This window comes from Amycolatopsis sp. NPDC051128, from assembly GCF_040682715.1.
Classification (GTDB): Bacteria; Actinomycetota; Actinomycetes; order Mycobacteriales; family Pseudonocardiaceae; genus Amycolatopsis.
In genome coordinates, this window is record NZ_JBFBBN010000023.1 from 1 (window position 1) to 57291 (window position 57291).

The following is a 57291-nucleotide window of genomic DNA, read 5'->3' on the forward strand; positions in this document are numbered from 1 at the left end:
ACGCTACGTCGCCCGCGAAATCTACCCACACCTCACCGCAGACCTCGCCGCAATCCACCACCTCACCCTTGACAAACCATAGGAGCATCATTGGGTGCGCTCGACGCACCGAACGCCACATTGGGTGCGCTGGACGCACCGAATGCCACATTGGGGCGCTTCGACGCTGGAAAGCGTGTGGCCGCAGCGGATCCCGTGGTACTGCGGGAAGGTCGGCCGGCGCGGGCTCCTAGGAGATCTTCCGGACCGGTTCGCCGCCGAGCAGGTAGTCCAGGTCGATCCGGCCGCCCGCCGCCGCGAGGACCGCGTCCACCGCCAGGTCCACGTCCAGCTTGCGGCCGTGCTGGTCGGCGTAGGCGCGCATCAGGTTCCCGATGTGCCGTTCCGGGTTGCGCCACGTCGGCCACCGCAGCGACGCCTGCTTCGCCAGCTTCGTGAAGTCGGACTGGCGGGCGGTCGCCTCCAGCAGCCACTCCAGGTAGACGCGCATCGCGTGGACGGCGGTGTGGCCCGGGTTCGCCACCGGACCGTGGCCGGGCACGAGCGTCCGCGGCCGGAACGTGTCCTGCAGCCAGTCGAGCGCGTCGAGCCAGCCCGGGATCGAGCCGTGCACCGCCATCGGCGTGCTGCCGATGAACACCAGGTCGCCGGTGAACAGCGTGCCCGAACGCGGCTCGTGCACCACCAGGTCGCCCGCCGTGTGCGCGACGCCGGGCACCGCCACCACGTCGGCGACGGCGCCGCCGAGGTCGAGCCGCTGCCGGCCGGTCACCGCCCGGACCGCGTCGGGCTTCGGCGGCTCGAGCATGCCCCAGTGGGTGTAGCTGAAGACGTTGCCGTAGGTCTGCGGCCCGGCCTTGACCAGTTCGACGCTGCCGGGCGCGGCGAGTGCCGTCCCGCCGTCGCGCAGGGCGACGCCGAGGCCGTTGTGGTGCTCGCCGTGCGCGTGCGTGATGACGACGGTGAGCTCCTGGTCGCCCGCGTACTTGCGGACGTCGCGGAGCAGTTCCAGCGTCGCCTGCTCGGTCCCGCAGGTGTCGATCAGCGCGACGCCCTCGGTGCCCTGGATCCAGCCGCTGTTCGCGACGAACCAGTCCGCCGGGCTTTTCACGTACGCCACCACTCCCGGGCGCGCGTGCCGGAGCGGCACGATGTTCGATCTGACGGCCGGCATGCTTTCCTCCCCTGAACTGACGAAGCGGTTAACGACGGCAACCGGGTCAGGTTGCGCGGTTTCTCCCGGAATGTTCGGGCGGCACCTCGTTCACGCTCGGTGGCCGTCGACGCGCGACGCGGTCTAGACCAATGGGAATGATAGATCCTCGGCGGGCGGCTGTCACTGACAAGAACCGGCCCTTCGAAGTGAACTCCCCACAGCGAATTCCGGTGAATTTCGATCGGTTGCCCGGTCGATCGGCTGTCCGGGCCCGTGAACAGAAAGGGTCTTGACAGTCGATCACGATTGTCCATACTGGTATATACCTTTATGGGAGGGTCCGGGTGAAACGGCGGGGCTTCGCGCACATGGGCTGACGGAAGGTCTGAGGGGTCCTTCCGTCGGCCGCGCGAAGCCGTCGACCGGCTGTCGGTCACGGCATGCGTTGACACGATTACTGGTACGAACCAGTATGTCTCCTGCCGTCCGGGAGGAGAAAGATGGCGGGGGCACATGTCCGGGTCGACAACCGGCTGGTTCACGGGCAGGTCACCGTCGCGTGGACCCGCCACCTCGGCGTTCGCCGGCTGCTCGTCTGCAACGACGACGTCGCCGCCGACGACGTGCAGCGGATGCTGCTCCCGCAGGCCGCGCGCGGCCTGCCCACCGACGTGCTCACCGTCGCCGGGACGCTCGACGCGGCGGCCGGTACCGGCATCATGATCATCGTGAAGCACCCGCAGGACGTCTTCCGCCTCGTCGAGGGCGGGCTGCGGCCGGAGGTCGTCAACGTCGGCAACGTCGCGCCCCGGCCAGGCACGGAGTACACCATGGTCACCCGCTCGGTCGCGGTCACTGCGGACGAGGCGGACGCCTACCGCAAGCTCGCCGCGGCGGGCATCCCGCTGGTCACACAGCTGCTGCCGCGGGACAAGCCCGCCGAATTCGTCCCGCTGCTCGACCGGAAAGGGCTGTAGCCCCGCATGCTCGTCGCGCTGGCCCTGACCATCTGGGCGATCTACTGCACCTATGACGGGCTCGGTCCGTTCCTCATCTACGCCCAGCGCCCGCTCATCGCCGGCTCGGTGGCCGGGCTGATCACCGGGCACCCGTTGCTCGGCCTGCTGATCGGCGCGACGCTGGAACTGGCCGCCCTCGGCGTCTACACCTACGGCGGCGCCACGATCCCGGACTACCAGACCGGCGCGATCGTCGGCACCGCGCTGGCCGCGGGCGCCGCCGGCGACCCGGCCGCGCAGGCCGCGATCGGGATCGGCGTCGGGCTGCCGGCGGCGATCCTGCTGGCCGCGCTGGACCCGGTCGGCAAGATGGTCACCACCGCGCTGGTGCACCGGGCCGACGGCTACGCCGCCGACGGCAACGCGCGCGGCCTGGCCACGATCCACTGGGTCAGCCTGGTGCCGTGGGTCGCGGTCCGGGCGATCCCGACGTTCCTCGCCGCGCTCGCCGCGTCCGGCGGCCTGGTCAAGGACATCACCGCGCGCATCCCGGCCGGGTTCGTGCAGGGCATGACGCTGGCCGGGGCGCTGCTGCCGGCGGTCGGCTTCGCGCTGCTGCTCGGCATGATGGAGCTGCCGCGGTACTGGTACCTGCTGCTGATCGGGTTCGTCGGGTTCGCCTACCTGCACCTGCCGGTGCTGGGGATCGCGCTGGTCGGCATCGCCGTCGCGATGCTGTTCGTGACGTTCAAGCGCGACGAACCCGCGCTCGCGGCGCCCGACGCCGCCGAGGAGCCCGCCGCCGACCCGCGCCTGACGAAGCAGGACCTGCGCCGTGCGTTCCGCCGGTACTTCTGGTCGAGCCAGATCTCCTGGAACTACGAACGGATGCAGGCGCTGGGGTTCGCGTACTCGATGGAACCGGTGCTGCGCCGCCTCTACCCGGAGAAGGCCGACTACGTCGCCGGCCTGCAGCGGCACCTGCAGTTCTTCAACACCTCGGTGCTCATCGGCGGCCCGCTGATCCTCGGCTCGAGCATCGCGCTGGAGGAGGCGGGCACGCCGAAGTCGGCCGCGAGCACGAAGGTCGCGCTGATGGGGCCGCTGGCCGGCATCGGCGACACCGTCGTCTTCGCGCTGTACAACAGCATCGTCTTCACGATGGGCGCGTCGTGGGCGCTGCAGGGCAACTGGCTCGGCCCCGCCTTCGCCGCCGTCATGGTGCTGGTGCCGTACGCGCTGGTGCGGCGCTGGCAGTTCGGGTTCGCCTACCGTGAGGGGAAACGGCTGGCCGGGCACCTCGCCGCCGGCGCGCTCGCGCGCGTCGCGCAGGGGGCGACCGTGCTCGGGTTCGTCGTGCTCGGCGGGTTCATCCCGTCCATCGTCAAGGTCGTCACCACGCTGACCTACCGGCAGACCACCACGGTCCAGGGGCAGCCGGTGACACAGGCCGTGGCGATCCAGGACCGGCTCGACGAGCTGGTCCCGTTCCTGCTGCCCGTGCTGGTCACCGCCGGGGTATACCTGCTGACGGCCAAGACCCGGCTGCGTCCGGTCTGGATCATCGCCGCCGTCGCCGTCACCGGGGTCGTCCTGGGGTGGCTCGGCTGGTTCGCGCCGTCAGCCCCGGCGAAGAGTTAGGGAGTCCGCCATGACCGTCCCGATCATCCTCGCCGGGCACGGCCGCCTGCCGTCCGGCGTCGGGGAAGCCGCCGAGATGATCCTCGGCTCCCAGCCGCGGCTGAAGGTCTGCGAGCTGAGCCCGCGCGACAGCCAGGAGGAGTTCGGCGCCCGGCTGCTCGAGCTGGCCGGCGACGCCCCCGAGGTGCTCGTGCTCGCCGACCTCCACGGCGGCTCGCCGTTCAACGCCGTCCGCGCGCTCGCCACCACGCCGGGCGCTCGGATCCGCATCGAGCTGGTCGCCGGGCTCAACCTGCCGATGCTGCTCGAGGTCCTGCTGCACCCGACCGACGACGTCGCCGGGCTCGCCGGGGTGGCTCGCGCCGCCGGCCGCGACGGCGTCGTCGACGTCCTGGAATCCACCTGGTGACCGCCGTGCTGCTGCTCGCCGCGCAGGACGTCCGGATCACCCCGGGGCCGGGGCACCCGCTCGGCGGCTACCTCGCCCGGCACGGCGTCGCGACCGGCACGCACGACGACCTCGAGGCGTCGCTGATCTGGCTGTCCACCGAGGACGACCCCGGGGTGCTGTGGGTGGCGCTGGACGCGCTGGCGGTCGACGCCGGGCTCACCCGCACCCTGGCCGACGCCGTCGCCGCGGCGGTGGGCATCGACCCGGACCGGGTGCTCGTCTGCGCGTCGCACACGCATTCCGGGCCCGAGGGCTGGACCGGCCCGCTGCACCCCGGGCTGCCGGGGCAGCGCGACGCCGGGCTGGTCGGCGGGATGGCGGAGAAGGTCACCGGCGCCGCCCTGCGGCTGCGGGCCTGCCGCGGCCGGGTGCGGGCCCGCTGGCACGCGGGCGAGACGGAGGCCGTCGGCGGCAACCGCTACCGGCGGGACGGGCCGCACGACACGTCGTTCGGCGTCCTCGAACTGCGCCGGGACGACGGCACCCCGGCCGCGCTGCTGTTCGACTACGCCAGCCACCCGACCGTGCTCGGCCCGGACAACCTCACCTGGTCGGCGGACTGGCCGGGCGCGACCCGCCGCGAGCTGGCCGCGCTGATCGGGCAGCCGGTCGCGGCCTTCCTGCAGGGCGCGGCGGGCGACGCGAGCTCGCGGTTCATCCGGCGCGGCCGCGACCACGCCGAAGTCCGCGCGCTCGGCGGCCACCTGGCGACGTCGATCGCGCGCACGCTCGCGGCGGCGTCTCCGCTGTCGGCCGTCGGCCCGGTCCGGCTGTCGCGGTCCGTGCTGCAGCTGCCCTACCGCGACGTACCGTCCATTGAGGACAGTCTGGAGCTGCGCCGGCTGGCCGAGGAGGAGTGGCGGCGCGAGCTGGCCCGCAGCGGTGAGGACCACCCGGACGTCCGGATCGCGCGGACCCGGTACGAGGGCTGCGCGATGCTCGCGGCGATGGCCGCCAGCGACCGGCCCACCGGCTGCGCCGAGGTCCCGGTCAGCGTGGTGTCGCTCGGGGAGATCGCCTGGCTGCACACGCCGTTCGAGCTGTTCGCCTCGCTCGGCCTGCGCATCCGCCGCGGCAGCCCGTTCCGGCACACGCGGGTGATCGGGTACACGGACGGCTACCTCGGCTACCTGCCCGACGCCGACGGTCACCGCGACGGGATCTACGAGTCGTACGTGACACTGTTCGGCCCGGACGCCGCCGAGGCGCTGGTGGAGCACTGCCTGAAGCTGCTGCACGGGCACCAGGTCAGCCGGGTGGCCGAGCCGGGCGCCGGAGGTTGCCCAGGTCAGGACGCGTGACTGCGCCGGGCCTGGGTGAAGACCGTGTAGCGGTCGCCGCGGTAGAGCGACCGGCCGGCTTCGATGACGCCGCCGCTCTGGTCGTGCAGGGTGCCTTCGATGATCAGGCACGGCTGGGTGGTTTCGATGCCGAGCAGCGCGGCGTCGTGACCGTTCGGCAGCACCGCCGAGATCGCCGTGTCGTTCCATTCGGGGCGCACGCCCCAGCGTTCCTCGATCGTGCGGTGCAGGGACTGGGTTTCCCAGTCGAACAGTTCGATGTCCGGGAACCGGTCGACGGACAGGTTGGTGCGCTCGACCGCGAAGGGCTCGTCCTCGACGTAGCGGAGCCGCTCCAGCCGGAACACCCGCGCGCCCGGTGGCACGTTCAGCCGGCCGGCGATGCGCGGGCCCGCGGACTCCACCTCGGCGTGCAGCACCTTCGTCTTCGGCACCACACCTCTGGCCTGCATGTCCTCGGTGAACGAGGTCAGCATGTCGATGTGCGCCGCCTGCCGCTCCGCGGTGAAGGTCGCGGTGCCGTGCTGGCGGTACAGGACGCCGTCGGCGACGAGCCGGTTGATCTCCTGGCGGACGGTGCCGCGGGCGACCTGGAAGTGCTCGGCGAGGAACCGCTCCGACGGCATCAGCCTGCCGGGCCCCGCCTCCGTCGCGACGCTTTCCAGGATTTCGCGGAGCTGATCGCCCTTCGGCCGCCCCGGCTGCAGCGCGTCCGGGAGCCGGAGATCGCTCGCGGCGACGTGTTTCGGACGGGGCATGCCTTCAGTATGTCTCGCCGCACGGGCGGAGGTAACACCCGGCACTCGGCCGGCGGTGGGCGCGGCGCGGGTCAGCCCGCGGCGAGGCCGGTGAGTCCGGCCAGGAAATCCCTGGCGAGGGCTTCCCCGGTGACGTGCCCCACGGCGCGGTAGAGGGCGAGAGACTCCTGGGCCGTGCCGTCCGCGAGCGTCGACCGGCCCGCCGCGGCTTCGACGGCGGCCAGCCCCAGCAGGGCCTCCGCTTCCACCACGCGGAACCCGCCCGCCCGCGCCGCGTCGAGCGCCGTCCTGGCGTGTTCGCCGGCCTCGCCCGCGCGGCCGGCGGCGGCGAGGACCCGCGCCAGCGTCGCGGCCGCCTCGGCGAGCTGACCCCGCAGCCCCGACTCGGCGGTCAGCTCCCGGGCCTCACGCAGGACGCGTTCCGCGGCGACCAGGTCACCCCGGCCCTCTTCCGCCCGGCCGAGCGCGATCAGCGCGGCGGCCTCCACCTGCCGGTCGCCGTCGCGGCGGACGCACTCGAGCGCCGCTTCCGCGGTCCGCGCGGCTTCGTCGTGGTCTCCGCGGGCGACCTGCACGGCGCTCATCGCGTTGAGCGCGGTGGCCTCGCCGAAGCTGGACCCGAGCTCGCGGAAGGCCCGCAGCGCCTGTTCGAGGACGTCCCCGGCCTCCGCCAGCCGCCCGATCGCCAGGAGCACCCAGCCGAGGTCGGCGAGGTTCGCCGCCTCCCAGAACGCGAGGTCCTCCTTGCGGGCCAGCGCGATCGCCTCGACCAGGCAGTCCTCGGCCTGCTCCAGCCGGCCCAGCTGCCGGTAGTGGCAGCTCAGCGAGTTCAGCGCGAGCGCTTCGCCCGACCGGTTGGCCAGCTCGCGGAACAGCTGGATCGCGCGCCGGCTGTGTTCGACCGCCTCCGACAGCCTGCCGGTCCACTCCAGCATCGCCCCGAGGTTCGCGACCGCCGTCGCCTCGCACTCCCGCCAGCCGCACGCCCGGCTGGCCAGCACCGCTTTTTCCGAGTGCCGGATGCCCGCCTCGTGCTGGCCCTCCCGGAAGTAGGCGCCGCCGATGGACAGGTGCACCAGCGCCTCGGCCGGCTGGGCGCCGTGGTCCTGCGCCGCGCGCAGCACGATCGGGGCGAGCTCCAGCCATTCGGCGCGGCGGCCGTGGTCGTGGAAGAACCGCCGCAACGCGTCGGCGAGGTACCAGGCGCCGGGGTACGGCCCGCGCGTCGCGGCCTGCCGCAGCGCGGCCGACAGGTTCGGCACCTCGACGTCCAGCCAGGCCACGGCTTCGGCCGCGCCGGCGAAGGCGACCGGGCTCGGCGCCGCCGGCGCGTCTTCGCGGGGGAGCGTCACGATGCGCGCGCCGAGCAGCGCGACCGCGGCGTCCGCGGCCGCGCAGTAGCCGGTGAACAGCCGTGCCCAGGCCTGGTCGCGCGCGGCTTCGTCTTCGTCGGCGCGGACGCACTGCTCGGCGTAGCGCCGGGCGAGGTCGTGGAACCGGTAGCGGCGGGGCGCGTGCGCTTCGAGGAGGTTGGCCGCGGACAGCCCGCGCAGCCGCCGGGTCGCGTCGTCCACGGAGACGTCGAGAAGGGCCGCCGCGGCGACCGCCGTGATGTCGGCCCCGGGCACCAGCGCGAGCAGCCGGAACGCCTGCCGCAGGCCGGACGGCAGCGCCTGGTAGGACACCGAGAACGCCTTCGCGACGGCGCTCTCCTCCGCGCCGTCGAAGCCGAGCTGGGCCAGCGGGTCGCCGCGCAGCTCGTCGACCAGTTCGCCGATGCTCGCGACGCCGGTGTTCGCCGCGGCGATCCGCAGGGCCAGCGGGTGGTGGCCGCAGAGCCGCGCCAGCTCCGCGGCCGCCTCCGGTTCGGCGGCGGTCCGGTCGCCGAGCAGCGCGGTCAGCAGCGCCCGCGAGTCGTCCTCCCGCAGCTGCGCCAGGCCCAGCGACCGCGCGCCGGTGCGGGCGACCAGCTCGTCGAGCCGGTGGCGGCTGGTCACCAGCACCCGGCCCGACGACGGCAGCAGCGGCAGCACCTGGGTGGCGTCGCGGGCGTTGTCCAGCACCACCAGGGCCTGCCGGTCGGCCAGCAGCGACCGGTAGAGCTTGGTCTGGTCGTCGACGCCCGGCGGCACGTCCCGCAGGTCCACCCCGAGCGTCCGCAGCAGCTGGGCGAGCGCGGCGGCGGGCGTGAGCGGCTCGTCGTCGGCGTCGAAACCCCGCAGGTTCACGTACAGCTGGCCGTCGGGGAAGCGCGCCCGCGCGGTGTGGGCCCAGTGCACGGCCAGCGCGGTCTTGCCGACGCCGGCGGTCCCGGTGATCACCCAGACGTCGCCGGGTTCGTCCAGCGTGGCCAGCTCGGGCGCCCGGCCGGCGAACCCGCGGACGTCCAGCGGCAGCTCGGCGGGCCGCAGCACGACCGGGGCCGTGGCCGGCGCCGGTTCGCCCTCGTTGCGCAGGATCCGCGTCCGCAGGTCCTGCAGCGCCTGGCCGGGTTCGATGCCCAGTTCGTCCACCAGCAGGTCGTGCGCCCGCGTGTACGTCTCGAGGGCCTCCGGGGTGCGGCCGCAGCGGTGCAGCGAGAGCATCAGCGCGGCCCGCAGCCGTTCGCGGAACGGGTGTTCGTCGACGAGCTGCCGCAGCTCCCCGACCACCTCGCCGTGCCGTCCCGAGGCCAGCTCCTGCTCGTACAGCTCCTCCAGCACGACGAGCCGGCGTTCGGCCAGCGCCGGGCCTTCGCGCTCGGCCAGTGCCTCGCTCACCCCGCCGAGCGGGGTGCCGTCCCACAGCGCCAGCGCGGCACGCAGGTGCGCGACGGCGTCCGGCCCGGAGGTGGCCCTGGCCTTGGCGACCTCGTCGTCGAACACGTCGAGGTCCCGTTCGCCGGGAGCGACCTCGATCACGTAGCCGGGCGCGCGCCGCACGATGACGTCGCGGCCGAGGAGCTTCCGCAGCTCCGAGATGTGCACCTGGAGCCGGCCGCGGACGCTCGGCGGCGCGTTTTCGCCCCAGGTCAGATCGATGAGGCGGTCTTCGGTGACCACGCGGTTCGGGTTCAGCAGGAGCGCGGCCAGCACGGACGTCTGTTTCTGGCCACCGGGCCGGAACGCCCCCGTGTCGCCGAGGACCGTGACCGGCCCGAGCAGGCGGTAGCGCACGTGTTGCCCCCCAGAAGGCGGACCGAAGCGGAACGGAAGTGCTGTGGTCGACCCTAACCCCGGTCGAGAAGGAAGGGGGGCCACGGGTGGACAGGGAAGATCCGGAGCGCCTGTTGTTCGTCTGTTTCCCGGACGTCGGCGACGTCGCCGGCCGCTACCGGGCCTGGCGCGATCCGCGGATCGCCGTCCACGTCGTGGAGCTGCCCGGCCGGGGCGAGCGCCGGGACGAACACCCGTACCGGGACATGTGGCTGCTCGTCGAGTCCCTGTGCGCGGAACTGGCGGGCGTGCTCGCCCGCCCGCACGTCCTGTTCGGGGCGGGACTCGGCGCGCTGGTCGCCTACCGGCTGGCGCAGCGCCGGGTGGCGGGGGACCTGCCGGGGCCGCGGGCGCTGGTCGTCGCGCACCAGCCGCCGCCGGACCGGGCCCCGCGGGCCATCCCGGAGCAGGCGGCGCCCGCCGACGTGAGCCTGCTGGTCAGCGACACGCACGTGCCCGTGGCGCCGCCGTTGCCGTGCCCGATCCGCGGGTTCGGCGAACCGCACGTGATGGCGGGCTGGGGCGAGCACACGAGCGCGGGGTTCGTGCTCGCCCCGGCGCGGGCGCAGGACAGCGCCGCCCTGCTGCGCGACGCGGTCCTGCGCGCGGGCTACCTGATCTCCGCCCTGGCCGTGCAGGGGCCCGCGCCGCCGTCGAAGCTGACCGAGACGTAGCTCGGGCGGTCCTGCGGGACCTTGACGTCCTCGGGGAGGTGGACGCTGACCTTCGTGCCCGCCGTGCCGGTGAACTTCCCGGTGTAGACGGAGTTCGCCGCGCCGTCCGCGTCGACGTAGAAGACGTCCATCGCGAACGTCCCCGAGTCGCCGATGTAGGGGCCACCGCCGATCGTCGCGATGGTCGGGTGGTACTCGGCCGGGCCCGCCGGCTGGTAGGTGATCGAGAAGGTGCCGCGGAACGTGCCCGCGGCGCAGCTCGAGGACACGGTCTGCGCCCCCGTCTCGGATGCCTCCGCGGCGGGCGCGAGGACGACGGCCCCCAGGAAGGCCGTGCCGATGACGGCCTTGAATGCACCGGCTCTCATGTTTCGACTCCTCGTGCTCGTGGGTGTGGCCGATGGTGCCCGGCGCGACTTCCAAATTGCTTCCGTCCTGGGGTTTTGGGTGCTCCTGGTGATCGATTGGTCACGCACCGCCGAAAGTCCCTTGTGGAATCGTGAGCTGCCGCGGGGTTACCCGAGGCGGGTCGCCAGGCCGTCCAGTACCCGTTCGAGCCCGTACCGGAATCCGTCGGCGCGAGCCCCTTCGACGTCCTCGTTGCTCGCCGTGGTGAGGGCGTGCAGGCGGGGGTACGGCTTGCTCGCTTCGGCTGCCGCCGGACGGAGGCTGTCCATCCACTCCTGCTCGCTTCGGCCGCTTCGCGCCAATGTCGTGAGCCACGCCGCCTCGGTCGTGCCCATGCCGATCACGTACGCCATCACCGTGCTGAGCGCGAGGTCCGCCTCGGGCAGGGAAAACCCCGCCGCCTCGAACAGGGCCAGCATGCGCTCGTTCAGCCGCATCACGTTCGGGCCCAGGTACGCCAGCCCGACCTGGCCGAGCACCGACGCCATCCACGCGTGCTTCACCAGCACCGCCCGCGCGCTCGTGGCGCAGACCGTGACCGCCGACCGCCAGTCCTCGCCCTGGATGTCCGGCACCTCGACCTGGCCGTAGACCTCGTCGACGACGAGCTCGATCAGCTCGTCCTTGGTGGCGACGTGCCGGTACAGCGACGTTGCGCCGGCGTCCAGGCGGGCGCCGAGCTTGCGCATGCTCAGTGCTTCCAGACCTTCGGTGTCCAGCAGATCAAGCGCCTCCGCCACGATCTGCGCGCGGCTCAGCGCGGGTTGCTCCCGCCGGCGCCGCGGGCGCGTCCACACCGAGGCCACGGGCTGCTCATCGGCCGGCATCCGGCCTCCTTTCGTCCCGCTCACCTTAGCGCACGACGTGCGCCGCTTGCGTACGTCGTTCGGCTCTGCGTACAGTGTGCGCAACGAGAGAACACCGTACGCAGGAGGCGAACACATCATGACTTTCGACCGCACCCGCTGGCAGCGCCGGTTCGACGAACTGCGCGCCGCGCACCACGTGCCGGGCGCGGCCCTCGCCGTGCTCGTCGACGGTGAGATCCACGAACTGGCCACCGGGGTGCTGCACCGTGGCACCGGCGTGACCGTGACGACCGACTCGGTGTTCCAGGTCGGCTCGATCACCAAGATCCACACCGCGACCCTCGTCATGCAGCTCGCCGAGCAGGGCAAGCTCGACCTCGACGCCCCGGTCCAGGAGATCCTGCCGGGCTTCACGGTCGCCGACCCCGCGGCGTCGAAGACGATCACCGTCCGGCAGCTGCTGTCCCACACCAGTGGGCTCACCTGCGACTTCACCCACGACACCGGACGCGGCGACGACTGCCTCGCCGCCTACGTCGAAGCCGCCCGCGACGTCGCGCTCGACTGTCCCCCCGGGACGGCCATCTCCTACAGCAGCGTCGGCTACAACGTGCTCGGCCGGATCGTCGAAGTGCTCACCGGGCAGACCTGGGACGCCGCGCTCCAGGACCGGCTCTGCGCGCCGCTCGGGTTGACGCACACCGTGACGCTGCCCGAGGACGTCCTGCGGTTCCGCGCCGCGATGGGACACCTCGGGGAAGCGGGCGCCGACCCCGATCCGGCGCCGGTCTGGAACCCGCTGCCGCGTTCGGCCGGGCCGTACGGCGGTGTCCTGTGCGCCACCGCGGCCGACGTCCTGCGGCTCGCCCGGATGCACCTCGACGGCGGGACCGCACCGGACGGAACCCGGGTGCTGCGGGCCGAAACCGTCGCCGCGATGCAGCGGCGCGAGACCGACTGCCCCGACAAGTGGACGGTCGACTCCGATGGCTGGGGACTCGGCTGGACGCTCTACGACTGGGACGGCGCCGCCGGCTTCGGTCACGACGGCGCGACGATCGGCCAGTACGGCTTCCTTCGCGTGGCGCCGGAAGCCGGGGTGGCCGCCGTGCTGCTGACCAACGGCGGCGGTGCCCGCCGGCTCTACTCGGACCTCTTCCGGGAACTGCTCGGCGAACTGGCCGGCATCCGCGTGCCGGCGCCGTTCGGGCCGCCCTCGGCGCCGCTGCCGGTCGTGCTCGGGGAGCGAGCCGGCACCTACCGCCGGGAGGGTGTCGAGATCACGATCTCGGAGCGCGACGGCGTGCCGCACCTGCGGTACGCGTTCGTCGACGGCATGGCCGGTCTGGCGCCGCCGATCGAGTCGGACCTCGTCGCCGTGTCGGATGATGTCTTCGCCGGGCGGGCCGACGGCGCCTTCAGCGATGACTGGATGCCGGTCGTGTTCTCGGCGCTCAAGGACGGCACCGGGTGCGTCTATGTCGGCATGCGCGCGACGCCGAAGGCCGCCTGAGCCGGGTGCCCAGGGTCAGCCGGGTTCGGACGGCGCGAGCTCGAGGGCCTTCTCGGCGCCCTGGATGAGGTCGGCGTAGGTGATCACCTCGACGCGCGAGAGGTGCGCGTTGTAGGTCCGGAGCGTCTCCGCGACCTGGTCGCGCGCCGCGGCGTCCGGCACGTGGGCGGGGTGGCCGATGACGACGGTGGCGAACGCGCGGCGGCATTCGATGCCCAGCCGGTTCTTGATGACGTCGCGCTGCTCGTCGAATTCGCGCAGGTAGTTGAGGGTCTGGCCGACCGCTTTGTTCACTTCGGGACCGACGACGAAGAACTCGCGGTGCTTCACGACGAGATCCGGGACGCAGGCCCGTTTCAGCTCGACCACGTGCAGGGCGCCGTCGGCCCGGATGAGCGGGACGGCCACCTGGGTCAGGGCGGTCAGTGACCGTCGTTTCGCCTTCTCGATGTACTTTCCGCCGAACATCCACCAGCTTTCGCCGAGAATCCGCTGGAATTCGTTCTCCGTGGCGGCCGGATTCCGAACGGCCTCGGACAGTGCGGCGATGACGTCCCGCTGTTTCGCGGTCTGGATGCCGTCGAGCAGCACCTGGAGCGCCCCGTGCGCGGCCGGCGCCTCGGCCGCGTTCGGGGCCTCCGCCAAGGCTTCCGCCAGCTGGGCCAGTTGGCCCGCATCGGCTTCGCCCGATCGGACCTTCCGGATGACCTCCGTCAGCGGGGCGTCGTGCCCGGCTCGCGGCTCGGGCGGCCCGAACCGCGCCGAAAGGAACCGGTGCAGTTCGCCGATGGCGGCGTTCTCGCACGCCCATTGGCTCGCCCCGGGACGCAGGTCGAAACCGGAACCGTCCGGTCGCGGTGTCCAGGAATTGACCATCAGAATCAGTTTTTCGCCGCCGTCCGGTTCGAGGGCCAACCAGATCGTCGCGGTTTTGTGAATCTCCGGGCTTCGGTGAATTACGGCCGTTTCGACGTGCCGGTATCCATTCGGCGCGGAACGTTCGATCCGGTTCCTCAGTTCGGCCGCGGAATCCGGTTCACTGGCGGAGGAGGTCACGCGGGGCGAGTCGCGCCGGGAATCGGCGGCGTTACGGCGCCTTGGTGCGAACGGGCGAATCGCCGGCGGACGGACCCCGGCGACCTGCGGTGGCATGATCACGGTGCGGGCGGCTTCTTGGTGGGTTTGTTTCCTTCGAGTGGTGTGGCCCTGTGGGTGGATTACCCGTCCGCCCGGTGCCGCGTATTTGTCGGCACCGCGTTTGCGGACGCGGAAATCGTCATCTACAGTCCGGCGAATCACGGCTCGACAAGCCGGATTCCGTGATCGAAGGATTCTTTTCCGAGGAGTGGCATGTTCCAACGCGCCTCGACACGCCGGCTCGCGCTGCTTGTCCTGGTCGTCACCCTGCTGAGCGGGTGCAGCCCGTTGGGCGGTTCGCCGACCGCCGGTGACGTCGAAAAGCCGTCGATCCGGGTCGCGATCCTCACCACGGTCGACCTGGCCCCCCTGTGGCTGGCCCAGGAAGGCGGGTACTTCGCCGCCGAGGGCCTCGACGTGCAGACCGACGTCGGCGCCAGCGGGCAGGAGACGCTGACCCGGATGGCGGGCGGGCAGGACGATCTCGCGTTGTCCACCTACACCCTGTTCTTCCTGGCCAAGAGCAGCGGTTCGGCGGACGTGAAGCTGGTCGCCGACGCCACTTCGGCGAGCCCGCGCAGCAACGAGGTCGTCACCGTGCCGAACTCGCCGGTGAAGACCGTGGAAGACCTGAACGGCAAGCGGATCGCGATCAGCTCCAAGAACGCGGCTTCGGACGTGCTGACCCAGTCGGTGATGCGCGACCACGGCGTCGGCACCGACAAGGTGCAGTGGGTCCCGATGCCGCTGCCGGAGATGGGGACCGCGCTGGCCCAGGGCCGGGTCGACGCGGCCTACCAGCCGGAACCGTTCCTCACCCAGTCCGCCAAGACCGCCGGCGCGTACCCGGTGATCGACGCGGCCAGTGGCAGCACCCAGGCCTTCCCCCTCACCGGCTACGGCGCCACGGCCAAGTGGGTCAAGGAGCATCCGAAGACCCTGCGGGCGTTCCAGCGCGCGATGCTCAACGCCACGCGGGCCGCGGTGGACCGCGCCCGCGTCGAGCCGCTCGTCGTCCGCAACGCCCGCGTGGACCAGGACATCGCGAGCCTGATGGTGATGCCCACGTTCGGATCGACCCTGGATGCCCGCCGCATCCAGCGGGTGCCGGACCTGCTGCAGCAGCTGGGGGTCATCCAGGCGAAGCTCGACGCCTCCTCGATGATCGCCCCGCAGGCCAGCACACGCTGAGACCGGGACAGGCCGCCAAGGGCGGGTGCGCGAACCGCGCACCCGCCCTTCTCGTGTCGTAAGGACTTCCCCTGGTGGGCGGCCTTCCCGAAATTTTCGGACCGGTCGTCAAGATCCCGGTCTCGGCGGTGCACCTTGACACGACCGGCGCCGCACCTCACCCTCTTCATACCGACCGCGCGGTACGGCCTGGTCCACATGGTGAGACAGGAGTCAATGATGACCCCTCTTGGTGAGGCACTGCCCGGCGAAGGCCTGCTCGTGGTCGACGGCCTCACCGTGCGCTTCGGCGGCCTCACCGCGCTGCACGACGTTCACCTGAGCGTCGACGCCGGCACCGTCGTCGGGGTCATCGGGCCCAACGGCGCCGGCAAGACGACGCTGTTCAACGTCGTGTGCGGGTTCGTCCGGCCCCAGGCGGGCCGGGTGCTGTGGCGAGGGCGGCCGCTGGTCCGGCACCGCCCCGACCAGCTCGCCGGGCTGGGGATCGTCCGGACGCTGCAGGGGCTCGGCCTGTTCGCCGGGCTGACCGTGCTCGAGAACGTGATGGCCGGGGCGGGCCGCCACGCCCGGACCGGCGTCCTCCCGGCCCTCGTCGGCGCCGGCCGATCGGCGCGCGACGAAGCCGACCTCGCGGGGCGCGCCCGCGAAACCCTCGGCGAGCTCGGGATCGCCGACCTCGCCGACCGGCTGCCCGGCGTGCTGCCCTACGGCGTGCGCAAGCGCGTCGCGCTGGCGCGGGCGCTGGTGGCGGATCCGGACCTGCTGCTGCTCGACGAACCCGCGAGCGGGCTCTCGGCCGCCGAACTCGCCGAGCTCTCGACGTTGATCGTGTCGCTGCGGCGGCGCATGGCGGTCGTGCTCGTCGAACACCACATGGACCTCGTCATGGAGGTCTGCGACCGCGTCGTGGTGCTGAACTTCGGCGAGGTGATCGCGGCGGGCACCCCGGCCGAGATCCAGGCCGACCCCCGCGTGGCCGAGGCCTACCTCGGCGACCCCGCCGAGGAGGCGCCCGGTGCTTGAGGTCGAAGAGCTGTCCGTGGCCTACGGCGCCGTCCGCGCGCTCGACGGCGTCGGCCTGACGGTCGAGCCCGGCGGGATCACCGCCGTGCTCGGCGCGAACGGGGCGGGCAAGACGACGCTGCTGCGCACGATCAGCGGCCTGCAACCGGCCCGCGGCGGGCGGATCGCCTGGGAGGGCCGGGAACTGACCGGGCTGGCGCCGGACCGCATCGCGCGCGGCGGGGTGGCGCACGTGCCCGAGGGCGGCGGCGTGATCACCGAGCTGACCGTCGACGAAAACCTCCGGCTGGGCGCGCTGTGGCGACGCGACCGCGCCGACCGCGCGGCGGCGCGCCGGGAGATGTACGAGCTTTTCCCGGCGCTGGAAGAACGTTCGGCGAAACCCGCCTCGACGCTCTCCGGTGGCGAGCGGCAGATGCTGGCCATCGGCCGCGCCCTGATGAGCCGGCCGCGGCTGCTGCTGCTGGACGAACCGTCGCTGGGCCTCGCGCCGCTGATCACCGCCCGGATCATGGGCATCCTGCGGGACCTGCGGTCCTCGACCGGGCTCACCGTGGTGCTGGTCGAGCAGAACGCGCACAGCGCGCTGTCCATCGCCGACCGCGGCCACGTCCTCGCGCTCGGCCGGGTGGTGGCGGTCGACACCGCGGCGGCACTCCTGGCCGACGACGGCCTCCGCCACGCCTACCTCGGGTTCTGACGCGTCTACTTGGAGGTGCCGGTCCGGTATGCAGGACTTCTTCGACCTGACCCTCGGCGGGATCTCGGCGGGCGCGGTGTACGCGGCGCTCGGGCTCGCCCTGGTGATCATCTACCGGGCCACCCGGGTGGTGAACTTCGCGCAGCCCGCCCTCGCCCTGATCTCGACGTACCTCGCGTACTCGGTGACGAAGGCCACGGGCAGCTACTGGCTCGGCTTCGCCGTCGCGATCGCCGCCGGGACCGTGCTGGGCGTCGCCACCGAACGGCTGCTGGTCCGGCCGTTGCGCCACCGCTCCGAACTGAGCTCGATCATCGTCACCCTCGGCCTGCTCCTGGTGCTGCAGGCGGTCGCGGGCATGATCTGGTCCAACGAGCCGCTGGCGTTCCCGTACGCCTTCGACTTCCGCGGCCGGTTCTCCGCCAACGACCTGTTCGTGGTGCTGGTGGTGCTCGCCATCGCCGCGCTCGTGCTGGTGGTGTTCAAGTACACGCCACTCGGCCTGCGGATGCGCGCGGCCGCGTTCGCCCCGGAGGTGGCGCGCACGCTCGGCGTGCGGGTCGGGCTGATGCTCACCGTCGGCTGGGGACTGGCCGCGGCCGTCGGCTCGCTGGCCGGGCTGCTCGCCACGCCGCCGTTCCTCTTCCCGAACGTGCTCGACGGCGTCTTCGTCTACGCCCTCACCGCGGCGGTGGTCGGCGGCCTGGACAACCCGCTGGGCACCATCGCGGGCGGGTTCGTCCTCGGGCTCGGACTGTCCTATGTGTCCGGCTACCTGGGACCGGAGCTGGTGACGATCGCCGCGCTGGCGATCCTGGTGGTCGTGCTGACGGTGCGGCCCAGCGGGTTGTTCGGCCGGGCCAAGGTGAGGCGGGTATGACGTTGCGCACGAGTCTTCCGGAAACTCCCGTGAAGACACCGGAGAAGCGCCGCACGCCACCGCCGCTGCTCGTCCACGCGCTCGCCGCGCTGGGCGCGTTCGCCGTCGTCGTCGCGCTGACCCTGGTCACCGACGAGTTCACCAACCTGCGGATCGCGACGGTCGGCTACTACCTGATCGCGGTGGCCGGGCTGACCCTGCTGACCGGTCTCACCGGCCAGGTTTCCCTGGGCCACGGCGCGTTCATGTTCATCGGCGCCTACACCGTCGCCCTGCTGGTGCGGCGGGTCCCGTCGTTCCCGCTGTGGGCCGACCTGCTGCTCGCCTCGGCCGCCGGCGGGCTCGCCGGGCTGCTGGCCGGGGCCGCCGCGGCCCGGCTGCGCGGCCCGTACCTCGCCGGGGCGACGCTCGCGCTCGCCGTCGGCCTGCCGGCGCTCACCCGCCGGTTCCCGGATTTCCTGGGCGGCAGCAACGGGTTGAACTTCACCGTCCACAGCAGACCGTCCGGCGTGGCCGGGGTGATCCCGGAGCTGCGCTGGCAGACCTGGATCGTCTGGCTCAGCGTGCTCATCGCGCTGGTGCTGGTGGTGAACCTCGTCCGCGGCCGGCTCGGCCGCGACTTCCGCGCGGTCCGCGACGACGAGGTCGCCGCGTCGCTGAGCGGGATCGCCGTCGGCCGCACGAAGATCCTCGCGTTCCTGGTCAGCGCGGTGTGCGGTGGCCTGGCCGGTGGCCTGCAGGCGTTCCTGCTCGGCACGGCCGCGCCGGGCTCGTTCACCCCCGCGCTGTCGCTGAGCCTGCTGGCGGCCGTGGTGCTGGGCGGGCTCGGCTCCCTGTGGGGCGCGCTGTGGGGCGCGGTCGCGCTCGTGTACTTCCAGGCCTGGTCCGAGGACCTCGCCGACGTCCTGCACCTGAACACCGACGTGGCCAACAACCTCCCGCTCGCGGTGTACGGCGTGATCCTCATCGTCGTCGTGCTCGCCTTCCCGCGCGGCATCCAGGGCGGCGTCCAACGGCTGCGCGGCCTCCTCCGTCGATCCGCCGAGTGAGAAGGAGAACGATGAGAAGCACCAGAATCGGCGCGGGATTCCTCGCCGCGGCCCTCGCGCTGACCGCGTGCGGCGGCGCGGGGGAGAGTGACGGCAGCGGCGCGCAGGCCGCCGACTCGGCCGTCGGCGTCACCAAGGACACCGTCGTCATCGGCACCCACCAGCCGCTCACCGGCCCGGCCGCGCCCGGGTACAGCAAGATCTCCGTCGGCGCCCGCGCGGTGTACCAGGCGATCAACGACGGCGGTGGCGTCAACGGCCGCAAGATCGACTACCGCGTGGAGGACGACGGCTACAACCCGACGAAGACGGTCGAGGTGGTGAAGAAGCTCGTCCTGCAGGACAAGGTGTTCGCGATCGTCGGCGGGCTGGGCACGCCGACGCACTCGAAGGTGGTCGACTACCTGAACACCGAAGGCGTGCCGGACCTGCTGGTGTCGTCGGGCGCGCTCGCCTGGGACAATCCGCGGAAGGCTCCGATGACCTTCGGGTACCAGGTGGACTACACCCGCGAGGGCAAGATCCAGGGCAAGTACATCAAGGACACCTTCGCCGGCAAGAAGATCGGCTACTTCACGCAGAACGACGACATCGGCCGTGACACCCAGGCCGGGCTCGACCAGTTCGTCAAGGACCAGGCCGTCGTCCGGCAGGGCTACGACAGCGCCAACACCGACGTCACGCCGCAGCTGTCCGCGCTCAAGGGCGCGGGCGCCGAGGTCGTCGTCTGCGCGTGCATCCCGGCGTTCACCGCGCTCGCCATCCTGGCCGCGGCGAAGATCGGCTACCACCCGCAGTTCGTGGTGAGCAGCATCGGCGCGGATCCCGCGACGCTTTCCGGGCTGCTGCAGGACTTCGCCAAGCGCGGCGGCGCCAGCGTCTCCAGCGGGCAGCTGCTGGCCGGGCTGATCGGCACCGGCTACCTGCCCGACGTCGGCCTGACGTCGGACCCGTGGGTCGCCTACTTCAAGGGCATCCACGACAAGTACATCCCGAAGGAGCCGTTGACCAACACGGTGATGTTCGGGATGGTGCAGGCCTTCACGTTCGCGCAGGCGCTGAAGGCCGCCGGGCCGGACCCGACGCGGCAGAAGCTCGTCGACGCGATGAGCTCCGGCGACCTCAAGGGCCCCGGGCTGACGCCGTTCGGGTTCTCGAAGGACTCGCACTCGGGCTACACCGGCGCGTTCGTGTTCAAGATCAACCCGGACGTCACGACGACGGTGATCCAGCCACCGGCCGTCACCGACCGGGGCACCGGCGCGATCACGCCGTACACCGGGGAGCGCGCCACCCCGGACCAGGTCAACCTGCTGGGCAAGTGAGGCGGGGCCGGTCCGCGGTACCGCGCGGACCGGCCTCCCCGCTCACATAGGGTGGCGACATGACGGTCAGGGAGAAGGTCGTGCGGGCCGCGATCCGGCTGTTCGCCGAGAAGGGTTTCGAGGCGACCACGGTCCGGGAGATCGTCGAGGCGGCCGGCGTCACCAAAGGCGGCCTCTACCACTACTTCGAGTCCAAGGACGACCTGCTCTTCGAGATCTACGTGGGCATGCTGCGGATGCAGACCCGGCGGATGCGGACGATCGCCGAGTCGGACCTGCCGCTGCCGGAGCGGCTGCACGCGATCATCGCCGACGTCGTCGTCACCAGCATCGCCGACCTCGACGCGGCGACCGTGTTCTTCCAGTCGTTCCCGCTGCTGGAGAAGTCCAAGCAGGTCCAGGTGCGGGCCGAGCGGCGCACCTACCACGAGCGGGTGCGGGACCTGGTCGCCGAAGGGCAGCGAACGGGGGTGTTCCGCGCCGACGTCCCCGCCGACCTGGTGATCAACTACCACTTCGGCGCGATCCACCGGCTCGGCATGTGGTACCACGCCGACGGCGAGCTGTCGGGGGAGCAGGTGGGCGAGCACTTCGCCGACCTCATGCTGCGCAGCCTTCGTCCTTAGTGGACGATCTATCGTGGTGCCATGCACATCGTGGCGGTCCTCGCGCTGGACAAGGTCGTCCCGTTCGACCTGGCGACCCCCATCGAGACGTTCGCGCGGACCCGGCTCGGGAGCGGCGAACCCGCCTACGAGGTCCGGATCTGCGGCACCGGCGGCGAACTCGACGCCGGGACGTTCCGGCTGTGCCCGCCGTGGGGGCTCGAGGGGCTGGCCGGAGCGGGCACGATCATCCTGCCGGGCCGCGCGGAGAACCCGCCGCCGGTGCCCCGGGACGTCCTCGCCGCCGTGCGGGCGGCGGCGGCGCGGGGCGCGCGGATCGCGTCGATCTGCTCGGGCGCGTTCGTCCTCGCCGAGACCGGGCTCCTCGACGGCCTCCGCGCGACGACCCACTGGGCGGCCGCGGCGGAACTGGCCCGGCGGCACCCGTCGATCGTGGTCGACCCGGACGTGCTCTACGTCGACAACGGCCAGTTCCTCACCTCCGCCGGCGCCGCGGCCGGCCTGGACCTGTGCCTCCACCTGATCCGCCGCGACCACGGCTCCGCGGTGGCCGCCGACGCGGCCCGGCTGTCGGTGATGCCGCTGGAACGCGAGGGCGGCCAGGCGCAGTTCATCGTCCACGACCCGCCGCCGACGCCGCGCGGGTCCGAACTGGAGCCGGTGCTGGCGTGGCTGGAGGAGAACTGTGCTCTTGAGCTGACGCTGGCCGGCATCGCGGCGCGGGTGGGGATGAGCACCCGCACGCTCAACCGGCGGTTCCGCGAGCAGACGGGGACGACGCCGCTGCAGTGGCTGCTGCGCGCGCGGGTGCGGCGGGCACAGCACCTGCTCGAGGCGACCGGCGACCCGGTGGACCGCATCGCGGCGGACGTCGGGTTCGGGTCGCCGACGGCGTTCCGGGAGCGGTTCAAGCGGGGGGTCGGGACGAGCCCGCAGGCTTATCGCGCGAGCTTCCGGGCCGCGGCGGGTTGAGGGTCTCGGGTGGTGGAGGCGATCGGGATGCGGGAGTGCGGGTGGTCCGGGCGCCGTCCCCCTCGGCCGGCGCCCGGACGCGCTCAGGCCACCTTCGTCACCAGCACGACGAGGGCGAGCAGGAGCGGCAGCACCGCCAGCACCGCGCAGCCGCCGTTCGACGCTCGGTGCCGGAGGGAACCGCCGGGTCGTGCCCGGGAGGTCGCGCCCAGCCGGTCTTCGGCCAGCCGCTTCCGGGCGTCGCCGCTGCCGCCGCGGGCGGCTTGGCGGTACCAGGGCTCGGCGGCCGTCCGGTCGCCGAGTTTCTCCTCGTACAGGCGGCCCAGGAAGAACGCCGCGTTCGCGTCCCCGTAGTGGGCGCCCCGGCGGTACCACTCCCCGGCCTCGGCGAGGTCGACGGAGCTGCCGCGGGACGACCGGAACTTGGCGTGCGTCCGCCCCTCGACCAGCAGCCCGACCCGGGCCATCGCCTCGACCGACCCGGCCGCGGCGGCGCGCCGGTAGAGCCGTTCGATCTCCGGCAGGTCCCCGGCGGAACCGGAGAACTCCAGCCGGTACCCCGCCAGGTACAACTCGTCCGGACTCATGGCGCGGACGTTAACCGGGCCCGATGAAATTCCGCTGAAACGGGCCAGGCGCCCGTTTCCGGCGGGATCACCGCACCCGCCGGTGGGCCACGCCGAGCCGCTGCCGCGGGCCCGGTGGCGGAGAATCTGTTCCGTACTCCCGAAACTTTCCGAAAGTTATTGCCTCACCGGCGGCGTCGAACGCATGCTTTCGCCATCCTGGCTCGCCTGCCAGCCTCGACGAGGAGGAAGCATGCTCACCAAGAATCGCTTCAGGGTGTTCGCCGGTGGGGCGGCCCTCGCGCTGATCGCCACCTTCCTGCCTGGTGTCGCCAGGGCCGACACTGTCATCACGACCAACCAGACCGGGAACAACAACGGGTACTACTACTCGTTCTGGAGCGCCGGTGGCGGCTCGGTCTCCATGACGCTCGGTTCCGGCGGGAACTACCGGACGAACTGGAGCAACGTCAACAACTTCGTCGCCGGCAAGGGCTGGAGCAACGGCAGCCGGCGGACCGTGAACTACTCCGGCAGCTTCAACCCCTCCGGCAACAGCTACCTGGCGCTCTACGGCTGGACGTCCAACCCGCTCGTCGAGTACTACATCGTCGACAACTGGGGCAGCTGGCGGCCGACCGGGACGTACAAGGGCACGGTGAACAGCGACGGCGGCACCTACGACATCTACCAGACGACGCGCTACAACGCGCCTTCGGTCGAGGGGACCAAGACCTTCAACCAGTACTGGAGCGTCCGGCAGCAGCGGAAGACCGGCGGCACCATCACCACCGGCAACCACTTCGACGCGTGGGCGCGGTCCAACATGCGGCTCGGCAGCTTCAACTACTACATGATCCTCGCGACCGAGGGGTACCAGAGCAGCGGGAACTCCAACCTGACGGTGGGCTGACCATGCGACGGTGGAGCACCGCGGTGGCCGCGGCCGCGATGGCCGTCGCGAGCACCGTCGCCGTCACTCCGGCGCACGCCGCCGCCTGTGGCGGGTACGTCGGTCTCACCTTCGACGACGGGCCGTCCTCGGGGAACACCCCCGCGTTGCTGGCCGCGCTGCGCCAGAACGGGTTGCGGGCCACGATGTTCAACGAGGGCCAGTACGCCGCGGCGTACCCGGCCCAGGTCCGCGCTCAGGTGAGCGCGGGCATGTGGGTCGGCAACCACAGCTACACCCACCCGCACCTGACGCAGCTGAGCCAGTCCCAAGCCGACTCGGAAATCTCCCGCACCCAGCAGGCCATCGCGGCGGCGGGCGGCGGAACGCCCCGGCTCTTCCGGCCGCCGTACGGGGAAACGAACGCGACGGTGCAGGCGATCGCGTCGAAGTACGGTCTCCGCCAGATCATCTGGGACGTCGACTCCCAGGACTGGAACGGCGCGAGCGTGGACGCGATCGTCCAGGCCAACGCCCGGCTCACGAACGGCCAGGTCATCCTGATGCACGAATGGCCGGCCAACACGCGGGCGGCGATCCCGCGGATCGCGCAGACCCTGGCCGCCCGCGGGTTGTGCGCGGGCATGATTTCGCCGCAGACCGGGCGGGCGGTCGCCCCGGGCTGAGGCGTGGGGTGGCGCGGCGGTGCCCTCCGCCGCGCCACCCGTCTCAGACGACGATCACCATCACGCGCACCGAGTTCGCGGTGAGCGGCACGATTCCCGCGCAGAGCCGGTGGGTCACCACGAGCCCCGTGGTTCGGCAGAACTGGGGATCCCCGATGGTCGGGTGCGAGGTCACCGGCGTGAAGTTCCGGGCCAAGAGGTATTCGGCCATCACCTCGGGAGCCCGGTCGCCGGTGGCCTCCAGTTCCCGCCAGCAGCCGCCGGAACCGCACGCCGTGGACTCGGTGACCCGCAGCTGCGCGGGGCCGGGCGAAACGCCTTCGTCCCCGGGCGGGGTTTCCCATTCGGAGAACAGGACGCCGCCGGTGACGACGAACCCGGCGACCACCAGCGCCACGTGACGGCCGGACGGCCGGCGTCCGCCGATCGCGCACACCGCCACCGCCAGCGTGGTGTGGAGCCAGTAGACCTCGATCGCCGCCGGCACCCACGGCCCGGCCAGGCCCAGTTCACGCGGCACCACGAACCACGCCAGCAGCACGAGCAGCACGACCCCGACGACGATCCCGGTCCTGCGCGACCGCACCGGCCCGCCGCACCAGACCAGGATCGGGACCAGGCCGGACAGCCCCGCGAACGGGTCGTGCCGCGCGAACGCGGCCACGCCCACCGCCGCCACCACCAGGGCCACGCGCCACCAGTGGGTCTTCACTTGTTCATGGGTCAGCACCGGGCCATTGTGCGCACGCCGCCACGGGCCGGGGAAAGCCGGACACGGGTTCACCACGGGTTCACCCCCGGATCTCCACGATCGCTCGCCGGCCATTCGGCAGCGAGCTGTCAAGCTGCCCGATTGGCCCGATTTCACGTGCTCGCCCACGGCCGTGAATGGCTCATTGAGGGACATAGAGTCCCTCGATGTGCCATTCACGGCCTTCCGTTGACCGCTTGCGCGGCAGAGGAATCCTTAACTACCGCCGGCGACGGCTCAGGTCAGGCCGAACCGCTCGGCGAACGCCGCCATTTCGTCGTGCTGCCGCGCGGGGTCGGCGGTGGTGGGACTCACGACGATGCGGCTGACGCCCTGCTCCGCGAGCGCCTCGACGTCCTCTTCGGACAGATCGAGGGAACCCCACCTGGTGTACTGCAGCGCGTCCGGGTCCCGGCCCGCCTCGGCCGCCGTGGTCCGGGCGAGCTCGAACTGGCGACGGCGTTCTTCCGGCGTCAGCAGGCCGCCGGGGAAGTAGCCGTCCCCGCGTCGGCCGGCCCGCCGCGCCGCCGCGTCGCTGGAACCACCGACGTGAATCGGCAGGGCGCCGAGCCCGACCGGCTTCGGGAAGCTGCACACGCCCTCGAAGGCGAAGAACTCCCCGGCGAAATCGACACCGTCCTCGCCGCCGGCCCACAGCAGCCGCAGCACGTCGATCGCCTCGTTCGCCCGGCGGCCACGGGTGGCGAAGCCGACCCCCGCCGCCCGCGCCTCGCCGGGCAGCGCGCCGACCCCGACGGTGAGCAACCGCATGCGGCCGCCGGACAGCACGTCGATCGTCGCCAGCCGTTTCGCGAGCAGGACCGGCTGGTGGTAGGGCAGCAGCAGGACACCGGTGCCGAGCAGGATGCGCCGCGTACCGGCGGCGACGAAGCTCAGGCACTCGAGCGGATCGGCGTAGGGCAGCGACGAAGGCAGCTCCATCGGCCCGATCTTCGCGCCGGGATACAGCGCGACGTGCTCCGGCAGGTACAACGACTCGAAGCCGCAGTCCTCCGCGTCCCGCGCGAACCGCATGATCCGATCGGGGTCGACGCCGAAGTGGGGCGTGCTGTAACTGATCCCGAAATCCACTGGGCGGGACTTCACTGGGCGGGACTTCACTGTGCAGGTCCTCTCGTCGGCCACCGTCGCCGGCGAAGGTAGGCCTTGACGTCTACGTCAAGGCAACCGTGCCACGGACCGGCGTTCATCCGTGGCAAGATCGGCCGGGTGCTGATCGGGATACTGGGGCCATTCGAAGTGCGCACGGACGACGGCGGCCACGCCGACGTGCCGGGCGCCCGGTTGCGCGCGCTGCTGGCCGCCCTCGCGCTCGATCCCGGCCGCGTGGTCCCGAAGGCGGCGCTGGTCGACTGGATCTGGGGTGAGCACCCGCCCGCCGACGCGTCGAACGCGTTGCAGCGCTTGGTTTCCCGGCTGCGGAAAGCGTTGCCGGCCGGGGCGGTCGACGGCCGTCCGGACGGCTACCTGCTGAGGGTGGAGCCCGACGCCGTCGACGCCGTCCGGTTCGAACTCCTCCTCGGCCAGGCGCGAGGTGGGGAGGACTCGCAGCGGGTGAAGCTGCTGCGTGAGGCACTGGGGCTGTGGCGTGGCGCGGCCATGCAGGACGTCGGCCTGCCGGACAGCGAGGCGTTCGACGCGGCGGTCACCCGGCTCGAAGGGCTGCGCCTGGCCGCGCTGGAGGATCGGTTCGAGGCGGAGACCGCCCTCGGCCACGGTGCGGAGCTGGTCACGGAGCTGACCGACCTGGTGGCCGCGCACCCGCTGCGGGAACGGCTCGTCGCCCCGCTGATGCGCGCCCTGGCCGCGGCCGGTCGCGACACCGAGGCGCTGCAGGTCTACCAGCGCACGAGGGAAGCGCTGGCCGACGCGCTGGGCGTCGATCCCTCGCCGGAGCTGTCCGCGGTGCACGTCGCGCTGCTGCGGGGCGAGCTGGGACGGCGGGTGGAGAACCGCACGACGAACCTGCGGGCCGAGCTGACCAGCTTCGTCGGCAAGGACGCCGACGTCGCCGCGGTCCGCGAACTCGTCGCCGGGCACCGGCTCACCACCCTGATCGGGCCGGGCGGGTCGGGGAAGACCCGGCTCGCCACCGAAGCCGCGCGCACGCTGCTCGGCGACCTGCCGGACGGGGCCTGGCTGGTGGAGCTCGCCGCCATCGGCGCCGGCGGAGACGTGGCTCAGGCGACGCTCGCCGCGCTCGACCTGCGGGACGCGTTGCTCGGCGAGAACCCGGACGCGGAGCCGGTGGACCGGGTCGTCGCCGCGATCCGCGAGCGGGAGGTGCTGCTCGTCCTGGACAACTGCGAGCACGTGATCGAGCCGGCGGCGGCGTTCGCCCACCGCGTGCTCGGGGAGTGCCGACGGCTGCGGATCCTGGCGACCAGCAGGGAACCGCTCGGCATCACGGGGGAGAGGCTGTGGCCGGTCGTGCCGCTGGCCGTGCCGGACGAGGACGCCGGGCCCGCCGAGATCGAGTCCTCTCCCGCGGTCCGGTTGCTGCGGGACCGGGCGGGCGCGGTGCGCCAGGATCTCGCGGCCGACGCCGCCACGCTGACGACGATGGCGCGCGTCTGCCGGGCGCTGGACGGGATGCCGCTGGCCATCGAGCTGGCCGCGGCCCGGTTGCGCACGATGTCCCTGGACCAGCTCGCCACCCGGCTCGACGACCGGTTCCGCCTGCTGACCGGCGGCAGCCGGACCGCCCTGCCGCGGCACAAGACGCTGCGCGCCGTGGTCGACTGGAGCTGGGAGCTGCTCACCGACGCCGAACGGACGGTCCTGCGCCGGCTTTCGGTGTTCACGGGCGGGGCGAGCCTGGAAGCGGCCGAGCGGGTCTGCGCGGGGGACGACGTGGCGGCGTGGGAAGTGCTCGAGCTGCTGACCGCGCTGACCGAAAAGTCGCTGGTGGTCGCGACGGGCGACGGCACGCCGCGCTACCGGATGCTCGGCACGATCAAGGAGTACGCCGAGCAGCGTCTCGAGGAGGCGGGGGAGACGGATCCGGTGCGCCACGCGCATCTCGGGTACTTCACCGAATTCGCCGAAACCGCGGACCCGCACCTGCGCCGCGCCGAGCAGCTGGCCTGGCTCGCCGCCCTCGAGACCGAGCATGACAACATCGCGGCCGCGATGCGCGGAGCGCTGGCCGCGGGTGATGCGGCCGGCGCGATGCGGCTCGCGGCGGCCGCCGGCTGGTACTGGTGGCTCGGCGGGCACAAGACCGAGGGCAGCGAGCTGATCATGGCGGCCACCGCCGTGCCCGGCGAGGTGCCCGACGAGATCCGGGCCACGGTGTACGCGTTCGTCACGGGATTCCTGACCTCCGGCCGGCAAAGCGACCAGCGCCAGGCGGCGGAGTGGATCCACCAGGTGGCCGAGATCAGCCGGCGGATCCGGTGCCGCCACCCGGCCGTGGGGCTCGTCGCCGCGCTGGAACGCATGCTGCGGGCGCCGGACGCGGTCCTGTCCGCGTGGGAACCGCTGGTCACCGACGAGGACCCGTGGGTACGCGCCCTTGCCCGGCTGCAGCTCGGCAAGATGCGGGTCCAGACCGGCTCGGAAGGGCGGGAAGCGGACTCGCACCTCGAGACCGCACTCGCCGAATTCGGCGCGCTCGGTGAACGGTGGGGGATTTCGTTCGCCCGGTCCGAGCTGGCGGATCTTATCGCCGTGCGAGGCGAGTTCGCCGGTGCGTGCGAACACTACGAACACGCGATCGCGGTCGTCACGGAGGTCGGCGCCATCGAAGATGTCGTGCGGATGCGCTCGCGGCAGGCACAGTTGCACTGGCTCGCGGGGGACCAGGAGTCGAGCGCTTCCGCCATGGCGGAAGCGCAGCGGTGCGCGGAACGAGTCGCCTGGCCGGAGGCGTTGACCGAGCTGGCACTGGCGAAGGCGGAACTCGCCCGGTGGAGCGGCGACGCCGAGCAGGCGCACCGGCAACTCGACATCGCGAAAGCCATGCTGGGTACCGCCGCCGAGCGGGCGGGCATGCGGGCGACGGCACAAGACCTGCTCGGCTACCTCGCCGAGGATCTCGACGAAGCCCGGGAACACCGCGTCGCGGCCTTCCAGGCGGCGTCCGAGGTCGGCAGCGCCCCCATGATCGCGACGGCGCTCGTCGGGATCGCGGACCTGGCCCTGCGCCGCGACCAGGACGAGCAGGCCGTGCGGCTGCTCGCGGCGAGCACCGGCGTGCGCGGGCTGCCGGATCGCTCCCACCCGGACGTGGCCCGGATCGAGCAGGCCGCGCGGAGCCGCCTCGGTGACGAGAGGTTCGCCGAGGCGGCTCAGGAGGGGGCGCGGGCGGACTGGCGCGAGCTGGCCGAGGTCACGCTCGCTTCTTGAACGTGGACCGCGCCCAGACGTACCCGACGACCGCGATCCCGGTGCACCAGGCGAGGGCGGCGATCACGTCGCCCGCGGCCGGCGAGCCGGCGAGCAACCCGCGCAGGGTTTCGATGATCGGCGTGAAGGGCTGGTACTCCGCGAACTGCCGGAGCCCCGGCCCCATCTTCTCCGCCGGGACGATCGCGCTGCTGAAGAACGGCAGCATGACCAGCGGCACGGAAGCCAGGCCCGCCGTCTCCGGGGACTTCGCCGCCAGTCCCAGCGCGACCGTGAGCCAGCCGGTCGCGACCCCGAGCAGCACGACCACACCGGCCACGCCGAGCCAGCCGAGGAAACCCGCCGCCGGGCTGAAGCCCAGCAGGAACGCCACCCCGACGATCGCGCCGATGGCGACCAGGTTGGTCAGCACGCTGGCGATGACGTGGCCGGTCAGCACCGCGCCGCGCGGCACGTCCATGACCTTGAACCGGTTGATGACGCCCTTGGTCATGTCGGAGTTCACCGACGTCGCCACGGACCCCAGCCCGTAGCAGACGGCCAGCAGCATCAGGCCCGGCGTCGCGTAGTCGACGTAGTTCTGGCCGACGGCGAACGCGTCTCCGAGCATGTACACGAACATCAGCATGACCACGACCGGCATCAGGACCGCGTTGAACACCGAGGTCGGGTTCCGGGCGATGTGCTTGAAGTTGCGCCGCAGCATGACCAGCGAGGGGGACTTGGCGCTCATTTCGCGGCCACCTCCGTGCCGTGGCCCGTCAGGGCGAGGAAGACGTCGTCGAGGTCGGGGGTGTGCACGGAGAACCCTTCGGCGCTGATCGCGTACTCGTCGAGCCGGTCCAGCAGGGCCCGCAGTGATTTCGTCCCGCCGTCGCCGGGGACCCGCAGGGCCAGCGCTTCGTCGTCCCGCGTCGATCCGGTGAGGACCCGCGCGGCCGCGTCGAGTTCGGCGGCGGTGGTGAACCGGAGCCGGACGTGCGTGCCGGGGAGCCGGCGCTTGAGCTCGTCCGGGGTGCCCTCGGCGACCAGGCGGCCCTGGTCGAGCACCGCGATCCGGTCGGCGAGCTGGTCGGCTTCCTCGAGGTACTGGGTGGTGAGGAAGATGGTCACGCCGTCAGCCACCAGCCCGCGGATGATCGACCACATCGTGCGGCGGCTGCGCGGGTCCAGGCCCGTCGTCGGCTCGTCCAGGAAGATGATCCGCGGGTTGCCGACGAGCGTCATCGCCAGGTCCAGCTTCCGGCGCATGCCGCCGGAGTAGGTCGACGCGGCCTTGTGCGCCGAGCCGGCCAGATCGAACCGCTCCAGCAGGTCCGTGACGACCCGGCGGCCGTCCTTGGCGGGCACCCGGCCCAGGTCCACCATCAGCTGCAGGTTCTCCTGGCCCGTCAGCAGTTCGTCCACCGCCGCGAACTGACCGGTGACGCCGATCGCGGCGCGCACCGCCTTGGCGTCGGTCGCGAGGTCGTGCCCGGCCACGCGGACCGTCCCGCCGTCGGCCCGCGCCAACGTGGTGAGCACGTTCACCGTCGTCGTCTTGCCCGCCCCGTTCGGGCCGAGCAGGGAGAAGACCGTACCCGCGCGGACGTCCAGGTCGATGCCGTCCAGCACGACCTTGTCCCCGAACGCCTTCCGCAGTCCCGAAACCTCGATCGCCGGGGTACTCATTCGACCGGCTCCGTCCAGGTGACCGGCAGTGCGTGGACGCCGTAGATGTTCATGTCCGTCCTGAGCTTGACGTCGCCGGCGGGGACGGCGAGCGCGAGATCCGGGAAGCGCCGCAGCAGTCCCTCGAACCCGGCGCGCATCTCGATGCGGGCCAGCTGCTGGCCGAGGCACTGGTGGATGCCGTGGCCGAAGGACAGGAGGCCGCGGGCCTTGCGGTGGATGTCCAGGGTGCCGGCGTTCTCGAAGCGCCGGGGGTCGTGGTTGGCGGCCAGCAGCGAGACGACGACGGTCGATCCCTTGGCGATCGTTTCCCCGCCGAGTTCGAGGTCTTCCGTGGCGTAGCGGTAGAAGATGTCGGCGACGGACAGGTAGCGCAGGAGCTCCTCGACCGCGTTGGGCATCAGGTCCGGGTCGTCGCGCAGCTGGGCCAGCTGCCCGGGGTGCTCCAGGAGCGCGAAGGTGCCCAGCGCCAGCATGTTGGCGGTGGTCTCGTGCCCGGCGAGCAGCAGCAGGAACGCGACGCCGGTCAGCTCTTCGATGGTGAGGTCGTCCTGGCGGGCCAGGTCGGAGAGGATGTCGTCGCCGGGTTCGGCGCGTTTGCGCGTGACCAGTTCGGCGAGGTAGGTGTTCAGGGCCAGATACGCGCCCATCTTCGTCTCGAGCGGCTGGTCCTTGACCATGAACTGGGCCGAGTTGGCCTGGAAGTCCGCCCGGTCCGCGTAGGGGACGCCGAGCAGTTCGCAGATCACCAGCGAGGGCACCGGCAGCGCGAACTCCTCGACCAGGTCGATCGGCGGGGTCAGGCGCGCCACCTCGTCGAGCTGCCGTTCGGTGATTTCGACGATGCGCTCTTCGAGCATCTTCATGCGCTTGACGGTGAAGGCGCCGGTGAGCCGGCGCCGCAGCCGGGTGTGGTCCGGCGGGTCCATGGCGACGAACACGCCCGGCAGCTGCGGGGACGGCTCGGTGGCGGCGGGCATGCCGGGGGTCTCGTAGGGCGTGTGGAGGACGTCGAGGTCCAGGCGGGAGCTGAACCGGGTGTCGGCCATGAGCTGCCGGACGGCGTCGTAGCCGGTGACGAGCCAGCCCTCGTGACCGTCGGGGAAGACCAGCGGGCTGACCGGGCGGGCCTCGCGCAGCCGGGTGATTTCGCGGGGCGGCTCGAAGGGGCCCGCATCGCGTTCCATGGGCAGGCCGTGCGGGACGGGGTGACTCATCGGGTTTCCTCTCGTGGCGGTGGTGCTGTCGCCACGATCGCCGCCGGACCTGACACCCACCTGACACGGCCCTGACACCGGTCCTCGGCCCGAGTCCGAAGCGCTATGCCACTGGGACCGCCTGCTCGCCCTCCTCGGCCGCAGCCTCCCCGGCGCCTGAGTCTCCGGCGCCAGTGTCGCGCGTCCGAGGCTCGTTGACAGGGGCCCGGGGTTGCGCCCCAATGTGGCGTTGGGTGCGTTGGACGCACCGAATGCCACATTGGGTGCGTTGGACGCACCGAATGCCACATTGGGTGCGTTGGATGCACCGAATGCCACATTGGGTGCGTTGGATGCACCGAACGCCACATTGGGTGCGTTGGACGCAACCAATGCCACATTGGGGCGCTTGGCCCCGGCCCCGGCGCATCGGCAAGTCGGTCCAGTGTGGACGGACCAGCTTAGGGGGCGCTAGGGGTCGTTGGCCCGATCTCCGGCTGGCTACCTTGGCCGGTGGAGGCCCCGAGAGACACGGAAAGGCGGTGGACGACATGGTCGCCCACGTGGACAACGCCGAGGAGAACTGGTTCCGCCGGTTCGCCGCGTCGCCCGAGGCGAAGGCGCGGCTGGTCTGCCTGCCGCACGCCGGCGGCTCGGCCACCTTCTACTTCCCGGTGGCGAAGGCACTGGCACCGGACATCGAGGTCTCGGCCGTCCAGTACCCGGGTCGCCAGGACCGGCGGCACGAGCCGTTCCTGACGTCCATCGGCGCCATCGCCGACCGGGTCGCCGAGCTGTTGCGGGACAAGACCGACCGGCCGCTCGCGCTGTTCGGGCACAGCATGGGCGCGATGGTCGCCTACGAGACGGCCCGACGGCTCGAGCAGGCCGGGACGCCGGTCGCGGCGCTGTTCGTCTCCGGGCGGCGCGCGCCTTCGCGGGTGCGGGACGAGAGCGTGCACACCCGGACCGACGACGGTGTGCTCGCCGAGCTGCGGCGGTTGAGTGGCACCGAGATGGACCTGCTCGGGGACGAGGACGTCGTCCGGATGATCCTGCCGGTGGTGCGCAACGACTACCGGGCCGTCGAGACCTACCGGCACACCCCGGGCAAGCCCTTGGACGCGCCGATCGTGGCCTTCACCGGCACCGACGACCCGGTGGCCTCGGTGGACGAGGTCGCTTCGTGGGAGGACCACACCAACGGCGGCTTCGAGCTGGTGACGCTGGCGGGTGGCCACTTCTTCCTGACCCGCCACCAGGACGTGATCCTGCGGCGGCTGGCGGACGGCCTCCTCGACCGGGGAGCCGCTCATGTCTGAGGCACCGGCCGCGTTCGGCAACCGGCTCGGCGAACTGCGGGAGATCAAGGACGCCGCCCGCCGCGGGCCCGATGACGCGGCGACGCGGCGGCAGCATGAGCGCGGCAAGCTGACCGCGCACGAGCGGATCGAACTGCTCCTCGACCCGGGCTCGTTCACCGAGCTCGAGGCGCTGCGCCGGCACCGGGCCACCGGGTTCGGCCTCGAGCAGCGCCGCCCGTACTCCGACGGCGTCGTCTGCGGCTGGGGCACCGTGCACGGCCGGACGGTCTTCGTCTACGCCCACGACTTCCGGATCTTCGGCGGTGCGCTCGGCGAGGCGCACGCGCAGAAGATCCACAAGGTGATGGACCTCGCCGAAGCCGCGGGCGCGCCGCTGGTTTCGCTCAACGACGGCGCCGGGGCGCGGATCCAGGAGGGCGTCACGGCGCTCGCCGGGTACGGCGGCATCTTCCGGCGCAACACCCGCTGTTCCGGGGTCATCCCGCAGATCTCCGTGATGCTCGGCCCGTGCGCGGGCGGCGCGGCGTACTCGCCGGCGTTGACCGACTTCGTGTTCATGGTCCGCGAGACGTCGCAGATGTTCATCACCGGACCCGACGTCGTGCAGGCGGTGACGGGCGAGGAGATCACGCAGAACGGCCTCGGCGGCGCCGACGTGCACGCGGCGACCTCCGGCGTCGCGGCGTTCGTCTACGACGACGAAGCGACCTGCCTGGAAGACGTCCGGTACCTGCTTTCCCTGCTGCCGGCCAACAACAACGAGGCCCCGCCGCACGTGCCCGCCGACGACCCGGCCGACCGCCGCACCGACCGGCTGCTCGACCTCGTGCCCACCGACTCCGCCCGCGCCTACGACATGTGCGGCGTGCTCGCGGAAATCGTGGACGACGGCGAGTTCCTCCAGGTGCACGCCGGCTGGGCGGCCAACGTCGTGTGCGCGCTCGCCCGCCTCGACGGCCACGTCGTGGGCATCGTCGCGAACCAGCCCGCCGTCCTCGCCGGGGTGCTCGACATCGAAGCGAGCGAGAAGGCCGCCCGGTTCGTGCAGACCTGCGACGCGTTCAACATCCCGCTCGTGACGCTGGTGGACGTCCCCGGCTTCCTGCCCGGCGTCGACCAGGAGCACGGCGGCATCATCCGGCACGGCGCGAAACTGCTCTACGCCTACTGCAACGCCACGGTGCCGCGGGTGCAGGTGATCCTGCGCAAGGCGTACGGCGGCGCGTACATCGTGATGGACTCGCGGTCGATCGGCACCGACGTCTCCCTGGCGTGGCCCACCAACGAGATCGCCGTGATGGGCGCCGAGGGCGCGGCGAACGTGATCTTCCGCCGCGAGATCAACGCGGCCGACGATCCGGAAGCCCTGCGCGCACTGAAGATCAAGGAGTACCGGACCGAGCTGATGCACCCGTACTACGCGGCCGAGCGCGGCCTCGTGGACGACGTGATCGAGCCGGGCGAGACACGCCGGCTGCTGATCCGCTCGCTCGCGATGCTCCGCACCAAGCACGCCGACATCCCGGCGCGCAAGCACGGGAACCCGCCGGTCTGATGGGCGACCCGGTGGTGCGCGTCCTGAGCGGCGCGCCGGACGAGACCGAGCTGGCGGCGCTGATCGCGGTCCTGTCCGCGATCGGCGCGGCGGCGAAGCCGCCCGAACCCGCGCCGGCGGTGGCCCCGCGCCGCCCGCCCCGGTTCCAGCCGGCGACGAGCTGGCGCACCCTCCGCTGAGCCAACGCGTTCAGGCGCGCACGGCGGTGCTGTCCAAATAGGTCAGTACCGCGCGGATGCGGCGGTTCTCGTCCCGGCTGGCCTCCAGGCCGAGCTTCGCGAAGATGTTGCTGATGTGGTTCTCCACCGCGCCCTGGGTCACCACCAGGTTCTTCGCGATGGCCGCGTTCGACAGTCCTTGCGCCATCAGGCCCAGCACCTCCGTTTCGCGGGCAGTGAGGGCGGCGAGCGGGTCGCGGCGGCTGCGGGCGAGCATCTGGGCGACGACGTCGGGGTCGATCGCGGAGCCACCGCCGGCCACGCGCCGGACGGCCTCGAGGAAGTCGGCGACGTCGGCGACGCGTTCCTTCAGCAGGTAGCCGACCCCGGACGTGCCCTCCGCGATCAGGTCCACGGCGTAGCTGCCCTCCACGTACTGCGACACCACCAGCACCGGCAGGCCCGGGATCTCCTTGCGTGCGGCCAGTGCCGCGCGCAGGCCCTCGTCCGTGAACGTCGGGGGCATCCGGACGTCCGCGATGACCAGGTCCGGCCGGTGCTCGCGGATGGCGACGAGCAGGTCGTCGCCGTTGGCGACGGCGGCCGCGGTCTCGATGCCGACGTCGGCGAGCAGGCTCTGCACACCGGCGCGCAGCAGCACGGAGTCTTCGGCGATCACCACACGCATTTCGCAGCTCCTGAGTATTCGGCGAGCTCACCAGCGGACGGGAAGGTCGGCGCGCACCACCGTGGGGCCGCCCACCGGGCTGACCACGGTGAGCACACCGTCGATGGTGGCGGCCCGGTCGGCGAGGCCGGCCAGTCCGCCACCGGGACGCACGGACGCGCCGCCGTGACCGTTGTCGATGATCTCCACGACCACGGTGTCGTCATCGCGGGTCACGCGCACCGACGCGCGGTCCGCGCCCGCGTGCTTGGCGATGTTGGTGAGGGTTTCGCTGACGATGAAGTACGTCGTGGTCTCCACGGGCGCGGGTGGGCGGGGCTCCACCGTCACCTCGACGTCCACGTGGATCGGCATGCGCGCGGTCAGCGCGGACAGCGCGGCGTCCAGGCCACGGTCCTGCAGCACCGGCGAGTAGATCCCGCGGGCGAGGTCGCGCAGCTCGGACACGGCGATCTTCGCGTCGGCGTGGGCCGCGCCGATCAGGTCGCGTGCGGCCGCGGCGTCGGCGGGATTGTTCATGTCGAGCTTCAGCTGCGCCCGGCCCAGGCTCATCGCGACGGCCACCAGCCGCTGCTGCGCCCCGTCGTGCAGGTCGCGCTCGATGCGCTTGCGCTCGGCCTCCACGGCGTCGACGCCGCGGGCCCGCGAGTCCTTCAGCTGCCGGGTGCGGGCCTCCAGCTGCGCCGTCCGGCCCGGCCCGAGCATCGACAGCGTCAACGCGCCGTGCAACGCCCCGATCCGCGGCGCCACGAAGATGCCGAACGGCGGCACGGCCACGGACACGATCCCGGCTACGAATTCGACGATCCCCAGCGGGAGCGCGAGCAGCGCGTAGTTCAGCTCGCGCCACGTGATCGGGTCCACGAGCCGGATCTGCCAGGTCTGCAGCAGCCCGGCGCCGTGCGGCAGCCGGCGGGGCGCCGGGATGTCGACGTCGAGCATGGTGCGCACCCAGCCGCGCTCCAGGTCGGCCAGGCCGCGGGTCAGCGAGGTCGCGCAGATCAGGATCGGGATGCCGATCCACAGCATGGTGGTGGCGATGCCGAGCACGGTCGTGGAGAGCACGAGCACGAACGTGACGAGCCGGAGCGGGAAGCTCGAGACGAGGAAGCCGATCGTGCGGACGACGCGCGGTCGCCGCGTCACCGGCGTCGCGCGATCCGCTCGAGCTCCGGCACGAGGTCGTCCAGCGTCGGAGTGGCCAGCATCTCGTCCCGGACCTCGAGCGCGCAGTCGCGGAAGGACGGTTCGTCCAGCAGCCGCTCCAGTCCGCTTCGGACGGTCTCGGGGGTGACGTCCTCGAGGTCCACCATCAGGCCGTTGCCGCGCTTCACCTGGGCGATCGCGGACACCCGCTCGCTCCACGTGGTGCCCGGGATCACGAGCTGGGGGACGCCGTTGACCACCGCGTTGCCGATCGTCGCGCCGCCGCCCTGGTGCACGATGGCCGAACAGCTCGCGAGCAGCTCGTTCATCGGCACGAAGTCCACCGCGCGCACGTTGTCCGGGACCTTGTCCACCGACGCGAGCTGCTCCGCGTTGAGCGTCGCGATCACTTCGACGTCGAGGTCGGAAAGCCCGTCGAGCAGCGCGGAGACCGAGGTCTCCTCTTCGCCGAGCGTCTGCCGGTTGGAGATGCCCAGTGTCAGCAGCACGCGCGGGCGCGACGGGGTTTCGACCACCCAGCGCGGGAGCGCCATCGGCTTGTTCAACGGCACGAACCGCGCCGGCAGGTAGTCGACGTCGACGCCGTCGTAACGCAGGTAGGACGGGTGGCAGTCGATGGTCTTGACGCCGTAGCGCAAGGTCTCGTCGTAGTCCGCGCCGAAGCGGCCCACCTCGGCCGTCATCCACTCCACGAACGGGTCCGGGCTGGTGTCCTCGGGCAGGCTCGCGCGGAGGTCCCGGTACTGCGCGCCGATGCGCGCCGTCTGGTCCGCCGCGTACATCATCCGCAGGTGCGGGACGCCGACCGCCTGCGCGACGATCGGCGCGGCGTAGACCATCGGGTCCCACACGACGAGGTCCGGCTGCCACTGCCGGGCGAACCGGACGAGCTCGGTGAGCAGCGCTTCCGGCGTGTTCCACCGAAAGACGTCGACCCAGCCGTCGTAGACGGTGCGCACGTACTCCTCGGTGTAGCGTTCCGGACGGGTTTCGGAGAGCTGGTGCTCGCCGTGCATGGAGTCGTCGTTGTCGAGGCTGACCCGCCGGTGGTTGGCGATGTCGAAGTCGTCGCCGAGCCACATCGCGTCGAGGCCGGTCTCGGCGAACGGCAGGACCTCACGGGGATTGCGCCGGCCGACGAACCGCACCTCGTGCCCGGCGGCGGCCAGCGCCCAGCCGACCGGGGCCATGCTGTAGACGTGCGTCCTCGTCGGGAAGACCATCAACATGACGCGCACAACGCACTCTCCGATGCCGGGGGCGGAAAACCTGCTGCTAGGGAAAAGGTAGTGGCGGCGCGCCGTCCGGCCGACCCGGCAATGCGGCGGTAGGGGTCCGGAACCCCTGTTCCGGCCGCGAACCTTCCCCGTGGGCACGTCGGTGCGTTACTGATCCGGCCAAAAGTAGGCCGACCCCGACGCGGCACGTAACCGTTGCTACGAAGTCATTCGGCCGTGACTGTGGTCGGATTAGTAACGGTCGGCACAGTAGGGAGGTCAGTGGCATTTGGATCCGCTTTAGACGCCCCTTAGGGGCTGGTGACAGCGCTCCCGCAACGGCTAGACATGAAGGTGGTTCCGGCCGCGCAGAAGCCGGACGCGAGGGGAACGAGGTGATGAGCATGGCCGTGACACCCACCAGGAAAGGCTGGGTCTCCTTCGGCGGATACCGCACCTGGTACCGGGTCACCGGCGACGCCGGCGGAGAACTGCCCGCCGTCGTCGTGGTGCACGGCGGGCCGGGAAGCACGCACGACTACCTGCTGAGCCTCTGCTCGCTCGCCGAGCACGGGTGGCCGGTGGTGCACTACGACCAGCTCGGCAGCGGTGGTTCGACGCGCCTGTCCGGCAAGGGCGCGGACTTCTGGACGCCGGAGCTGTTCGGCGACGAGCTGGACAACCTGGTGCACCGGCTGGGCGTCGAAGACAACTACGTCCTGTTCGGACAGTCATGGGGCGGTCTGGTCGTCGCGCGGCACGCCGCGCAGCGTCCCGACGGCCTGCGCGGTCTGGTGATCGCGAACTCGCCGGCGTCCTACCCGCTGTGGCGGCAGGAGATGGACGTGCTGCGTGCCCAGCTGCCACCCGGCGTCGACGACCAGCTGAGAGCGCACGAAGCCGCCGCCACCACCGATTCGCCGGAGTACTTCGATCTCATGCGCGTGTTCTACGACCGGCACGTCTGCCGCGTGCTGCCATGGCCGGCCGACTACCTGGCCTCGTTCATGGAGATGGCCGACGACAACACCGTCTACACGACGATGAACGGCCCGAGCGAGTTCACCGTCTCCGGCACGCTCAAGGACTACTCGGTGATCGACGTCCTCGACGACATCGAAGTGCCCACCCTGCTCATTTCGGGCCGGCACGACGAGGCCACCCCGGCGACCGTCCAGCCGTACTTCGACCGGATCCACGACGTGCGCTGGGAGATTCTCGAGAACTCCAGCCATGTCCCGCACCTCGAGGAGCCCGAACGGTTCCGCGAGATCCTGCTCGGTTTCCTGCAGGACATCCACCCCACCGCGCCCGCGAGCCGGGTCGCCGAGAGAAGGGTCGCCAGCCATGGATGAAGCCATCCGGCCGGGATCGGCGGTCGTCTTCCCCGGAATGAGCCCCTGTCGCTTCGCCGACTTCGGCAAGTTCCTCCTTGTCAACCCGTTCGCCCGCCCGCTCATCGCGGCGGCCAAGGAGCGGCTCGGCTACTCGCTGATCGACCGCTTCCGCGAGACCGAGGGCGACTACTCCGAGTACGCCCAGGTCGGGTTCATGCTCACCTGCGTCGCGCTCGCCGAATGGGCCGAGCAGGAGTACGGCATGAGCCCCGACTACTGCACCGGGCCGAGCTTCGGCGAGAAACCGGCCAGCGTGTACGCCGGTTCCCTGACCTTCCCCGACGCCGTGTGGATGACCGCGGAGCTCGCTCGCTGCCTGACCGAGTTCTTCGCCACCGAATACACGGACGTGGTGACCCACTCGTTCGTCCGCACCCCGGAGGAAAAGCTCACCGACGCCCTCACCGACCTGGAGGGGCGCGGCGAATGGTTCGACATCTCGTGCTACATCGACCACGACTTCTTCATGGTCTCCCTGCGCGAGCGGAACCTCGACTGGCTCAAGAAGACGGTGCGCGGCATCGGCGGGCTCTCCCTCTACACCATGCGGCCGCCGCTGCATTCGCGCGCGTTCGGTGCGCTGCGCCGCAAGGCGGAGGACGAGGTGATCGGCGACCTGACCTTCCACGACCCGCTCCTGCCCATCGTCGCCGACCAGGACGGCTCGGTCCTGCGCACCGGTGAACAGGTGCGCACGATGTTGCTCGACAGCATCGTCAAGCCGCTGCGGTGGCCGCATGTCGTGTCGTCGCTGGAACAGCTCGGGGTCCGCAAGCTCTGGGTGGCCGGGCCGGACACGCTGTTCGGGCGCGTCCGGGCCACCACGAGCCGCTTCGAGGTGGTCACGGTGAACCCGCGCATGGCCCTGCAGCCCCGCCGTCGTGGCGCAGGACCGTCGCGCGTCAGCTAGCCGGCTGCAGCGCGGCCAGCGTGTTCCACAGCCGGCCGGGGTTCTCGAACGTCTCCAGGTTCAGGGCGTCGTCCTCGAACCGGACGTTGTAGTTCTGCTCCAGCACGGAGAGCAGTTCCACGGTCGCGAGCGAGTCGAGCCCGTAGTCCCGGAGCGGGGTCTCGGCGGTCAGCGCCTCCTCGGCGGGCAGGAAAGGAAGGTACGAGCGAAGCGTCTCGTCGAAAGTGCTGTCCCACATGGCTACTCCGGATCGCTAGGTTGGGATCTACCGAGAGGAAACCGACCGCCCGGTTCGGTTTCGGACTCTACCGCGCGTCGCCCTCCCGGATCGACGTATCGGCACCCCTATTTGTCAATCCGGCCCAAGCGGGCCGACCATGGAGGACGACGATGGACACGGGTCTCACCGGCGGGCCGCACACGCGGTTCCTGCGCGGCCTCGAACTTTCCGGCGGCGGGGTGGCCGTCCACGTGGGCGACCAAGCGCTGAGCTACCCCCGGCTGCACGAGCTGGCCCTGCTGTGGGGTGGCGCGCTCGCCGAGGCCGGCGCCCGCACCGTAGGGGTGCTGGCGGGTAAGGGTGTCACCGCCTACGCGGGGATATTGGCCGGTCTGTACGCGGGCGCCACGATCGTGCCGCTGCGCCCGGACTTCCCGGCGGCGCGGACCGGCCAGATGGTCGAGGCCGCGGGCGTCGACGCGATCGTCGCCGACGCGCGCGGCCTCGCCCTGCTGCCGGAGGTGCTCGGCGGGCGGCAGGTCACCGTGCTCGCGCCGGACTGCGGCGACCAGCCGTCGGTGGTGCGGCCGCGGGCCTCGCAGGCGCTGGCCGCGCCGGTGTCCACACCCGCGTCGGACACCGCGTACGTGCTGTTCACGTCGGGCTCGACCGGGCGACCCAAGGGCGTGCGGATCGGGCACGCCGCCGTCGACCACTACTTCGGCCTGCTCGACGCGCGGTACGACTTCACGCCGGACGACGTGTTCTCGCAGACGTTCGACCTGAACTTCGACTGCGCGATGTTCGACCTGTTCTGCGCGTGGGGCGCCGGGGCGCCGGCGGTCGTGCTGCCGGGCGGGGCGTACCGGAACCTGCCGCGGTTCGCGGCCGAGCGCGGGCTCACCGTGTGGTTCTCCACGCCGAGCGCCATCGACCTCGTCCGGCGCACCGGAGGCCTGACCCCGGGCGCGCTGCCGGGGCTGCGGTGGAGCTTCTTCGCGGGAGAGGCGCTGACCGTCCGCGACACGGCCGACTGGCGGGCCGCGGCCGGTTCGTCGATCGTGGAGAACCTCTACGGCCCGACCGAACTGACGGTGACGGTGTCGGGGTACCGCTGGGACGACGTCGAAACTCCCCGCGTCGCGGTGAACGGCGTGGTGCCGATCGGCGCGGTGCACGCGGGCCACGACCACGTCCTGCTGGGCGCCGGCGACGTTCCGGACCCCGACGAGGGTGAGCTCTGCATCGCGGGGCCGCAGATGACCCCGGGCTACCTCGACCCGGCCGACGAGCAGGGGCGGTTCCTGGACCGCGACGGCAAGCGCTTCTACCGCACGGGCGACCGCTGCCGCCGCCTCGGTGACGCCGGCCTCGCCTACCTCGGGCGGCTGGACTCCCAGGTGCAGGTGCTGGGCTGGCGCATCGAGCTGACGGAGGTCGAGCACGCGCTGCGCGACTGCGGCGTCCAGGACGCGGTGGCGCTGGGCGTGGCGGGGGAGGCGGGGACCGAGCTGTTCGTCTTCTACACGGGAGGGGAACGGCCGGTGCTGGAGATGGTGCGCGCGCTGCGGGCGGTGTTGCCGGAAGGCGTGATCCCACGGCACTACCGGCACGTCGACGAGTTCCCGCTCAACTCCAACCGCAAGATCGACCGCAAGACCCTGGCTGCCCGCGCGGCCGAGCTACTGGCCCCGGCCCCGGTCGGCTGAGAAACCTGCTCGCCCACGGCCGTGAATGGCTCATTGAGGGACATAGAGTCCCTCAATGTGCCATTCACGGCCGTTCCGTTGCCCGGAGCCGGCCGGGCGGCGGGGGTTAGGGGCCGTTAGGGGTGTGGATCCGCAGGTCGGCGCGGCTAGCTTTCGAAACGTCTCCAGGTGTGTCTTCCACGCCGGCCCGTGATCCTTCGAGTCCCTACGGAGTGGCAGTCGTGAACGATTCTCTGGTCCATTCTCTGCTCGACGCGGCGGCGGCCGACGCGCCAGGGGCGTCGGCGGTCCGCGACCGCTCCGGTGTCTGGACCTACGCCGAGCTCGACGCGTGGAGCCATGCCGTGGCCGTGGTGCTCGCGCGGCGCGGCGTGGGGCACGCGGACCGGGTGGTCGTGCAGCTGCCCACCGATCGTGCGCTGGTCGCGCTGTTCTACGGCACTTCGCGCCGCGGGGCGGTGTTCGTGCCGATCAACCCGGCCATGAAGCGGTTCCACTTCGACTCCGTGGTGGCCAACGCCGAGCCGGTGCTGGTGCTCACGGCCGGGGAGTTCGGTCCTTTTTGGAGCGAGGTCACCGACGCCGTCGGAGAACGGGCGGAAGTGGCCGACGTCGGCGAAGACGACATCGCCGTCCTCGTCTACACCTCCGGCAGCACCGCCGCGCCGAAGGGCGTGATCGGCCCGCACCGCCAGGTCACCTTCGCCACCGGCGCGATCCAGGCCGTCCTCGGCTACCGCCGCGACGACGTCGTGTTCTGCCGGTTCCCGATGTCCTGGGACTACGGCCTCTACAAGGTGCTGATGGCCACGCTCGGCCGCAGCGAGATCGTGCTCGCCGACGCCGAGTCGGACCTGCGGCTGCTGGGGCGGATGCGCGAGGTCGGCGCCACCGTCGTGCCGATCGTCCCGTCGCTCGCCACCATGATCGCCACCCTCGCCGGGCGCGACGCCGAGCCGCCCGCGCCGGTGCGCCTGTTCACCAACACCGGCGCCGCCCTGCCCGACGCCACGATCGCCAAGCTGCGCGCCGCCTTCCCCGGCGCCAAGGTCGTCCGCCAGTTCGGCCAGACCGAGTGCAAGCGGATCACGATCATGCCGCCGGACGAGGACACCGAGCGCCCCGGTTCGTCCGGGCTGCCGCTGCCGGGCACGTCCGTGCTGATCCTCGCCGCGGACGGGACCGAGCTGCCGGCCGGGGACATCGGCGAGATCGTCGCCGCCGGGCCGCACGTCATGCCCGGCTACTGGCGGGCGCCCGAGATCTCCGCCCGCGCCTTCCGCCGCGACGAGGCGACCGGCGAGCTGCGTCTGCACACCGGCGACTACGGCCGGCTCGACGCCGACGGCTACCTCTACTTCGAGGGCCGCCGCGACGACATGTTCAAGCGCAAGGGCATCCGGATGTCCACTTTGGAGATCGAGGCCGCCGCGATGGACATCCCCGGCGTCCGCGCGGCGGGCGCGATCCCGCCGAGCGAGGTGCGGGACCTCGCCATCTGCGTCGAGACCGACCTGGCGCCCACGACGGTGCTGCGGGAGCTCGCCAAACGGCTGGAGCCGCAGAAGGTCCCGTCCCTGTGCCACGTCGTCGCCGAGTTCCCGCTCACGGCGCACGGCAAGAACGCCACGAAGGAACTCGCACTGCTGGTGGAGGGGGCTCGCAAATGAGCAGGTACACCGATCTCGCCGAGAAGTTCGGCACGCCCGCCTACGTCTACGACCTCGACGTGGTCGCCGAGTCATGCGACCAGCTGTTCGGCATGCTGCCCGAAGGCTTCCAGCTGTTCTACGCGCTGAAGTCCAACCCCCACCCCGAGATCGGCCGCGAGCTGCGCGGCCGTGGGTGCCGCGCGGAGATCAGCTCCACCGGCGAGCTGGTCAACGCGCTGACCGCCGGGTTCGACCCGGCCGGGATCCTCTACACCGGTCCCGGCAAGACCGACGAGGAGCTGGAGCACGCGATCGCCGCCGGGGTCCGGCTGTTCTCCGTCGAGTCGCTGACCGACCTCCAGCACGTCGGCGCCGCCGCGGAGAAGAACGACGCCACCGTGTCCGTGCTGCTGCGCGTGAACACCACCGCGAGCAGCGGGGGCACCGGCATCCGGATGATGGGCCGCCCGTCGCAGTTCGGCATCGACGCCGAGACGCTGCCCGAAATCATGCCCGCGCTGAAGGCGGTGCCCGGCGCCCGTGTCGTCGGCGCGCACTTCTTCACCATGAGCAACGCCCAGGACGAGGCCAGCCTCCTCGGCGAGTACGAGTTCGTCCTCCGGTCGGCCGCGCAGCTGCGCCGGGAAGTCGGGCTGCCGCTGGAGATCCTGGACATCGGTGGCGGTTTCTCCTCGCCGTACGCGGTGCCGGGCCCGCGCACCGCTTACCCGAAGCTCCGGGCGGGGCTCGAGGCCCTGCTCGACCTGCACCTGCCCGAGTGGCGGTCCGGCGAGATCGAGCTGGCCTGCGAGTCGGGCCGCTACCTGTCCGGCAGCTGCGGTTCGCTGCTGGCGGGCGTGGTGAACGTCAAGGAAAGCCGCGGCAGCCGGTTCGTCATCCTCGACGCCGGGATCAACGTCGTCGGCGGGCTGTCCGGGATCGGCCGGCTGCTCCCCGCGGCGGTCGGCATCGAGGAGGCCGGCACCGAGAAGGGCAGCCTGGTCGGTCCACTGTGTACTCCCGGTGACTCGCTCGCCAAGGTGGCCGAGCTGCCCGCACTGGCTCCCGGCGACGTCGTCACGGTGCCGAACGTCGGCGCCTACGGCGTCACCGCCAGCCTGATCAGCTTCCTCGGCCGTCCCGCGCCGACGGAGGTCGTGGTGCGCGGCGACGAGATCATCTCCGTGTCCCGGTTGGACTACCAGCGCGCTTACGAGGTCTCGCCATGACCGAGGAACTGCACGCCTACGCCGGGGGAGTCGTCACCGAGCCGCACCGGCGGCCGGTGATCGTCAGCAGCATGGCCTCGGACTCGCACACCTGGAACCTGGTCTTCCTCGAGCTCCTCGTCGGCGAGCTCGGCTTCGACGTGGTGAACCTCGGGGCGTGCGTGCCGGACGAGCTGCTGGAGTCGGAGTGCCTGAGCCGCCGCCCGGCGATGCTCGTGCTGAGCAGCGTCAACGGCCACGGCTACCAGGACGGCCTGCGCGTGATCCAGCGGCTGCGCGCCATCCCCGAACTGCGCGCGCTCACGGTGGTGATCGGCGGCAAGCTCGGCGTCGGCGGGGCACTGACCGAGGACGAAACCGCGGAACTGCTGCTCGCCGGGTTCGACGCGGTGTTCGACGACCAGCAGGGCGCGGCGTCGTTCCGCCGGTTCGCCGCGACGCTGTCCGCCGGTGTGACTCAGGTGGAGGCGTGAGTACCGCCGACGTACGTCTTCCCGCGGAGGCGGCATGAGCTTCGAGGAGTTCGTCGCGCGACGGCACGCCGCCGGCGAGCTCGTCGTGCAGCCACGGATGGGCTTCGCCGACCCCGTCGCCATGCGCGCCGGGCTGGCCGCGACGAAGGGCGCGGACGCCGCCACCGTCGGCACCGTCACGCTCGACAGCTACACCCGCGTCTGTGACACCGAGTCCGTGGCGCACGCGCTGCGCAACGGGATCGGTCTCAACGGCTACCCGATCGTCAACCATCCGCCCGAGGTCACGCGCGAGATGCTCGACGGGCTCGAAGGCCCGGACTTCCCGGTGCAGGTGCGGCACGGCTCGGCCCGGCCCGCGGACATCTTCCGCGCGATGATCGCGGCCGGCCTGCACGCCACCGAGGGCGGTCCGGTGTCCTACTGCCTGCCCTACAGCCGCACGCCGCTCGACGAGTCCGTGCGCAACTGGGCGCACTGCTGCGACCTGCTGCTGGACGCCGAGCACCCGGGCGGGCGGCCGCACCTGGAGACGTTCGGCGGCTGCATGATGGGCCAGCTCTGCCCGCCGGGCGAGCTGGTGGCGCTGTCGGTGCTGGAGGCGCTGTTCTTCTACCGCAAGGGCGTGCGCAGCATTTCGGTGAGCTACGCGCAGCAGACGAACATGGCGCAGGACCAGGAGGCGGTCTCCGCGCTGCGGCGGCTGTGCGCCGAGCTGCTGCCCGACGCCACCTGGCACGTCGTGATCTACGCCTACATGGGACTGTTCCCACGGACCCCGGGTGGCGCGCGCGGCCTGCTCGGGAAGGCCGCCGAGCTGGCGGTGACCACCGGTTCGGAACGGCTGATCGTCAAGACCACCGCCGAGGCGCACCGGATCCCGACCGTCGCGGAGAACATCGCGGCGCTGGAACACGCCGCCGCGACGGCGAAGGCGGTCACCGGCAAGGTCACCGTGGACGGTGACAACCAGGTCTACCGCGAGGCGTACGCCCTCGTCGACGCCGTGCTGAACAGCCACGCCGACCTGGGCCGCGCGATCGTGGTCGCGTTCAAGCGCGGCCTGCTCGACGTCCCGTACTGCCTGCACCCGGACAACGCCGGGCAGGCGCGCAGCTACCTCGACCCGGCGGGCCGGCTCGGCTGGTCGGAGCTCGGGTCGCTGCCGCTGCGCCGCGTGGTGGAGCACCACCACGCGGCCCGGATCACCTCGTCGACGTTGATGTCGGCGCTTTCCCACGTCCAGCACACCTACGACACCGAGGCACTGGAGCAACCGATGACCGCGATTGGGGGCGAGTCGTGATGAGTACACGCCGGACAGTCCGCGCGTACCCGTTCGACATGCACGAGATCTCCGTTTCCGAGCAGTACCACGTTCTGCAGCGGGAAGAGCCGATGAGCCGGGTGCAGATGCCCTTCGGCGAACCGGCTTGGCTGGCCACGAAGTACGCCGACGTCAAGCTCGTGGTGACCGACCAGCGGTTCAGCCGGGAGCTCGCGCAGGGCCTCGACCAGCCGCGGATGCGCCGCCAGCAGATGGGCGACGGCATCATGGGCATGGACCCGCCGGACCACTCCCGGCTGCGCCGCCTGGTGGCGAAGGCGTTCACGGCCCGCCGGCTGGAGCAGATGCGCGACGGCGTGCGGGACCTGGTGAACCGGCTGCTCGACGACATGCAGGCGCACGGGGACAGCGCCGATCTCGTCGGGGAACTCGCGCGGCCGCTGCCGGTCACGGTGATCTGCGACCTGCTCGGGGTGCCGAAGGAGGACCACTCGATCTTCAGCGAGTGGACCCAGGCCCTGGTCGGCGACGCGACCGCGAAGAGCGATGTGCTCGACGTCTACGGCGACAAGCTGGACGACTACGTGGCCGGGCTGGTGGCCCAGCGGCGTGAGGAGCCGACCGACGACCTGCTCGGCGCGCTCGTCTACGCCCGCGACGCCGGCGACAAGCTGACCGAGCAGGAGCTGATCGCGATCGCCGGCGCCGGCCTGCTGACCGGCGGGGTGGAGACGGTTTCCACGGCGCTGCCCAGCTTCGTCTTCACGCTCCTGACGAATCCCGAGCTGCTGGCGCAGCTGCGAGCCGACCCGAACCTCATGCCGACGGCGATCGAGGAGCTGCTGCGGTACGTGCCGATCAACACCGCCGCGATGTTCGCGCGCTACGCCACCGAGGACATTCGCTTCGGCGACGTCGTGGTGCGCGCGGGCGACCCGGTGCTGCCGGCGCTGCACGCGGCCAACCGCGACCCGGAGGTGTTCGCCGACCCGGACCGCATCGACCTGACGCGCAGCCCCAACCCGCACATGGCGTTCGGGCACGGCCCGCACCACTGCATCGGTGCGCAGCTGGCCAGGCTGGAACTGCAGGAAGCGTTGAAGGCGATCCTCGAGCGGTTCCCGGAAATGCGGTTCGCGGACGGGCGTGAGGGCGTCAAATGGGAATACGGCGTGATCGTGCGCGGGCCTTCGCAGCTGCGCATCGCCTGGTGACCACGGGAACGCGGCGGGACGCGGGTGCGTAACGCCCCAATGTGGCGTTCGGTGCGTCGAGCGCACCCAATGTGGCGTTGGGTGCGTCCAGTGCACCCAATGTGGCGTTCGGTGCGTCCAGTGCACCCAATGTGGCGTTCGGTGCGTCGAGCGCACCCAATGTGGCGTTCGGTGCGTCAGACGCACCCAACGCCACATTGGGGCGCTGGCGGGTTGCCGACAGCGGCGGCGGGTGTTCGGTGCGGCGATGCGCGTCCGATCCGGACCGACCGTCGATTTCCCCGCCCCTAGAACGCTTTTCAGGGGATCCGGCCGCGACGCGCGCCGACCTACGATCGATCAAGACGACCATGAATGCTGGCTTGCTACAGCGGTGGAGTGCGGAATGCGTGAGTTTGAGACCGAATCGAAGCGGGAGCCCGGGTTCGCGGAGCGGCTGACCGAACTGCCCTCCGGTGACCGCGCGGCATTCCTGGCGGACGTCGTCCACGACGCCACGCGAGCCGCGCTGCTGGCGGCCCGGCCGGATGTGCCCGCGGTGCTCGACCCGGAAAAGGCGTTCTCCGACCACGGGTTCGACTCCCTGGCGGCGGTGGAGCTGCACGCGCGGCTCACCGACGCCACCGGGCTCGACCTGCCGGTCACCCTGGTGTTCGACCACCCGACCCCGGTCGCCGTCGCGCGCTTCCTGCACGCGCTGGTGTTCGGCGCCGAGGTCGTCGACAGTGGACCGGTGGTGGCGGGGTCGGCGGACGAGCCGGTCGTCATCGTCGGCATCGGCTGCCGCTACCCGGGCGGGGCCGCCTCGCCCGAGGAGCTGTGGCGGCTCGTGGCCGAAGAGGTCCACACCATCAGCGGGTTCCCGGACAACCGTGGCTGGGACCTCGACGGCCTGTACGACCCCGACCCCGACCGTCCGGGCAGCAGCTACGTCACCTCCGGCGGCTTCCTGCCCGACGCGGGGGAGTTCGACGCCGGCTTCTTCGGCATCTCCCCGCGTGAGGCGTCCGCGATGGACCCGCAGCAGCGGCTGGTGCTCGAGACGGCGTGGGAAGCCCTGGAGCGCGCCAAGATCGACCCGACGACCCTGCGCGGCACGCCCGCGGGCGTCTTCATCGGCGCCGAGGCCCAGGAGTACGGCCCGCGCCTGCACGAGGCCCCGGACGGCCTCGACGGATACCTGCTCACCGGCAACGCGCCCAGCGTCGTCTCCGGCCGCGTCGCCTACGCGCTCGGCCTCGAAGGCCCGACCCTGACCGTCGACACCGCGTGCTCCGGTTCGCTCGTCGCGCTGCACCTCGCCGTGCAGGCCCTGCGCCGCGGGGAAACCCAGCTCGCCCTCGCCGGCGGGGTCGCCGTCATGGGCGGCCCGGGGACCTTCACCGCGTTCAGCCGCCAGCGCGGCCTCGCCGAGGACGGCCGCTGCAAGGCCTTCGCCGCCGCGGCCGACGGCACCGGGTTCGCCGAAGGCGTCGGTGTCCTGGTGCTGGAACGGCTTTCCGACGCGGTCGCCAACGGGCACACCGTGCTCGCCGTCGTGCGCGGCACGGCCATCAACTCCGACGGCGCCTCCAACGGCCTCACCGCCCCCAACGGCCCGTCGCAGCAGCGCGTCATCCACCGCGCGCTCGCCGACGCGCGGCTGGCACCGTCCGAAGTGGACGTCGTCGAGGCGCACGGCACCGGCACCCGGCTCGGCGACCCGATCGAGGCGCAGGCCCTGCTCGCCACCTACGGCCAGGACCGCGAGACGCCGCTGCTGCTCGGCTCGATCAAGTCCAACATCGGCCACACCCAGGCCGCGGCCGGGGTGGCCGGCGTGATCAAGGTGGTCGAGGCGATCCGCCGCGGCCACGTGCCGAAGACCCTGCACGTCGACGCGCCGAGCCCGCACGTCGACTGGACCGCGGGCGCGGTCGAGCTGCTGACCGAGGCCCGCGCGTGGCCGGCGGTCGAGCGGCCGCGCCGCGCCGGCGTCTCGTCGTTCGGCGTCAGCGGCACCAACGCGCACGTCATCATCGAGCAGGCGCCCGAGACCGCGGACGACGAAGGAGCCACCGAGCCGCTCCCGATCGTGCCCCTCGTCGTCTCGGCCCGTAGTGAGGAAGCGCTGCGGGCACAGGCGGAAAAGCTGGTGTCCGCCGTAGCGTCCGCGGACCTCACCGAGGTCGGCTTCTCGCTGGCCGGGACGCGCGCCGCGCACGACCACCGCGCCGTCGTCGTCGCCCAGAGCACCGAGGACGCGGTCCGCGGCCTGCGCGCGCTCGCCGCGGGTGAGCAAGACGCCGCCGTCGTCACCGGCGAGCGCACCCCGGGCAAGCTCGCGATGCTGTTCACCGGGCAGGGCTCGCAGCGGCTCGCGATGGGCAAGGAGCTCTACCTCGCCTACCCCGTGTTCGCGGAGGTCTTCGACGAGGCCGTCGACCACCTCGACGTGCAGATGGACCGCCCGCTGCGCGACGTCCTCTTCGGCGAGGACGCCGAGGAGCTGAACGGCACCCAGTACGCGCAGTGCGTGCTGTTCGCGATCGAGGTCGCGGTCGCCCGGCTGCTGGAATCGTGGGGGGTCAAGCCGGACATCCTGCTCGGCCACTCGATCGGCGAGCTCGCCGCCGCGCACATCGCCGGCGTCTGGAGCCTGGCCGACGCCTGCATGGTCGTCGCCGCGCGGGGCCGCCTGATGCAGGCGCTGCCCGCGGGCGGCGTGATGGTCGCGGTCGCCGCGACCGAGGACGAGGTCCTGCCGCTGCTCGACGAGGGCGTGAGCATCGCCGCCGTGAACGGCCCGGCCTCGGTCGTGGTCTCCGGCGAACGGGAAGCCGTCGACACCGTCGTGTCGGTGTTCCGGATGCAGGGCCGCAAGACCAGCGAGCTGCGCGTGTCCCATGCGTTCCACTCGCCGCTGATGGAGCCGATGCTGGCCGAGTTCCGGGAGATCCTGGAGGTCGTCGACTTCGCGCCGCCGTCGATCCCGGTCGTCTCGAACGTCACGGGCCGCCTGGCCACACCCGAGGAGCTGTGCTCGCCCGGCTACTGGCTTTGGCACGTGCGCCGCGCCGTCCGGTTCGCCGACGGCGTCGCCGCGCTCGCCGCGGCGGGCGTCACCACCGCGATCGAGGTCGGTCCCGACGCCGTCCTGTCCGCCATGGCCGCCACCGGCCCGCACGGCAACGACATCGCCTTCGTCCCCGCGCTGCGCCGCGGGCACGCCGAGGTCCCGGCGCTCGCCGGCGCGCTCGGCCGGCTGCACACCCGTGGCGTGCCGGTCGGCTGGGCCGCGTTCTTCGGCTCGGCCCGCGCGGTCGACCTGCCGACGTACGCCTTCCAGCGCAAGCACTTCTGGCTCACCGCGCCGCAGGGCCACGGCGACGCGGCCGACCTCGGCCAGCTCGCCTCCGGGCACCCGCTGCTGGCCGCCGAGATCGGCCTGGCCGACCACGACGGCCTGGTCCTGACCGGCCGGATCGGCCTGCGGACCCACCCGTGGCTCGCCGACCACACCATCGCGGGCACCGCTCTGCTGCCCGGCACCGCGTTCGTCGAGATGGCCCTGCACGCCGCCGAGCAAGCGGGCTGTGACGTCGTCGACGAGCTGACCCTGCAGGCGCCGCTGCCCGTGCCGGACGATGGCGGGGTCGCGCTGCAGGCCGTGGTCGGCCCGGCCGAGGACGGCCGCCGCACTATCGAGTTCTACTCGCGGGCCGCCCACGACGTCGCCTGGACCCGCCACGCGGTCGGCGTGCTGGCCGAGGCCCCGGCCGAGGAGCCCGCCCCGCTCACCGAGTGGCCGCCGTCGGGCGCCGAGGTCGTCGCCACGAGCGAGCTGTACGAAGAGCTGGCGGCCCAGGGCTACGGCTACGGCGCGCTTTTCCAGGGTCTGCGGACGGCGTGGAAGCGCGACGACGGAGACGGCACTGTGTTCGCCGAGGTCGCCCTGCCCGCCGGCCGTGACGAGGCCTTCGGGATCCACCCGGCGCTGCTCGACGCCGTGCTGCACGCCACCGACTACGCCCCCGGCGAGGCCAGGGAGGCCGGCGAGATCCGGCTGCCGTTCGCGTGGACCGGGGTGCGGCTGCACGCTTCCGGCGCCACCGAGGTGCGGGTGCGGATCACGTCCCCGGCCACCGGCGGGGTCGCCATCGAGGTCACCGACGCGGCGGGCGCGCCCGTGCTGTCGGTGGAGTCGTTCCGCAGCCGCCCGGTCCGCGAGGCCGACCTGGGCCCGCGGGCCGAAGACCTGCTGCACACCGTCGAATGGACGCCGGTCGCGGCTTCGGACGCCGAGTTCGCGACCGTCGAGGTCACCGAGCTGGCCGAACTGGCCGAACTGACCGACGTGCCCGACGCCGTCGTGGTGCCGGTCGCCGCGAAGGGCCGGAGCGTCCCGGCGGCGGCCAAGCAGGCCGCCCACCGCGCGCTCGCCGTCCTGCAGGAGTTCGTCGCCGACGACCGCTTCGCCGCGGCGAAGCTCGTTCTCCGAACCCCCGGCACTCTTGCCGACTCCGTCGTGCGCGGGCTGGTCCGGTCGGCGCAGGCCGAACACCCCGGCCGGATCGTCCTGCTCGAAGGCGAGACCACCGCCGGGACCCTGGCCACCGCGCTCGCCTCGGGCGAGCCGGAGCTGCGGATCGACGGCGACCGGGTCCTGGCCCCGCGGCTCGTTCGCCTGCACACCGACGCGCCGGCCTGGCAGGCGGGTGGCACCGTGCTGGTCACCGGGGGCACCGGCGGCCTCGGCGCGCAGGTCGCGCGGCACCTCGTCACCACCCACGGCGTCCGGAGCCTGGTCCTGCTCAGCCGCCGCGGGCTCGACGCCCCCGGCGCGGCCGAGCTGGCCGCCGAGCTGGCGGAAACCGGCGCGACCGTGCAGGTCATCGCGGGTGACGTCACCAAGAAGCGGTCGCTGTCGGCCGCGCTGAAGAAGATCGAGCAGCCACTGACCGCCGTCGTCCACACCGCCGGGGTGCTCGACGACGCGATGATCGGCTCGCTCACCGACGACCGTCTCGACACCGTCCTCGCGCCGAAGGTCGACGCGGCCTGGACGCTGCACGAGCTGACCGCCGACCTGGACGCGTTCGTCGTGTTCTCCTCCTCGGCCGGCCTGGTCGACGGTGCCGGCCAGGCGAACTACGCGGCGGGCAACACCTTCCTCGACGCGCTGGCCGAGCACCGCCGCGAGCAGGGCCTTCCGGCGACCTCGCTGGCCTGGGGTCTGTGGACCGACGGCGGCGCCGCCCTCGGCATGAGCGCCGGACTGTCCGAAAAGGACCTGAGCCGGATCGGCCGGCTGGGCCTCGCCCCGCTGACCGCCGCCGAAAGCCTCGCCGCCCTGGACGCCGCGGTCGGCGCGGAGGTCCCGGCCGTCGTGCCGACCCGCGTCGACCGTGCCGCGCTGGCCGCCCGCGAGGACGTTCCGGCGCTGCTGCGCGGCCTGGTTCCGGCGAGCCGCCGCCGGGTCGCGGCGACCCCGGGGGCGCTCACGCCGGAGCGGCAGTTCGCCGAGCGGTTCGCCGCGCTGTCCGAGGCCGACCGCGACCGCGCGGTGCTCGACCTCGTGCGCACCCACGTCGCGGCCGTGCTCGGCCACGACAGCGCCGCCGCGATCAGCCCGGCCCGCCCCTTCGGCGAGCTCGGCTTCGACTCCCTCGCCGCGGTGGAGCTGCGCAACGTGCTCGACTCCGTCACCGGGATGCGGCTGCCCGCCACGCTGGTGTTCGACCACCCGACCCCGCGGGCGCTGGCCGAGTACATCGTCACGCGGCTCACCGGGCTCGCCCCGGCCAAGCCGGTCACGCCGGTGACCACGGCCGACCCGGAGGAGCCGATCGCCATCGTCGGCATCGCCTGCCGCTACCCCGGCGGCGTCGCGACGCCGGAGGACCTGTGGCGGCTCGTCGCCGGCGGGAAGGAAGCGCTCACGCCGTTCCCGGCCGACCGCGGCTGGAACGTCGACGCCCTCTACGACCCCGAGCCCGGCAAACCCGGCCGCAGCTACGTCAAGCACGGCGCGTTCCTGCACGACGCCGCCGAGTTCGACGCCGACTTCTTCGAGATCAGCCCGCGCGAGGCGGCCGCGATGGACCCCCAGCAGCGGCTGCTGCTGGAAGTCTCCTGGGAGGCGTTCGAGCGGGCCGGGATCGACCCGGTTTCCCTGCGCGGCAGCGCGACCGGCGTCTTCGCCGGCGTCATGTACCACGACTGGGGCACCCGCCTCGGCACGGTTTCCGACGACATCGCGGGCTACCTCGGCAACGGCAGCCTCGCCAGCGTGGTCTCCGGCCGCGTGTCCTACGCGCTCGGCCTGGAGGGCCCGACGGTCACCGTCGACACGGCCTGCTCGTCGTCGCTGGTCGCCCTGCACTGGGCGGTCCAGGCGCTGCGCCGCGGCGAGTGCACGCTCGCCCTCGCCGGTGGCGTCACCGTGATGTCCACTCCGGACACCTTCGTCGACTTCAGCCGCCAGCGCGGGCTTTCCGCCGACGGCCGCTGCCGCTCGTTCGCCGACGCGGCCGACGGCACCGGCTGGGGCGAGGGCGCGGGCATGCTGCTCGTCGAGCGGCTGTCGGACGCCCAGCGCAACGGGCACCCGGTGCTCGCCCTGCTCAAGGGCTCCGCGGTCAACCACGACGGCGCGTCCAACGGCCTCACCGCCCCGAACGGCCCCTCGCAGCAGCGGGTGATCGCGAAGGCACTGGCCGACGCCGGCCTCGCGGCGTCCGAAGTGGACGCCGTCGAGGGCCACGGCACCGGCACCACGCTGGGCGACCCGATCGAGGCGCAGGCCCTGCTCGCCACCTACGGCCAGGACCGCGCCGAGGACGAGCCGCTGTGGCTGGGCTCGATCAAGTCGAACATCGGCCACACCCAGGCGGCCGCGGGCGTCGCGGGCATCATCAAGATGGTCATGGCGATGCGCAACGAGCAGCTGCCGCAGACCCTGCACGTGGACCGTCCGTCCACTGTGGTCGACTGGGAGACCGGCGCGGTGCGCCTGCTCACCGAGTCGCGCGACTGGGCCGCCAACGGCCACCCGCGCCGCGCCGCCGTCTCGTCGTTCGGCATCAGCGGCACCAACGCCCACGTGATCATCGAGCAGGCGCCGGCCGACGTGGTGGTCAAGCAGCCCGCCGAGCCGACGCCGGAAGCCGTCGTCCCGGTCGCGCTCTCCGGCCGGTCCGCGGTCGCCGTGCGCGGCCAAGCCGCCCGGCTGCGCGAGTACCTCGCCGACCACGAAGACGTCCCCGTCGCCGAGCTGGCACGCTCGCTGGTCTCGACCCGGGCCGCGCTGGAGCACCGCGCGGTGGTCGTCGCCGGGACCGCGGCCGAGCTGGCCGCCGGCCTGGACGCGCTGGCCACCGGCGAGCAGGGCGGCGAGTCCGTCACCGAGGGCAAGCTCGCGTTCCTGTTCTCCGGGCAGGGTGCGCAGCGGGTGGGGATGGGTGCCGCGCTGGCCGCGGCCTACCCCGTCTTCGCGGAGGCGTTCGACGCCGTCTGCGCCGCGATCGACCCGCTGCTCGACGTGCCGCTGCGCGACGTCGTCTTCGGCACGACCGCGCTCGCCGACCGCGGCCTGCTCGACCAGACGCAGTACACGCAGACCGCGCTGTTCGCGGTGGAGGTCGCGCTCTTCCGGCTCGCCGAGTCGTGGGGGATCGTCCCCGACGCGCTGGCCGGCCACTCGATCGGTGAGCTGGCCGCGGCGCACGTCGCCGGGGTGCTTTCCCTCCAGGACGCGGCGAAACTGGTCGCGGCTCGTGGCCGGCTGATGGGTGCGCTGAGCACGCCGCCGGGGGCGATGGTCTCCCTCGCCACCACCGAAGAGGCCGCGCGGGAGCTGATCCGCGGGCACGAGGACGAGGTCAGCGTCGCCGCCGTCAACGGCCCCGAATCGGTCGTCATCTCGGGTGCCGCCGACGTCGTGTCCCGCATCGAGCGCGCCACCGACGTCCGGACGCGCCGGCTGCGCGTGAGCCACGCGTTCCACTCGCCGCTGATGGCGCCGATGCTCGACGAGTTCCGCGAGATCGCCGCCGGGCTGACGTTCCACGAGCCGAAGATCCCGATCGTCTCCACGGTCTCGCCGGACGCGGACCTGACCTCGGCCGAATACTGGGTCACGCACGTCCGCGAAGCCGTCCGCTTCGGTGACGCGGTGGCCACGCTGGCCGCCGACGGCGTGCGGACGTTCCTCGAGCTGGGGCCGGACAGCGTGCTGACCGCGCTCGGCAGGCAGATCGACCCGGACGCCGCGTTCGTCCCCTTCGGCCGCCGGGACGGGGACGAGGTGCGCACCGCGCTCGCCGCGCTCGGCCGCCTGTACGCCCGCGGCGCCGCCGGGCTGGGCCGCGTGCTCGGCGACGGCCCGATCCGGCTCGACCTGCCGACGTACGCCTTCCAGCACAAGCGCTTCTGGCTCGACGCGACGCCGTCCGGCGATGTCACCTCGGTCGGGCAGCAGCCGGTGGCCCACCCGATGCTGGGCGCGGTCGTGCCGCTGTCCGGTTCGGACACCACGGTGCTCACCGGCCGGCTGTCCGCCGGGTCGGTGCCGTGGCTGGCCGACCACGTCGTCAAGGGCGCGATCCTGGTGCCCGGCACCGGGTTCGTCGAACTCGCCATCGCCGCGGGCGACCAGGTCGGCCACTCGACGGTCGAAGAGCTGACGCTGCAGGCGCCGCTCGTCCTGCCGCCGGACGGCGCCGTGGCGCTGCAGGTCGTGGTCGGCCCCGCCGACGGCGACCGGCGCCCGGTCACCGTCTTCTCGCGGCCGGTCGACGGCTCGGTCGACGGAGAGTGGACCCAGCACGCCATCGGCACGCTGTCCGCGGCGCCGCGGCCGGAGCCCGCCGGGCTCACGGAGTGGCCGCCGGCCGGCGCGAAAACCATCGCGGTCGAGGGCGCGTACGAGCTGCTCAACGACCGCGGTTACGGCTACGGCCCGAGCTTCCAGGGGCTCAAGGCCGCCTGGCGGCGGGGCAACGAGGTGTTCGCCGAGGTCGCGCTGCCCGAACCGGCGGCGTCCACGGCGAGCGCGTACGGGCTGCACCCGGCGTTGCTCGACATCGCGATGCACGCCGACCTCCTGGGCGACCCGGACGGCGAGACCCTGCTGCCGTTCGTCTGGAACGGCGTGACGCTGCACGCCGTCGGCGCCTCGGTGCTGCGGGTGCGGATCGAGCGGCT

At 72.2% G+C, this 57291-nt stretch carries 45 protein-coding genes (1 of these 45 only partly in view); 29 read left to right on the forward strand and 16 right to left on the reverse strand.

All coding sequences use genetic code 11. From position 1 onward, the window contains the following. Nucleotides 1-229: 229 nt before the first annotated feature. The gene (locus AB0M82_RS23245; RefSeq protein WP_364725278.1) at nt 230-1174 is read right to left on the reverse strand and encodes an MBL fold metallo-hydrolase; all 945 of its coding nucleotides are present in this window, start codon (nt 1172-1174) and stop codon (nt 230-232) included. A 482-nt stretch (nt 1175-1656) separates the two neighbouring features. Here AB0M82_RS23245 and AB0M82_RS23250 point away from each other — a divergent pair, with 482 nt between their 5' ends. From AB0M82_RS23250 to AB0M82_RS23265, 4 genes are read left to right on the forward strand one after another with little or no spacing between them, the layout of a single operon-like run. Next, complete coding sequence (locus tag AB0M82_RS23250) at nt 1657-2133, forward strand: PTS sugar transporter subunit IIB (RefSeq protein WP_364725281.1); 477 nt, start codon at nt 1657-1659, stop codon at nt 2131-2133. A 6-nt stretch (nt 2134-2139) separates the two neighbouring features. Beyond that, a complete protein-coding gene (locus AB0M82_RS23255) occupies nt 2140-3756 on the forward strand; it encodes a PTS system mannose/fructose/sorbose family transporter subunit IID (RefSeq protein ID WP_364725283.1) in 1617 nt (538 codons plus the stop codon). Nucleotides 3757-3766: 10 nt separating this feature from the next. Next, nucleotides 3767-4165: a PTS mannose transporter subunit IIAB gene (locus AB0M82_RS23260; RefSeq protein ID WP_364725286.1), complete on the forward strand. Its 399-nt coding sequence runs from the start codon at nt 3767-3769 to the stop codon at nt 4163-4165. Next, nucleotides 4162-5508 carry a hypothetical protein gene (locus AB0M82_RS23265; protein ID WP_364725288.1) on the forward strand — a complete coding sequence of 449 codons (1347 nt, stop codon included), beginning with the start codon at nt 4162-4164 and terminating at the stop codon, nt 5506-5508. Before AB0M82_RS23260 ends, AB0M82_RS23265 begins: the two co-directional genes overlap by 4 nt. Here AB0M82_RS23265 and AB0M82_RS23270 read toward each other — a convergent pair. Further along, on the reverse strand, nt 5496-6266 hold the full coding sequence (locus tag AB0M82_RS23270; protein WP_364725291.1) for a GntR family transcriptional regulator: 771 nt from the start codon (nt 6264-6266) through the stop codon (nt 5496-5498). The genes AB0M82_RS23265 and AB0M82_RS23270 overlap by 13 nt on opposite strands. A 71-nt stretch (nt 6267-6337) precedes the next feature. Continuing rightward, complete coding sequence (locus tag AB0M82_RS23275) at nt 6338-9421, reverse strand: BTAD domain-containing putative transcriptional regulator (RefSeq protein WP_364725293.1); 3084 nt, start codon at nt 9419-9421, stop codon at nt 6338-6340. Between the two features lie 86 nt (nt 9422-9507). Here AB0M82_RS23275 and AB0M82_RS23280 point away from each other — a divergent pair, with 86 nt between their 5' ends. Next, a complete protein-coding gene (locus AB0M82_RS23280; protein ID WP_364725295.1) occupies nt 9508-10134 on the forward strand; it encodes a thioesterase domain-containing protein in 627 nt (208 codons plus the stop codon). Here the strand turns inward: AB0M82_RS23280 and AB0M82_RS23285 are convergent. Together AB0M82_RS23285 and AB0M82_RS23290 are read right to left on the reverse strand one after the other, a co-directional pair. Beyond that, nucleotides 10071-10502, reverse strand: coding sequence for a hypothetical protein (locus AB0M82_RS23285; RefSeq protein WP_364725298.1), 432 nt, complete (start codon nt 10500-10502; stop codon nt 10071-10073). The genes AB0M82_RS23280 and AB0M82_RS23285 overlap by 64 nt on opposite strands. A 147-nt stretch (nt 10503-10649) precedes the next feature. Next, complete coding sequence (locus AB0M82_RS23290) at nt 10650-11369, reverse strand: TetR/AcrR family transcriptional regulator (protein ID WP_364725301.1); 720 nt, start codon at nt 11367-11369, stop codon at nt 10650-10652. Nucleotides 11370-11487: 118 nt separating this feature from the next. Here AB0M82_RS23290 and AB0M82_RS23295 point away from each other — a divergent pair, with 118 nt between their 5' ends. After that, the gene (locus tag AB0M82_RS23295; protein WP_364725304.1) at nt 11488-12864 is read left to right on the forward strand and encodes a serine hydrolase domain-containing protein; all 1377 of its coding nucleotides are present in this window, start codon (nt 11488-11490) and stop codon (nt 12862-12864) included. Between the two features lie 15 nt (nt 12865-12879). Here AB0M82_RS23295 and AB0M82_RS23300 read toward each other — a convergent pair whose 3' ends face one another. Next, the gene (locus AB0M82_RS23300) at nt 12880-13740 is read right to left on the reverse strand and encodes a Shedu anti-phage system protein SduA domain-containing protein (RefSeq protein ID WP_364725307.1); all 861 of its coding nucleotides are present in this window, start codon (nt 13738-13740) and stop codon (nt 12880-12882) included. A gap of 474 nt (nt 13741-14214) precedes the next feature. Between AB0M82_RS23300 and AB0M82_RS23305 the strand changes: the two genes are divergently transcribed. The 8 genes from AB0M82_RS23305 to AB0M82_RS23340 all read left to right on the forward strand — a co-directional run bounded on the left by AB0M82_RS23305 (nt 14215) and on the right by AB0M82_RS23340 (nt 21770). Further along, nucleotides 14215-15192 (forward strand): ABC transporter substrate-binding protein, encoded by a 978-nt coding sequence (locus tag AB0M82_RS23305; protein ID WP_364725310.1) that lies wholly within the window; start codon nt 14215-14217, stop codon nt 15190-15192. Between the two features lie 219 nt (nt 15193-15411). After that, nucleotides 15412-16218, forward strand: coding sequence for an ABC transporter ATP-binding protein (locus AB0M82_RS23310; protein ID WP_364725313.1), 807 nt, complete (start codon nt 15412-15414; stop codon nt 16216-16218). Next, the gene (locus AB0M82_RS23315; protein ID WP_364725316.1) at nt 16211-16918 is read left to right on the forward strand and encodes an ABC transporter ATP-binding protein; all 708 of its coding nucleotides are present in this window, start codon (nt 16211-16213) and stop codon (nt 16916-16918) included. The genes AB0M82_RS23310 and AB0M82_RS23315 overlap by 8 nt, the downstream gene beginning before the upstream one ends. 28 nt (nt 16919-16946) lie before the next feature. Continuing rightward, nucleotides 16947-17798, forward strand: coding sequence for a branched-chain amino acid ABC transporter permease (locus tag AB0M82_RS23320; protein WP_364725319.1), 852 nt, complete (start codon nt 16947-16949; stop codon nt 17796-17798). Further along, nucleotides 17795-18847 carry a branched-chain amino acid ABC transporter permease gene (locus AB0M82_RS23325; protein ID WP_364725321.1) on the forward strand — a complete coding sequence of 351 codons (1053 nt, stop codon included), beginning with the start codon at nt 17795-17797 and terminating at the stop codon, nt 18845-18847. The genes AB0M82_RS23320 and AB0M82_RS23325 overlap by 4 nt, the downstream gene beginning before the upstream one ends. Before the next feature lie 11 nt (nt 18848-18858). Next, nucleotides 18859-20172, forward strand: a complete 1314-nt coding sequence (locus tag AB0M82_RS23330; protein WP_364725324.1) for an ABC transporter substrate-binding protein — start codon at nt 18859-18861, stop codon at nt 20170-20172. Between the two features lie 59 nt (nt 20173-20231). After that, nucleotides 20232-20798, forward strand: a complete 567-nt coding sequence (locus tag AB0M82_RS23335) for a TetR/AcrR family transcriptional regulator (RefSeq protein WP_364725327.1) — start codon at nt 20232-20234, stop codon at nt 20796-20798. 21 nt (nt 20799-20819) lie between these two features. Beyond that, nucleotides 20820-21770 (forward strand): helix-turn-helix domain-containing protein, encoded by a 951-nt coding sequence (locus AB0M82_RS23340; protein WP_364725330.1) that lies wholly within the window; start codon nt 20820-20822, stop codon nt 21768-21770. A gap of 83 nt (nt 21771-21853) precedes the next feature. Here the strand turns inward: AB0M82_RS23340 and AB0M82_RS23345 are convergent, their stop codons facing one another. Further along, nucleotides 21854-22357, reverse strand: coding sequence for a hypothetical protein (locus AB0M82_RS23345; RefSeq protein WP_364725333.1), 504 nt, complete (start codon nt 22355-22357; stop codon nt 21854-21856). 232 nt (nt 22358-22589) lie between these two features. Between AB0M82_RS23345 and AB0M82_RS23350 the strand changes: the two genes are divergently transcribed. Next, nucleotides 22590-23249, forward strand: a complete 660-nt coding sequence (locus tag AB0M82_RS23350) for a glycoside hydrolase family 11 protein (RefSeq protein ID WP_364725336.1) — start codon at nt 22590-22592, stop codon at nt 23247-23249. A 2-nt stretch (nt 23250-23251) separates the two neighbouring features. Beyond that, complete coding sequence (locus AB0M82_RS23355) at nt 23252-23914, forward strand: polysaccharide deacetylase family protein (protein WP_364725339.1); 663 nt, start codon at nt 23252-23254, stop codon at nt 23912-23914. Nucleotides 23915-23957: 43 nt separating this feature from the next. Here AB0M82_RS23355 and AB0M82_RS23360 read toward each other — a convergent pair whose 3' ends face one another. Both AB0M82_RS23360 and AB0M82_RS23365 read right to left on the reverse strand, forming a co-directional pair. After that, the gene (locus AB0M82_RS23360) at nt 23958-24644 is read right to left on the reverse strand and encodes a hypothetical protein (protein WP_364725342.1); all 687 of its coding nucleotides are present in this window, start codon (nt 24642-24644) and stop codon (nt 23958-23960) included. Nucleotides 24645-24902: 258 nt separating this feature from the next. Next, entirely contained in the window at nt 24903-25787 is an 885-nt protein-coding gene (locus tag AB0M82_RS23365) for a TIGR03619 family F420-dependent LLM class oxidoreductase (protein ID WP_364725345.1), read from the reverse strand. A gap of 108 nt (nt 25788-25895) precedes the next feature. Here AB0M82_RS23365 and AB0M82_RS23370 point away from each other — a divergent pair, with 108 nt between their 5' ends. Next, nucleotides 25896-29036 (forward strand): BTAD domain-containing putative transcriptional regulator, encoded by a 3141-nt coding sequence (locus AB0M82_RS23370; protein WP_364725348.1) that lies wholly within the window; start codon nt 25896-25898, stop codon nt 29034-29036. Here AB0M82_RS23370 and AB0M82_RS23375 read toward each other — a convergent pair. From AB0M82_RS23375 to AB0M82_RS23385, 3 genes are read right to left on the reverse strand one after another with little or no spacing between them, the layout of a single operon-like run. Beyond that, nucleotides 29020-29769, reverse strand: coding sequence for an ABC transporter permease (locus AB0M82_RS23375; protein WP_364725351.1), 750 nt, complete (start codon nt 29767-29769; stop codon nt 29020-29022). The two genes, AB0M82_RS23370 and AB0M82_RS23375, sit on opposite strands and share 17 nt — an antisense overlap. Next, a complete protein-coding gene (locus AB0M82_RS23380; RefSeq protein WP_364725354.1) occupies nt 29766-30707 on the reverse strand; it encodes an ATP-binding cassette domain-containing protein in 942 nt (313 codons plus the stop codon). Before AB0M82_RS23380 ends, AB0M82_RS23375 begins: the two co-directional genes overlap by 4 nt. Further along, on the reverse strand, nt 30704-31924 hold the full coding sequence (locus tag AB0M82_RS23385; protein ID WP_364725357.1) for a cytochrome P450: 1221 nt from the start codon (nt 31922-31924) through the stop codon (nt 30704-30706). The genes AB0M82_RS23380 and AB0M82_RS23385 overlap by 4 nt, the downstream gene beginning before the upstream one ends. Before the next feature lie 530 nt (nt 31925-32454). Between AB0M82_RS23385 and AB0M82_RS23390 the strand changes: the two genes are divergently transcribed. The 3 genes from AB0M82_RS23390 to AB0M82_RS23400 are packed head-to-tail and all read left to right on the forward strand — an operon-like array spanning nt 32455 to nt 34962. Beyond that, entirely contained in the window at nt 32455-33225 is a 771-nt protein-coding gene (locus AB0M82_RS23390; RefSeq protein ID WP_364725503.1) for an alpha/beta fold hydrolase, read from the forward strand. Beyond that, a complete protein-coding gene (locus AB0M82_RS23395; RefSeq protein ID WP_364725360.1) occupies nt 33218-34783 on the forward strand; it encodes an acyl-CoA carboxylase subunit beta in 1566 nt (521 codons plus the stop codon). Before AB0M82_RS23390 ends, AB0M82_RS23395 begins: the two co-directional genes overlap by 8 nt. Further along, the gene (locus tag AB0M82_RS23400; RefSeq protein ID WP_364725363.1) at nt 34783-34962 is read left to right on the forward strand and encodes an acyl-CoA carboxylase subunit epsilon; all 180 of its coding nucleotides are present in this window, start codon (nt 34783-34785) and stop codon (nt 34960-34962) included. The genes AB0M82_RS23395 and AB0M82_RS23400 overlap by 1 nt, the downstream gene beginning before the upstream one ends. Nucleotides 34963-34972: 10 nt before the next feature. On the opposite strand, the gene AB0M82_RS23405 is transcribed toward AB0M82_RS23400, so the two are convergent. The 3 genes from AB0M82_RS23405 to AB0M82_RS23415 are packed head-to-tail and all read right to left on the reverse strand — an operon-like array spanning nt 34973 to nt 38025. After that, nucleotides 34973-35629 (reverse strand): response regulator transcription factor, encoded by a 657-nt coding sequence (locus tag AB0M82_RS23405; protein WP_364725366.1) that lies wholly within the window; start codon nt 35627-35629, stop codon nt 34973-34975. A gap of 27 nt (nt 35630-35656) precedes the next feature. Further along, nucleotides 35657-36775, reverse strand: coding sequence for a sensor domain-containing protein (locus AB0M82_RS23410; RefSeq protein WP_364725369.1), 1119 nt, complete (start codon nt 36773-36775; stop codon nt 35657-35659). After that, a complete protein-coding gene (locus AB0M82_RS23415; RefSeq protein WP_364725372.1) occupies nt 36772-38025 on the reverse strand; it encodes a nucleotide disphospho-sugar-binding domain-containing protein in 1254 nt (417 codons plus the stop codon). The genes AB0M82_RS23410 and AB0M82_RS23415 overlap by 4 nt, the downstream gene beginning before the upstream one ends. 392 nt (nt 38026-38417) lie before the next feature. Here AB0M82_RS23415 and AB0M82_RS23420 point away from each other — a divergent pair, with 392 nt between their 5' ends. Continuing rightward, nucleotides 38418-39368, forward strand: a complete 951-nt coding sequence (locus AB0M82_RS23420; RefSeq protein WP_364725375.1) for a proline iminopeptidase-family hydrolase — start codon at nt 38418-38420, stop codon at nt 39366-39368. Further along, the gene (locus tag AB0M82_RS23425) at nt 39361-40320 is read left to right on the forward strand and encodes an ACP S-malonyltransferase (RefSeq protein WP_364725378.1); all 960 of its coding nucleotides are present in this window, start codon (nt 39361-39363) and stop codon (nt 40318-40320) included. Before AB0M82_RS23420 ends, AB0M82_RS23425 begins: the two co-directional genes overlap by 8 nt. Here AB0M82_RS23425 and AB0M82_RS23430 read toward each other — a convergent pair. Beyond that, a complete protein-coding gene (locus tag AB0M82_RS23430; protein WP_364725381.1) occupies nt 40313-40558 on the reverse strand; it encodes an acyl carrier protein in 246 nt (81 codons plus the stop codon). The genes AB0M82_RS23425 and AB0M82_RS23430 overlap by 8 nt on opposite strands. Before the next feature lie 152 nt (nt 40559-40710). Here AB0M82_RS23430 and AB0M82_RS23435 point away from each other — a divergent pair, with 152 nt between their 5' ends. The 7 genes from AB0M82_RS23435 to AB0M82_RS23465 form a co-directional block, all read left to right on the forward strand. Continuing rightward, entirely contained in the window at nt 40711-42249 is a 1539-nt protein-coding gene (locus AB0M82_RS23435) for an AMP-binding protein (protein WP_364725383.1), read from the forward strand. Nucleotides 42250-42470: 221 nt separating this feature from the next. Beyond that, nucleotides 42471-43919, forward strand: a complete 1449-nt coding sequence (locus tag AB0M82_RS23440) for an AMP-binding protein (RefSeq protein ID WP_364725386.1) — start codon at nt 42471-42473, stop codon at nt 43917-43919. Further along, the gene (locus AB0M82_RS23445; protein WP_364725389.1) at nt 43916-45130 is read left to right on the forward strand and encodes a type III PLP-dependent enzyme; all 1215 of its coding nucleotides are present in this window, start codon (nt 43916-43918) and stop codon (nt 45128-45130) included. The genes AB0M82_RS23440 and AB0M82_RS23445 overlap by 4 nt, the downstream gene beginning before the upstream one ends. Beyond that, on the forward strand, nt 45127-45603 hold the full coding sequence (locus tag AB0M82_RS23450; protein ID WP_364725391.1) for a cobalamin-dependent protein: 477 nt from the start codon (nt 45127-45129) through the stop codon (nt 45601-45603). Before AB0M82_RS23445 ends, AB0M82_RS23450 begins: the two co-directional genes overlap by 4 nt. Nucleotides 45604-45637: 34 nt before the next feature. After that, complete coding sequence (locus AB0M82_RS23455) at nt 45638-46909, forward strand: methylaspartate mutase (RefSeq protein WP_364725394.1); 1272 nt, start codon at nt 45638-45640, stop codon at nt 46907-46909. Further along, complete coding sequence (locus tag AB0M82_RS23460) at nt 46909-48105, forward strand: cytochrome P450 (RefSeq protein WP_364725397.1); 1197 nt, start codon at nt 46909-46911, stop codon at nt 48103-48105. Before AB0M82_RS23455 ends, AB0M82_RS23460 begins: the two co-directional genes overlap by 1 nt. Nucleotides 48106-48490: 385 nt before the next feature. Beyond that, on the forward strand, nt 48491-57291 hold the 5' portion of the coding sequence (locus AB0M82_RS23465) for a type I polyketide synthase (protein WP_364725400.1). 7015 nt of this gene lie beyond the right edge of the window; 8801 of the gene's 15816 nt are visible here — the first part of the coding sequence; its start codon is at nt 48491-48493; its stop codon lies beyond the right edge, outside the window.

Excerpts from the sequence above, each read along its gene's own strand:
- AB0M82_RS23415 (WP_364725372.1), bottom strand. The coding sequence starts at position 38,025 with ATGTTGATGGTCTTCCCGACGAGGACGCACGTCTACAGCATGGCCCCG.
- AB0M82_RS23460 (WP_364725397.1), top strand. The coding sequence starts at position 46,909 with ATGAGTACACGCCGGACAGTCCGCGCGTACCCGTTCGACATGCACGAG.
- AB0M82_RS23325 (WP_364725321.1), top strand. The coding sequence starts at position 17,795 with ATGACGTTGCGCACGAGTCTTCCGGAAACTCCCGTGAAGACACCGGAG.
- AB0M82_RS23330 (WP_364725324.1), top strand. The coding sequence starts at position 18,859 with ATGAGAAGCACCAGAATCGGCGCGGGATTCCTCGCCGCGGCCCTCGCG.
- AB0M82_RS23395 (WP_364725360.1), top strand. The coding sequence starts at position 33,218 with ATGTCTGAGGCACCGGCCGCGTTCGGCAACCGGCTCGGCGAACTGCGG.
- AB0M82_RS23455 (WP_364725394.1), top strand. The coding sequence starts at position 45,638 with ATGAGCTTCGAGGAGTTCGTCGCGCGACGGCACGCCGCCGGCGAGCTC.
- AB0M82_RS23295 (WP_364725304.1), top strand. The coding sequence starts at position 11,488 with ATGACTTTCGACCGCACCCGCTGGCAGCGCCGGTTCGACGAACTGCGC.
- AB0M82_RS23270 (WP_364725291.1), bottom strand. The coding sequence starts at position 6,266 with ATGCCCCGTCCGAAACACGTCGCCGCGAGCGATCTCCGGCTCCCGGAC.
- AB0M82_RS23350 (WP_364725336.1), top strand. The coding sequence starts at position 22,590 with ATGCTCACCAAGAATCGCTTCAGGGTGTTCGCCGGTGGGGCGGCCCTC.
- AB0M82_RS23435 (WP_364725383.1), top strand. The coding sequence starts at position 40,711 with ATGGACACGGGTCTCACCGGCGGGCCGCACACGCGGTTCCTGCGCGGC.
- AB0M82_RS23345 (WP_364725333.1), bottom strand. The coding sequence starts at position 22,357 with ATGAGTCCGGACGAGTTGTACCTGGCGGGGTACCGGCTGGAGTTCTCC.
- AB0M82_RS23340 (WP_364725330.1), top strand. The coding sequence starts at position 20,820 with ATGCACATCGTGGCGGTCCTCGCGCTGGACAAGGTCGTCCCGTTCGAC.
- AB0M82_RS23320 (WP_364725319.1), top strand. The coding sequence starts at position 16,947 with ATGCAGGACTTCTTCGACCTGACCCTCGGCGGGATCTCGGCGGGCGCG.
- AB0M82_RS23385 (WP_364725357.1), bottom strand. The coding sequence starts at position 31,924 with ATGAGTCACCCCGTCCCGCACGGCCTGCCCATGGAACGCGATGCGGGC.
- AB0M82_RS23390 (WP_364725503.1), top strand. The coding sequence starts at position 32,455 with ATGGTCGCCCACGTGGACAACGCCGAGGAGAACTGGTTCCGCCGGTTC.
- AB0M82_RS23430 (WP_364725381.1), bottom strand. The coding sequence starts at position 40,558 with ATGTGGGACAGCACTTTCGACGAGACGCTTCGCTCGTACCTTCCTTTC.
- AB0M82_RS23400 (WP_364725363.1), top strand. The coding sequence starts at position 34,783 with ATGGGCGACCCGGTGGTGCGCGTCCTGAGCGGCGCGCCGGACGAGACC.
- AB0M82_RS23260 (WP_364725286.1), top strand. The coding sequence starts at position 3,767 with ATGACCGTCCCGATCATCCTCGCCGGGCACGGCCGCCTGCCGTCCGGC.
- AB0M82_RS23420 (WP_364725375.1), top strand. The coding sequence starts at position 38,418 with ATGGCCGTGACACCCACCAGGAAAGGCTGGGTCTCCTTCGGCGGATAC.
- AB0M82_RS23335 (WP_364725327.1), top strand. The coding sequence starts at position 20,232 with ATGACGGTCAGGGAGAAGGTCGTGCGGGCCGCGATCCGGCTGTTCGCC.
- AB0M82_RS23300 (WP_364725307.1), bottom strand. The coding sequence starts at position 13,740 with ATGGTCAATTCCTGGACACCGCGACCGGACGGTTCCGGTTTCGACCTG.
- AB0M82_RS23375 (WP_364725351.1), bottom strand. The coding sequence starts at position 29,769 with ATGAGCGCCAAGTCCCCCTCGCTGGTCATGCTGCGGCGCAACTTCAAG.
- AB0M82_RS23305 (WP_364725310.1), top strand. The coding sequence starts at position 14,215 with ATGTTCCAACGCGCCTCGACACGCCGGCTCGCGCTGCTTGTCCTGGTC.
- AB0M82_RS23425 (WP_364725378.1), top strand. The coding sequence starts at position 39,361 with ATGGATGAAGCCATCCGGCCGGGATCGGCGGTCGTCTTCCCCGGAATG.
- AB0M82_RS23290 (WP_364725301.1), bottom strand. The coding sequence starts at position 11,369 with ATGCCGGCCGATGAGCAGCCCGTGGCCTCGGTGTGGACGCGCCCGCGG.
- AB0M82_RS23445 (WP_364725389.1), top strand. The coding sequence starts at position 43,916 with ATGAGCAGGTACACCGATCTCGCCGAGAAGTTCGGCACGCCCGCCTAC.
- AB0M82_RS23355 (WP_364725339.1), top strand. The coding sequence starts at position 23,252 with ATGCGACGGTGGAGCACCGCGGTGGCCGCGGCCGCGATGGCCGTCGCG.
- AB0M82_RS23310 (WP_364725313.1), top strand. The coding sequence starts at position 15,412 with ATGACCCCTCTTGGTGAGGCACTGCCCGGCGAAGGCCTGCTCGTGGTC.
- AB0M82_RS23250 (WP_364725281.1), top strand. The coding sequence starts at position 1,657 with ATGGCGGGGGCACATGTCCGGGTCGACAACCGGCTGGTTCACGGGCAG.
- AB0M82_RS23380 (WP_364725354.1), bottom strand. The coding sequence starts at position 30,707 with ATGAGTACCCCGGCGATCGAGGTTTCGGGACTGCGGAAGGCGTTCGGG.
- AB0M82_RS23255 (WP_364725283.1), top strand. The coding sequence starts at position 2,140 with ATGCTCGTCGCGCTGGCCCTGACCATCTGGGCGATCTACTGCACCTAT.
- AB0M82_RS23285 (WP_364725298.1), bottom strand. The coding sequence starts at position 10,502 with ATGAGAGCCGGTGCATTCAAGGCCGTCATCGGCACGGCCTTCCTGGGG.
- AB0M82_RS23405 (WP_364725366.1), bottom strand. The coding sequence starts at position 35,629 with ATGCGTGTGGTGATCGCCGAAGACTCCGTGCTGCTGCGCGCCGGTGTG.
- AB0M82_RS23245 (WP_364725278.1), bottom strand. The coding sequence starts at position 1,174 with ATGCCGGCCGTCAGATCGAACATCGTGCCGCTCCGGCACGCGCGCCCG.
- AB0M82_RS23450 (WP_364725391.1), top strand. The coding sequence starts at position 45,127 with ATGACCGAGGAACTGCACGCCTACGCCGGGGGAGTCGTCACCGAGCCG.